The sequence below is a fragment of the Salipiger abyssi genome (genome assembly GCF_017311415.1).
Lineage (GTDB): Bacteria > Pseudomonadota > Alphaproteobacteria > Rhodobacterales > Rhodobacteraceae > Salipiger > Salipiger abyssi_A.
The window spans coordinates 1-54,313 of the sequence record NZ_JAEKIS010000024.1; the positions used below are offsets into that span (position 1 = coordinate 1).

Below are 54,313 nucleotides of genomic sequence, written 5' to 3' on the forward strand. Positions count from 1 at the left end.
AGCGTGGCTTGCTGATGTCCTCGACCGTATCCACGATCACAAGATCAACCGCCTCGACGAACTGCTCCCGTGGAACTGGAAGTCGTAGGATCAGGCGACGGTATCAACCGGTCGGTTACGGGTTAACCCAGATGTTGTTCGATCTTTGACCTTTCCGGCAATGACGCCACGAGAAGCCTCACTGACGGCTCAGATGCCATTCCAGCATTGCCTGCGATGCTCCAGAGAGGGTCTTTTGCTCAGGCATTGGAGGCGGGCCTGGGCATTTGACTGCCAAGTTTGCGGGACGAGACTTGTGCAGACCCTTGGCAAACTCCGTGAGGAACAAATATCTGGAAAACTGATATACCGAGCGCGCCGCGGGGCAGAGATGCTTGAGTGCGCCGCGCGCTCGCGCGGCCCCAAGCAACTTCGGCGCGCAATGCGCGCAGTCACCTTTGCCATGTCACTCAAAACCTTCCGCGGGGATCCGTCGTTCGCTGTCCAGAACCCCAGATCGGAAGTTAGGCTGTTCTGCCTCGCCGCAATCGCCGCCGCTCGATCTCATCCCTTGGCTAAGGCAGCCATCGTCAGCAAAAGCATCGACGACTATGCAAGGGTTGCTCTCTTGCGCGCCTTCGAGAAGGAGCCTCGATTGCTTGCCGCGGTTGATCACATCGCGCAAAGGTGCGCGAGAAACAGGGGCCCCATGACAGCCGTATCTCACAATTAAGGGCAAAAATTGTCGCCAAACGCGTCGCGTCTCAGATTAAAGGGCAACGCGACAGCAGCCTTTGCAGCCGCTATCTGGACTATATCAAGATCCCGCGCGTGGCGCTCGTCGAGACACTCTGTTTCGAGCTGCAGCGTGACCATGTGAAACCCATGCTGTTCCGTCAGCCGCCGATAGGCCCGGTTCAGCAGGTCCGCGGCCTCTGCGGGCTCACCATGGCGGATATGGGCAGAAAATGCGTGTTTGCCGCTGGTCAGCGTCCAGGCATGCACATGGTGAACGTCCAGAACCCCGTCCTGGCCGCGCAGGTCCGTCGTCACAGCCTCGAGATCCGTTCCCTCTGGCGTGCCTTCCATGAGGATGTGGACCGCTTCCTTGATGACGCCGACGGAGGCCCAGAGGAGAACCACCCCGAACGCCATGCCGAGGATCGGGTCAATCGCCAGAAAGCCGGTGAACTCGATCACTAGAGCGGTGACGATGATCAGGAGGCTGCCGACAAAGGTCTGGATGATGTGCCAGAGCGCACCACGGGCATTCAGATCGTCCTTGCTCGATTGCCACATCAGCCCCAGCGAGATCACTTCGGTGACCAGGCCTCCGAAGGCGACCCAGAGCATGGGACCCGTGGCCAGGTGAATCGGATTCCCGAGCCGCATCGCGCCCATCCAGATCACCAGAAGCGCCATACCGAGAAGAAAGCCGCCATTCACCAGTGCCCCGATGATCTCGGCGCGGTACCAGCCGAAACTCCGCGCCGAATCCGCCGGGCGGCGCGCAATGCGCTGCGCGATGATGGCCACCAGAACGCCGCCAACCGCCGACAGGGTGTGAAACGCATCCGACAGGACGGCAATCGAGCCAGTCCAGAGCCCGACGGCCAGTTCAATCACGAAGTAGACGCCGGTGAGCCAGGCCGAAATCACAAGGGCCTTGCCGGAACTCGGCATATGCCCGGCGTGGGAATGACTGGCCATATCAGCTCTCCTTCCGTTTCGTACCGGTCTTTCGCGTCGCGGCGAAGAGAACCGACAGGCCGGTAAAGCCACCCAGCGCAAGTGCGGTCCATGTGGCAGTGCGGGCATCGCCGTTCATCGCCTGGCTGCCCATGTGAGCGAGCAAGAAACTCGCTGGAATAATCCCGGCCATCGTGGCCAGCGCGAACCTCCAAAGATGCAGCTTGCTCAGACCTGCGGCGTAACTGATCATATCGAAGGACAGAAACGGCATCAGGCGACTGCCGAAGACCAGGAAGGTCAGAGTGTTCTGGGACCCGAACAGGCCTGCGTTAATCTTCTGACCGAGATGACGCTCAACGAAGGGACGACCCAAGCCGCGGGCCAGACCAAAGGCGGCAAGCGCACCGAGTTCCGCACCTAGAACGACGAAGAGCGTCCCGTACGTGTGTCCATAAGCCGCTCCGGCGGCGAGTGCGATTGGCGCCGAGGGCAGGGGGCTTGCGACAATAGCGATTGTCATGAGCGCCACGATGACAATTGGTCCGGCAAGACCTGCCGCCTCGATCCAGCGGTCAATTTCCGCGCGATCCGGCAGGCGAATGTCAACGCCAAGGACGTCCGGGAAGGCCAATGCGACGACTCCCATCAGGAACACCGCCATAAGAAGGATGCGCATCATCATGGATCAAAACACGGCATAGAGCAGAACGAAGAACGTCGCTGCAAAAAAAGGTCAAAGGCCACGCAGAATGGAATATACCAGTTCGGAATCCGGGCGAGACGATAAGAATTGTGGTGTGACATGTCCCAAAGGGCGTGAAGGGCCAAGCCCAAGGGGAGGAAGGCCCACTGCCATATCAGCCCCAGGAACGCTGCTAAGCCGAACAAAAGGGCGACCGCGAGCTCTGCCCAGAACACGCGCGCTCTGCCGTCCGCAGCGCCAAAGCCGATATAGGCACCGCCAATCAAAGCAAGCGTGATCGAAGCAAGAGCTATCGAGCTTTGCTCATCCAAAAAAAGGTGAGCCGGCAATGTGAGAACGACAAGCAACACGCCAACCCATACGGGAGATTTCAAGATATCCCCGTGTCGATGGTGCGATACGTGATCGCCTGTCTTTTCGAAAATCTGTGCCATGGCTTTGTACCTAGGGATTCCAGCAACTGGAAGGTCAAGGGCTATTCATCCACGCGCGCAACGCAGCGCTCACTCAACCGTTCCACGGTGAGGTCAAAGGACCGATATCAGGACGTATTTGACGCTGACGCCAAGCTCATGTCCGACGCGCGTGGCGATTTTCAGTCATCTTTCGCCTTCTGCCAGACTTGCTGGCAGGCTGAGTAAAGAAACGTCGCTGACCAGGTCAGCAACATGAAGCCCAAAAGCGATTGCAGCATCAGCAATAGTCGAAAGGGCCCGACCACCTCTATGGACGAATAGCCAAGGGTCGAGAACGAGATGCCCGTAACATAGAGAACATCCTGAAACATCGGAGGGCTGTTGCTGAACGATTGCGGCAGAACGCTTGCCACCACCATCGTGTTGAACACGGCGAGCGTCACAAGTTCCAAGACATGCAGCAACAGCAACGTGGAAAACGTCAGGATGATCCGAAAGCCGGAGCCATCCGACCGCTGCGGGGAAAACTTCAGAATGCCCGACAACGCATAATGATGGACAATTCCCATCACGATCGCCGCGCATATTCCGACAAACATAGCCATCAACTCGGTCATACACCCAAACCCGTCTTCCTGTTCAAACAGGTCAATTTGACCATACATCAGGCTTTTAGCACAACGGGACCAATTGATTCTTCACTGGTCAGGCCAACGCGGGGGGCAACCCGTTCAGGGCGACATCCACCGGAACGGTCGGCAAGTTCGATGCGATCCAGCCAGGCCCTTCGCCTGATCCCAACATCCCTTCCGAGATATCGGCGTAGCCCGAATAACCAGCTTGTCTCAACGCTCGAAGCAGCGATGCGGAGCGTCCGCCAGTGGCGCAGATCAGTCCAACAGTGCGATCACCGCTCAGTTCCTTGGCCCTGAACAATCGGTCCGGAAAACCGGACGCGTGCATGCTTATCGGCCATACACCAGCACCTACGCCGGTTTCTTGCCACTCTTTGTGCGTTCTGACATCGATGATCCGCGCCGTATCCGATAGAAGCGCGTCAAAGGCATTCTCTGCCGACCAGACAGATCGGCTCTGCGCCAACAGCGGTGACGCCGCGACGGTCAGCACCGTCATATGAGCACCCAGAACGAAACGGCGCCGGTTCAAATCAAGAGCCATATTCGAAAACCTCATCCTTTGATCGGTTGCGATCCCAAAGGTCACATAACATACGCGCGACGCTACCCGGGAGCACGACACGGTGCAGGCACAGATTTGTATCCATCTGTAGCAAGGGACTGACCTGATACAAACGGCTACAATTCTGCCCATGAAACAGAATGCAACGATGATCTAGGAAGGACGCCATGGGACCGCCACCTCATATCCTTATCGTGGACGACCACGCTCAGATACGCGAAAGCGTCGCGCGCTTCCTGGAGAAGAACGGAATGCGCACGACCGTCGCCAGGGATGCCGTGGAGATGGATGCCAAGCTGGCCACTGGTCACTTCGACCTCCTCGTGCTCGATGTCATGATGCCGGGCGAGGACGGTTTGTCGGTTTGCCGCAGACTTGCGCCAGAGGGTGATCTTCCGATCATCATGCTGACGGCGCTTGGTGAGGAAACGGATCGGATCGTGGGTCTGGAAATCGGTGCGGACGATTATCTCGCCAAGCCGTTCAATCCACGAGAACTGCTCGCCCGCATCAAGTCGGTTCTTCGGAGAAGCAACCGCGACGAACCTGTGGCCGGAAGCCTCGCTGGGAGGAAAGTCTCTTTTGCGCACTGGATACTGGATACCGACCGGCAGGTGCTGATTGACGAGTCCACCACCGAGACCCCATTGACGACCTCCGAGTTCAAATTGCTGGCGGTCCTGCTGGAACGCGCGAGGATGGTGCTCAGCCGTGACCAGTTGCTTGACCTGACCGCTGGTCGGACGGCAGGCCCGATGGATCGCACCATCGACAATCAGATCAGCCGTCTCCGCCGCAAAATCGAGCCGGATGTACTTAGGCCCAGTGTCATCAAAACGGTGCGGAACGGCGGATACTGTCTGGCTGCCGATGTCGAGGATGCGCCGTGATGCGCCGTGCGATGAGATCTCTGAGCGGCCAATTGATCCTGCTTGTGGTCGCGGCACTTGTCGTGGCCCAGGTGATCAGCCTGTTCCTGTTCGCCGACGAGCGCAGCCTTGCGATCCGTGCAGCTTTAGGATTCGAGGCCGCGGGTCGCGCAGCGAATGTCGCGCGGTTGATCGAAGAGGCCCCGCTGGATCTGCAGGACTCGATCCTTCGCGCGGCAAATTCGCCTCTGATCCGGTTCGATCTGTCGGACGCTCCGATCGTGGATCACACCGGTCATTCGGACGGCGGCATCGTGGAAGCGCGCATACGCGCCCTGATGGATGACAGCTACAGCCGGGATATTCGCGTTGAATTGCACGAGGTCGAGGGCGAGTTGCGGCCTCTTCCCAATCTCTCGGACGAGATGACAGAAATGCATCTCGCGATGATGCGCGGAGAGTTGACAGCGGTTGAAATGAACCTGTCCATCGCCATCAAGGGAGCGCGTTGGCTGAATGTCGGAACGCGGTTCGAGCGACCGCCGATCCAATGGCCTTTCTATTCGATGCTGACCTTCGGGATTTCCGCCGGACTGCTTCTGGTGGCGATCTTCTGGTTTGTAATGACGCGCCTGACGCGTCCTTTGCGGCACCTGTCGAAGGCCGCGGACCATCTTGGCCGGGGCGAAGATGTGGGCGAATTGGCGGTCACAGGGCCGACCGAGGTCAGAGATCTGACCGTCGCATTCAACCGCATGCAACGACGGCTGACCCGGTTTGTCAGTGATCGTACACGTATGCTCGCAGCCCTTGGCCACGATTTACGCTCGCCGTTGACTGCCATGCGTGTCCGCGCGGAGCTGGTTGACGAAGAAGAGACGCGGGACAGCCTCATCGCATCGGTCGAAGAGATGCAGAGTATGGTCGAAGCGACGCTCACCTTTGCACGCGGCCTTACCGGATCCGAAGGTGCCGAAGTGGTCGATCTGCGCAATTTTCTGGACAGCTTGTGCAGCGATATGGCGGCACACTGCACCTTTGCCCCGAGTGATGATGTTGCCGTGCGGCTTCGACCCAACGCGTTCCGAAGGGCACTGAGGAACTTGCTTGAGAACGCCGTTCGCTACGGTGGTGCCGCAAAAGTCAGCTGGGCGACCCACGGTTCGAACCTCGTACTCAACATCGATGACAATGGGCCCGGCATTCCCGTCGACCAGTTGGAAAAGGTCTTCGATCCGTTCTATCGCCTCGAGCAATCGAGGTCTCTGGAAACGGGCGGTTATGGGCTTGGGCTCTCAATCGCGAGGACAATCGTCCAATCCCATGGCGGCGATATCCAGCTGGTCAATCAGAACAGCGCGGGTTTGCGCGCTGTTGTCACCATCCCGTTGGATGAAACCGAACTGATCGAAGGAGAAACAGATGAAACTGAACGCGTTGATCCTGCCGTTGCTGGCCAGCTTGCCCGCCAGCATGGCGCAGGCTGATGGACCAGGCTCCTGGACGGGGCACATGTGGGGCAGTGGCTATGGCTTTATGGGCGGCTTCATGATGCTCGCCTTCTGGGGTGCGCTGATCGCATTGGTGGTGTTTCTGGTGTTCAGGCTGCGGGACAATGGCACCCGTCCCCCGGACTCGGACGCGCAGGAAGCGCTCAGGCGCCGCTTTGCAAATGGGGAAATCGACGAAGAAGAGTTCCGTCGCCGCAAAGCAACGCTCGACGAATAGACCCCGCCGCGGACGCCAAAGCCGTCCGACGCGACGCCCACCGACGCTGAATAGGAAAGAACGCCATGGTCCCGGAAATTGGTCACTTCGCACTGGCCCTCGCACTGGCGCTTGCGCTTGTTCAGAGTGTTCTACCGATTGCAGGTGCGTCGCGTAGAAATGCCGTCTGGATGAAATCCGCCCAGGCGACGGCAATAGGACAAGTGCTGTTTGTGGCCATCGCCTTCGCAGCGCTGATGCAGGCTTTCATCGTCAGCGATTTTACCGTCAGGAACGTCGTCGAGAACTCCCATTCGCTCAAGCCAATGCTCTACAAGGTGGCCGGGACCTGGGGCAGCCATGAGGGTTCGCTGCTGCTCTGGATCCTGATACTCGCGGTGTTCGGCGCGGGCGTCGCCTGGTTCGGATCGAACATCCCCGCCGAGACCAAGGCGCGCACCTTGTCGGTGCAGGCGTGGATCAGCGTCGGCTTCCTGTCCTTCCTGCTGCTGACGTCGAACCCCTTCGAGCGGGTGTTTCCGCCGCCGCTCGACGGCAATGACCTCAACCCGTTGCTTCAGGACATGGGTCTCGCCATGCACCCGCCGCTCTTGTATTTCGGGTATGTCGGCTTCTCCATCGTGTTTTCCTTTGCCGTTGCGGCTCTTCTGGAAGGGCGCGTCGATCCGGCCTGGGCCAGATGGGTCCGCCCGTGGACATTGGCCGCGTGGGTCAGCCTTACGGCAGGTATCGCTCTTGGATCGTGGTGGGCCTATTATGAACTGGGCTGGGGCGGCTGGTGGTTCTGGGACCCGGTCGAGAACGTGAGCTTCATGCCCTGGCTTCTGGGCACGGCGCTGCTGCATTCCGCCATCGTCACCGAAAAGCGCGACGCGTTCAAAAGCTGGACCATCCTACTTGCCATCCTGACTTTCTCGCTTTCACTTCTCGGGACGTTCATCGTCCGGTCAGGCCTGCTTACATCCGTGCATGCCTTCGCCGTCGATCCAGAGCGCGGGCTTTACATTCTGGGTCTGCTGGCCGTGTCCATCGGTGGGTCGCTGGCGCTCTACGCCTGGCGGGCGCCCGAAATGGAGCCGGGTGGTCTGTTTCGCCCGATCAGCCGCGAGGCCGGGCTGCTCGTGAACAACCTCATTCTGGCCGCCGCTACGGGAACGGTCCTGTTCGGGACGCTTTATCCACTGATCCTGGAGGCTGTCACCGGGGACAAGATCTCGGTCGGTCCACCTTTCTTCAACGCGGCCTTCATTCCGATGATGCTGGCACTGGTCGTGTTCATGGGTCTTGGTCCATTCCTGTCGTGGAAGCGGGCTGATATCGCCGGTTTGCTCGATCGCATCCAATTCGTGGCCGTGCTGGCGGTCATTGCAGCCTTGGCCGCATGGTATCTTCTGAACGGTGGGCCGATCATGGCCTATCTTGCCATCCTCGGCGCAGCGTGGCTGCTTTTTGCGACCCTGCGGGAATGGGCGCTACGCATCCGTCTGTTCGAGGTTTCCCTTGCAGAGAGCGCGAGACGCGTGCGCAACCTGCCACGCGCCTCTCACGGTATGACGCTTGCCCATGCCGGCGTCGCTGTGTTGATGATGGGGATGATCGGCTCGACCGGATGGAAGAGTGAGGAGATCGTCTTTGCCGCCCCCGGGACCGAAGTCACGATCGCCGGGTTCGACATCACCTTCGAAGGGGCCGCAAAGGTTCAAGGGCCGAACTACATCGCGGATCGCGGCACCCTTGTGGTGCGTCGGGATGGCGAATTGGTCACGACACTTTTCCCGGAACGGCGGTATTACCCGGTCGCGGAAAGCCAGACGACGGAGTCGGCCATCCGCTCCACATTGGCGGGTGATCTCTATACGTCGATTGCAACGCCAGCCTCCGATCAAGTGAACAACGCCGGAGCATGGACCCTTCGGATCCTCTATGAACCGCTCGTCAACCTGATCTGGATCGGCTCGATCCTGCTGGTGATCGGTGGCTGTTTGTCCTTGTCGGATCGCCGTTTGAGGGTCGGGGCGCCGCGCCGTGCCAAACAGCCAGCCACCGATGCCGTTCCTGCCGAGTAGGAGAGAAGATGAAACGTCTCATTGCCGGGCTGCCGTTTATTGCGGCGGTCATATTCGGTGGGTTTTTTCTCTGGGGGCTCAATCCCGACCGGGATCCCAACGAGATCCCTTCCGTCCTGATCTCGCAACCGGCCCCGGCGTTCGACCTCGATCCCGTGCCGGGGTTGGAGACACCCGGCCTGGCCCGAAGCGATCTTGTCGGCAACGAACGACCGGTCGTGGTCAATGTCTTTGCGTCCTGGTGCGTGCCCTGCCGCGCGGAACATGCCGTGTTGACAAGATTTGTCGAACGAGACGGCATGCGGTTGTTCGGAATAAACTACAAAGACAAACCTGAGGATGCCGTGAAGTGGCTCAATGACCTCGGCAATCCCTACGAGCGGATCGGGTCCGACCTGTCGGGCCGGACCGGGATCGAATGGGGCCTGTCGGGCGTGCCGGAAACCTTCATCGTCGATAGCGATGGCACCGTTTTGTTTCGCTATGTCGGGCCGGTCGTGGGTCCGGACGCCGTCGAACGGTTCACGCAAGCCCTGAAGCAGGCAGGCGCACTGCCAAATGGAGCAGGTTCATGAGACAGTTGATTTTCGCGTTTTGCATCGGGCTCCTTCCCTTTGCCGCCAATGCGGTGGAACCGGACGAAATGCTGACCGACCCGGTATTGGAACAGCGTGCGCGGGAGATTTCCAAGGATCTACGATGCGTCGTCTGTCAGAACCAGGACATCGACAGTTCGAACGCGGGTGTGGCGCGGGACTTGCGTCTGCTCGTACGCGAGCGCCTGGTCGTTGGAGACAGCGACGCGGAGGTGATCGAATACATACGGGCGCGGTACGGGGATTACGTGCTGCTGAAACCGCCTCTGGAGCCTGCGACCTACGCGCTTTGGTTCGCTCCGATCGCTTTCGTTCTGATCGGGGTTTTCGTTGGTGGCGGGCTACTGATGAGTCGGCGAAAGCAAGAGGCATTTGAAGACTTGGGCTCGGAGGATGAGAACACCGTGTCCGAAATTCTCAGGCAAAACGAAGCGGGGGATGCGTCATGATCTGGGGTATTTTCGTTCTTTTGACGCTGGTCGCAATCGGAATTGTCCTCTACCCGCTGCTGCTGTCCAAATCGAACACTCTCACCAGAGGGGATGCGGTACCGGCGATCCTCGCCGATCAGATGCGGGAAATCCAACGAGACATGGACCGCGGTTTGATTTCTGAACAGGAAGCTCAAGCGGCCAGACTCGAGATCAAGAAACGGATCCTCGCGACGACCCGCAATTCGGAAGAAAAAGCCGGATCATCCCGTAATGGTGGCAGAGTCACTCTCGTTGTCGCGGCGGTCCTCGCGCCGGTTATTGCCGCGGGCTACTATCTGACGATGGGATCGCCGGAGGTTCCTTCAATGGCCTTCGCTGCCCGTGCAGAGGAGCGGGCACAGACTGATGAAGTGACGGCGCTGGCAATACAACTTCGCGAAAGGCTTGTATCCGATCCGACCGGCGGCCCTAGCGAAGGGTGGATGCTGTTGGGCCAGACCTATCAGCGCATGGGCAGAGCAGCCGATGCCGTCGAAGCCTTCGAAGTCGTTGCCGAACGGGAGGATGCCACCTCCGCGACATTCTCCATGCTGGCAGAGGCTGTCGCGGTTGCCAATGACGGCGTTGTTATTCCACGGGCGAAATTGGCCATTGATCGCGCTTTGGACCTTGACCCATCCAATCCTGCGGCAACCTACTTCGAGTCTCTGTATTACTTTCAGCAAGAAGAGACGCGTAAGGCCTACGATCTGCTTGTTTCACGACTGAATCAGGAAGAGGCTTACGTTCCCTGGATGGAGACCTATGCAGCGCAGATCAACCGGATTGCAGCGGCAGCTGACCTTCCGGTCGTCAATCTACCCAGCGGGCCGACGTCGCAACCAGGCCCGAGTGCCGCAGATGTCGCGGCGGCGTCGGAGATGAATGACGCGGATCGCGCGGAGTTCATCCGATCGATGGTCTCGCGGCTGGCCGAGCGTCTTGAGGATGAACCGGACGATCTGGATGGTTGGATGCGGCTGGCAAATGCCTATACCGTCCTTCAGGAGCCCGATCGCGCCGTTGAGGCCTACCGCAAGGCTGAAGCGCTGTTGGAGCAGCAGCCCGCCAGTGATCCTCGGCGTGCGGCGGTCCGTGCCGCGCTTGAGCGGCTCGGCGGCTGACTACTGCTCGGTGTCCCGGTCGAGCAGGTCACTCCTGTCCGGCAACCTTTGCGGAAACATCCCGACCACTGGCTTGCGCCAAGGCGTTCATCACGTCCTCGGTTTTTAGCAATTCGGACAGCACAATGCCGTTCGGTGCCGATGGTCCGTAGACGGCATTGAAGGGGATGCCGTATCTGCCGAAACTCTCAAGGTAGCGGGAAATGCGCGTGTCCGGGCGTGTCCAATCTGCCTGCATCGCCGTGACTCCAGGCGCTTCAAGCGCGCTCCGGACTGGCTCCCGATCGATGATAAGTGTCTTGTTCGCTTTGCAAGTCAGACACCAGTCAGCGGTCACATCGACAAAAACGACCTCTCCTGCGGACACGCGTTTCGCTATTTCCGAACGATCAAATGCGATCCAAGCCATTGCCAACTGCGGCGTCGAACGCGCAGGTGCTGATTGCTGCAAGAGAGGACCTGCGGCAATGGCCAGGACAAGGCTGGCTATGGCAATAGACCACCTGAATTGGGACTGCACATTCGGGAGAGATAGTATCAGAACGGCGAGACCGGACAACGCCGCGACCGCGATGACAGACGCAAGCCCGGCGACACCGTCGAGCACCCAGAACAGCCACACGGCGGTTGCAAGCAACAAAACCCCCATGACGCTTTTGATGATCAGCATCCATCGACCAGGCTTGGGCATGAATGCGACCAGACGCGGGAACGCGGCGATGACGAGATAGGGCAGGGCGAGGCCGAGCCCGAGGCTCGTAAAGACGATGAGGATGTCCACGCCACGCCCGGCCAAAGCAAAGGCCACCGCGGTGCCGAGGAACGGTGCCGAACAAGGCGTCGCCATGACGGCACCGAACATGCCAGTGAAAAAGTCGGCGGAATACCCGTTGCGTCCTCCGGCCCCTGCAAGCCGCGTCTGCATGCCGTGTGGAAGGGCGAACTCGAACGCTCCGAACAGATTTGCCGAAAAGACGAGCAGGACAGCGATCATCGCCGCAAGAAACAGCGGGCTTTGAAACTGCAAACCCCACCCGACGCTGAGGCCTGCCGTCTGGAGCGCCCAGAGGACGAGCGCCAGACCCCACATGAACGTCATGATGCCGGCGCTGGCAGCGACGAAACCGAACCGGACACGGGTTGTGTCGTGATCGGTGTGTTTGAGCACAGACGACACCTTGATGGACAGCACCGGCAGCACGCAGGGCATCACATTCAGGATCAATCCGCCCAGCAGCGCGATCGCGGCAATCCAGATCAGTTCCATCATGTCCGGTGTCGTGGCGGCCAGTTCAAAGGGTGGTGCTATTCCTTGCGCCACGCGATCCGCGATGATCGTGAAGGCCCGGTTCTCGCCGTCGGTGACGGTAATCGACGGAGCCACTGTCACATCCGTATTCGACGAGAGGATCGGCAAGCGCGCCCAAAGCAAACGATCCTCTTCTCCCAAACGGATATCGGGTTTGCCAAGCGCAACACCCATACCCAGTTCGGGAAACACATCCGGCGACTGGAGTGGTTCATCGACGCGAAGGCTGACGATCAACTCCGTGAGGTCTTCGTCGATGAAGGCATTTGCCTCGCTGACGCCGCTCGTCTTGGCCCCTTCGGGGACGCGCTCGGAAAACGTACCGATCAGCCCAGCCGAAGTGCTGTCGATGACGTTGCCCCGTCCGAGGCGAAGTGACAGGTCAAACTCTTCCGGGACACAGACATTGGAGCACACCAGCAGTTTGACCTGCGCGGAAAGAGTCACAGGTGCGCCGGGATCTTTGAGCGTTATGCGCAGCGGAAAGACGACTTCACCCGCATAACCAAAATTTTCGATGCCGAAGGCGGTGAAGCGCGTCGGGGCGGGCCACATGAATTCGACATCTGCGACGTTTTCGGAACCGCTCCATTCGACCGAAGGCGGTATTCCCACCTCGCCCGCCGACCGCCAATAGGTCTTCCAGTTTTCGTTCAGTTGAAGGTGAAGCCCGGCTGACAGAGTCTGTGTGTTCTCGGGAACGCCGTCCTGTACACTAATGAGATGCGCGGTGAGTGGCGCGCTCTGGTATTCAGCAGAGGTTGCTGCCGCGACACTTCCAGAGACAACGGCCAGGAGCACGAAGGGAATAAGCAAAACCCGTCGCAGGATCAAAAGGCAATCGATCAAGATACCTGCTTCCTTCCCATATTTTCCGCAGATTTCGCCAGGACGGCGGAAATTGCGTCAAAGTCCACCTGTGGCAAAACCCTGACGACCGTCCGCACAGACAATTCGCGCAACGCCAGTCGCAGAAGATGAAAGGGTTCGACACCCATCCGGCAGAAGGTCTGACGCTTGCTTCGTGGACACGATAGCCTTCAGATCTAGGCAGTCTGCAAGGCTTCCCGCGCAACCTCCAAGTAATGTAACCATCAACAGCAATACGAATACCTTTGCTTTCCCTCGCACATCACTGCCTGTTGCGGGCGACGCTAGGAATCACGGAACTTATGGGCTCGGGCGCTTCCTCGATAGTATCGTTTGCCTTGTCGGAATGGCACGATTTCCCCATGAATCTATGCATCACAAGATGCGCTCCAACGCACAACAGGAGCGGGGCGAAAGCCGATGCATTGCCCCACATACCCGCAAGCGTTCCGCCAGCGAGAAAAAAACCGATCACGGGCAACAGCATCACAATGCAACACGCCATCATTCCGTAATGCATGAGCTTGTCTGTAATCGGCTTATTCTTGGGATTTTCGTCGTCCATGACACCCTCTTTGTCTCGTTCCTGGCGTCATTTGCGACCCTCCAGCAGGGTAAGGTCAAGGATACAAATGGATACACTTCTCGCGGCCTTGTCAGGTTGCCTGATGCCGGGTCTCCCGTAAAAGACATGTACAAACCGTAGGCTAGGAGTGTGTCATGACGACATCGCGAAACAACAAGATCAATCGATGAAGCCTGTTGGGGTATGCGGCTGTCGCTTTGGTTGCACCAAGCGTGGTTCGAGCCGAAACCATTCGCCGCAACATTTCTTCTTTCCGAGTTCATGACTGGCAAGACCATTTCGACACGCTCGGCAAAGGGATCATCATCTCAGACACCGTGACGATGGCGCTACAGCACTGGACAGCGGACGGCGAGATGCGGATTTACCCGACATCCGTTCCGCTGACCGACGAACTCACCAAACGCGGTTACACTGAAGTGGTGGAAAAACGCAAAAACCCCAGTTGGGCGCCGACGCCCTCCATGCGGGAACGCAATCCGGAATGGCCGGCACGTATCGAGGGGGGTGATCCGGACAACCCCTTGGGTACTCGCGCACTGTACCTGTCGTGGCAGTACTACCGTATTCACGGGACACAGGACACGCGCAAGATCGGCCGCCGGTCGTCAAACGGCTGCATCGGTTTGTTCAACGAACAGATCGAGGAAGTCTACGAGCGAGCGCCTGTCGGCACTCAAGTCAAACTCATCTGACCCAACGGGCAAGGCGGAAGATACAGGCATGGACAAATTAACTGCGCTGATTGGTGCCGTTTTTGTTATCGGCGGGGGTTTTGCCGTTTGGCAGTTCGTTGGAGCCGAAGATTTAGCGGTTGGCCACTCCATGACGCCACCTGACACAAGCGAGATTGCCGAAGGCGATCCGATCGTCCAGGTCCAGCTGCCTGACGCACTCTCGCAGCAGGCGGCGCTTGGGAAGAACATATTCGAGGCAAAATGTTCCGAGTGTCACGGCGAAAATGCCGCCGGTCGCAACGGTGTTGCGCCGCCTCTCGTGCACAAGATCTACGAACCGAGCCACCATTCGGACATGGCTTTTGTTCTGGCAGCTCAAAACGGCGTCCGTGCACATCACTGGAATTTCGGTAATATGCCTAAGATCGAGGGATTGACCCAAGGAGACGTCAAGATGGTGGCCGCCTATGTCCGCGAATTGCAGCGGGCCAACGGGATCAACTGATGCGTTGGTCGAAGACGAACCGATGGATTCTGTCGGCCGTTTTCGGCCTTTTCCTTGTAGTACTCGGGGTGCCAGAGGCGCCGGTATATCATGGTGAAACGTCGTTGGGGCAGGAATACCATGGTCACGAAGACGCAGGGCCATCGACCGAGGCCTCTGGCCACTGCCATCCAGGCCTCGATTGTTCTGTCCCGGCAGCGTTATTGCTTCAGCCGAACATGGCGTACGAGCCTTCTTTTCTGAAAGCCGTCATGCAAGACGGCGCGATCCAACGAACCGAATTGCGCCCGATCAGCGATCCTCCACCGCCCCGACGGTGGGTCTGATTTCACATCGCTCGAAAAGCAGACCCAAAGAAGGATCGAAGACATGAAAAAGACGACTATCGTAGCGGCAGTGTTGATTGCAGGTACTGCGGTCACGGCATTCGCGCATAGCGGTGCCACCGGCATCGTGAAAGAGCGCATGGATGCCATGCTTGCAATGGGGAAGGCGGTCAAGACCGTGGCCCCGATGATGCGGGGCGAAACGGCCTATGACGCAGAAACAGTGCGCGATGCCGCGCGCCTGTTCCAGCAGCACGCCGGTGAGAGCATGACAAAGCTGTTCCCAGAGGGCACAGGGGGCATGCCCTCGGAAGCCAAGGACGAGGTGTGGACCGACTGGGAGCGCTTCGCGGCATTGGCAAGTCAGCTGGAAGAATACTCTGAGGGCCTGGAACGCGCAGCCGACAATGGATTGGGCGGCATGAGCGGCAATACCTCCATGGATGGCGCCTCGATGATGGGCGGCGGGTCAATGATGGGAGGCGATACAACCATGATGGGCGGGAGCACGATGATGGGCCGAGGCGACATGATGGATGCGGCCGCCATTGCCGAAATGCCCGCCGACGCAGCATTCGCGATGACTACCCAGGTCTGTTCCGCATGCCATGAACGCTTCCGGGCGGAAGAAGACTGACCATGCGCCGGTTCTTGACACTCGTCAGCGGGGCCGCCGTGCTCGGCGCGGCCAGCCTCGGCGTCGTGATTGCATGGCCTGTCGGCAGTGCAGTGACTCCGATTGCAATAGAGGGCAATGTCGACCGGGGCGCATATCTGGCGCGCGCCAGTGGGTGCATTGCCTGTCATACCAATTTTGAAGCGGGCGGCGCACCACTTGCCGGAGGGGCGCCGCTCGAAACCCCGTTCGGAACGTTCTACCCGCCCAACCTGACGACAGACCCGGAACATGGCATGGGCGAATGGACGGCAGAACAGTTCGCAAAAGCCGTGCGGCAAGGCATCGGCCCCGATGGAACGCCGTACTATCCGTCTTTCCCGTACACCTTCTATGCGGATTTTTCTGATCAGGATATCGCTGACCTCTGGGCGGCGTTTCAAACCGTGCCGCCCGTGGACGAGCCTGCACCAGAAAATGATGTCAGCTTCCCATTCGACCAACGATGGGGGCTGAAGCTCTGGCGAGCGGCGTTCTTCTACGATCCGGATACCGAACCGATTGAAGGGCGAAGCGACGCATGGAATCGAGGACGGGAATTGGTGCGCGGTGCGGCACATTGCGGAGCCTGCCATACGCCGCGCAATCTTGCGGGAGGCCGCGATATCGGTGCTTCCTTTGCAGGCAACGCCCAGCTTCCCGGTGGCAGCAAGGCCCCCGCGATACGGCCAAAAGACCTGGTCAAAAATGACTGGACGGTTTCAAACCTCGCTTATGCGCTCCAGACCGGCATCACCCCTTCGGGCGATGCTTTCGGCGGCAGCATGGCGGAAGTGGTTCGCGAGGGAACTCGGTTTCTGACACCTGCCGATCGCGAAGCGATGGCGCTTTTCCTGCTGAACAAGGACACGGTCGAGGCGGAGAACCCCGCGTCGAACTAACACCACGCGGGGGCAACACGCCCCCGCTTTCTCGAGGATCGAAATGAGACAAACACGTCGGGATTTCTTGCGCCATGCAACACTGGCGGCCTGCGCGGCGGCCATCCCGCAGTCGGCTTTTGCCGCGACCCCGTTCGAGGACCTGATTGCCAAGGTTGCACGTCGACAGCTTCTTCCGGACACCTACCCGGAAACAGAGATCTGGGGCTATGACGGCCTCGTTCCGGCCCCGGAAATCAGGGTCACACAAGGCGATCGGGTGCGTCGCAGGTTTCGCAACGAGGTACCCGATCCCAGTTCGGTTCACTGGCACGGAATCCGGATCGACAACGCGATGGATGGCGTTTCAGGGCTGACCCAAGAGGCCGTAGCGCCGGGTGGAACCTTTGACTACGACTTCGTCGTACCGGACGCGGGCACCTATTGGTATCACGCGCATAATCGCTCATACGAGCAAGTCGCGCGTGGTCTGCGCGGTGCCTTGATCGTCGAAGAGGTCGATGGACCGGACATCGACCGCGAGGAAGTCATCGTTCTGGAGGACTGGTTGCTCGACCCTGAGAGCGGGCAGCTGTTCGACAATTTCGAACAGCCCATGATGATGAGCCACGGTGGACGTACCGGCAACTTTATCACGACCAACGGGCGCTATGACCTGACCTTGCCCGCGCAGCGCAACGAGCGCATTCGCTTGCGGATCATCAACGCAGCAAGCGCTCGAATTTTCCCGCTGAGGCTCTCTGGATTCAGTGGCTGGACGGTGGCCGTGGATGGAATGCCAACCGGCCAACCCCAGTCGGTTGACGGCGAGTTGATCCTCGGCCCGGCACAGCGCGTCGACTTAATTGTGGATGTGACCGAAGACGAAGGCGGCACCGCCCAATTGCTTCGCATCGGCGATGATGATCAACTGACCCCGTTGGTGAGTTTTCTGGTCAACGGCACAGCCAGTTCAGTACCAAGAGGCAAGCCACTGCCGTTGCCGCCGAACCCCGCGGCACACGCCCCGGACCTTGCCGATGCGCGTGATTTGCGACTGGTCATGTCCGGCGGGGCAATGGGGCGAATGCAGTCCGCATTGCTTGGCGGGGAACGTCTTGGATTCCGTCAGCTTGCCCAAGCGGGCAAATTCTGGGCCCTGAATGATGTCGCCGAAATGACCTACACGCCACTGGCCGATCTATCCCTGAACGAGCCGGTGCGCCTGAAGATCGAGAACCAGACCGTTTTCCCACATGCGATGCACCTGCACGGGATGCATTTCCGCGAGCTGCGCCCCGACGGCGCGTTCGGGCCGATGCGGGACACGATCCTGTTGGCCGGCAACGAGTCCCGGGAGATCGCCTTTACGGCAGACAATCCCGGCAAGTGGCTGTTCCATTGCCACATGCTCAGCCACGCCGCATCTGGCATGACAACCTGGATACGGGTCACATGAGATATCTCGTTTGGTCCCTTCCGATCACTGTCGCAGCAGCCGCCTTCACGTATTGGCTCTCGACCAGTGCATCCTCGGATGTCGGCAGCGCGTCCAGGGCGGAGAGCTACGACATCGAAGAAGGCGCGTTGCTCTACGCAGAAAACTGTGCGTCTTGTCATGGCGCGGGTCTGGAAGGCCAGCCGGAATGGCGAACGCCCGGCGCGGATGGGCGCCTGCCAGCACCACCACATGATGAGACGGGTCACACCTGGCATCATCCTGACAGCCTGCTCTTCGATTACACAAAACTGGGGGGTGCGGCGCTTCTGGCGCGTCAGGGCGTCGAATTCGACAGTGGCATGCCCGGTTTCGCAGACGTGCTGACCGACCAGCAAATTCACAACATCCTGGCCTTCATCCGGTCCACCTGGCCAGACCGCATCCGCGAAGTCCAGGCCGCGCGGACAGAAGCCGACGAACAACGGGGAGAGAACTAAAATGCGTTTCAGACAAGCCTTCACGACGGTCGCGATAGCTGCCTTGCTTCCGATACCGGCACTCGCGGACGAACTGTCAGAGTCCCGGGTCAAGGAACTTGTGCTCGAGGCAATCCGCGAGAACCCGGAGATTGTCATGGAGGCCGTGGCGATCCTCGAACAAAGGCAGGCGCAAGCGCAGGAGCTCAGTCAGGCCCAAGTTCTGAATGACCAGCGCGATCTGATCGAGAACGATCCGAATGCGCCGGTTCTCGGCAACCTGGAAGGGGACGTCACTGTTGTGGAATTTTTCGACTACAACTGTCCCTATTGTCGGCGGGTCAAACCCGAGGTGCGGGCTTTGATCGAAGACGATCCCAACATTCGCCTCGTCTATCGTGAATGGCCCATTCTCGGAGACGGATCGGTGTTTGCCGCGAAAGCGGCCTTGGCAGCGCGCAAGCAGGACAAATACGAAGAGTTTCACTGGGCAATGATGGGGCTGGAAGGCCGCGCGGAAGAGGCCTCCGTGCTGCGCGTGGCCGAGGAGATCGGCCTGGATATCGCGCAGTTGCGCAAGGACATGGAGGCCCCCGAGGTCGAAGAGCACATTGCGACCTCCATGCAACTGACCCAAGCTCTGGGCTTTAACGGCACGCCGTCTTTCGTGATCGGGGATGCGCTGGTCCCGGGCTTCGTCGAAAAGGCGCAGCTTGCCGACTTGGTCGAGGAAGCCCGCAAAGTCGAAGACTGAAATTCTGTGCCCGGACCACCCTTGGGTGGTCCAGGCACTGCATCAAGCGGCCGCAGGTTCCACGTTGTAGCCCGCATCCCGAATGATCGCTTGGACCTGATCGGCTGGTAACACGCTGTCGACATGCACCTGTCGGGCAGAAAGGTCACATTCTACGCCTGCATTCGGATCTGCGCTCTTCACCGCGCTTTCGATTGCTGCGGTGCAATGCCCACAGCTCATGTCCGGAACGCTGAACTTCATCGGAACCACTCCTTGATCTGATTTCTATCGGTGACATGGGGCTTCCCCCCGCTGGAAGGTCAAGTGAAGAAATTTATTTGGCGCCCTCCCATTGACCCTCCAGTAACTGGAAGCCTCATATTCCACTTCGAATGGAAAAACAGGTGACACATATGCCCGAACCCAAACAGATCAGCCTGCCGATCGAAGGCATGTCATGCGCGTCCTGCGTTGGCAGGGTCGATCGCGCATTGAATGCAATCGACGGCGTAGAGGATGTGTCGGTGAACCTTGCCTCGGAAACTGCTCGCATGAGCGTGGACGCGCTCAAGCGCATTCCCGACATCATCGAATCCCTTCGCGAGCTGGGCTACCCCGCGCGGAAGGCCAGGGCCGAACTCACGATTGCAGCGATGTCCTGTGCCTCTTGCGTCGGGCGGGTCGATAAGGCGCTTGCCGCGGTGCCCGGGGTGGTCGAGGTGAACGTCAACCTCGCCTCAGAGACGGCGACGGTCATTTACGTCGAAGGTCTTGTCACGACATCCGATCTGATCGAATCAAGCGGCGCGGCAGGGTATCCAGCAACCGTGGCAACGGCCCAGGCCGGTGACGACAGAGTTGCGCGCAAGGAGGAAGAGGCTCAGGCGCTTGCCAAACGGGTCACCTTTGCGGCCATCCTCGCCTTGCCGGTCTTCCTGATCGAAATGGGTGGCCACGTCATTCCGGCCGTTCATATGCTGATCGAGACCACGATTGGCCAGCAGACGAGTTGGCTTCTTCAGTTCGTGCTGACGACAATCGTTCTCTTCGGCCCGGGCCGGACGTTTTACACCAAGGGTTTCCCGGCCTTGTTCCGGGGTGCCCCCGACATGAACAGCCTCGTCGCGGTCGGCACCGGGGCGGCTTACCTTTATTCCGTGGTTGCGACATTCGTACCGTCGGTCCTGCCTGACACGCTGCGCACCGTCTATTTCGAGGCGGCAGCGGTCATCGTCGTTCTGATCCTTCTGGGGCGGTTTCTTGAAGCGCGCGCCAAGGGGAGAACGGGCGCGGCCATCCAGAAGCTATTAGGGCTTCAGGCGCGGACTGCACGCGTGATGCGGGACGGAGAAAGCGTCGAGATCGAGATCGATGCGCTGGTTCAGGGTGACATCGTCATCGTGCGCCCTGGTGAACGCATCGCGGTCGATGGCGAGGTCATCGAGGGGACCAGCCGCGTCGACGAAAGCATGCTGACAGGCGAGCCGATCCCCGCTGAAAAAGGTGCCGGAGATACGGTGACCGGCGGGACGGTCAACGGCGCCGGAAGCCTACAGTTCCTCGCCACGCGGGTCGGCGCCGACACGACCCTGGCGCAGATTATTCGCATGGTCGAAGAGGCCCAGGGCGCCAAACTGCCGATCCAGGGATTGGTCGACCGGATCACCTTGTGGTTCGTGCCTGCCGTGATGGCGATCGCGGCGGCGACCGTGCTGGTCTGGCTGTTTTTCGGGCCTGATCCGGCCCTGACGATGGCGCTGGTCGCCGGTGTGTCGGTGCTCATCATCGCGTGCCCCTGCGCGATGGGGCTTGCGACGCCGACCTCGATCATGGTCGGGACGGGACGTGCTGCGGAAATGGGTGTCCTGTTCCGTAAAGGTGACGCCTTGCAGCAACTTGATTCCGTTGATGTGGTCGCCCTCGACAAAACAGGCACGGTGACCGAGGGGCGACCCGCACTGACTGACCTTGTGCTGGCGGAAGGGTTCGATCGCCCAACAACGCTCTCGAAGATCGCTGCCGTGGAGTCGCTCTCCGAGCATCCTGTCGCGGACGCCATCGTGCGGGCCGCGCGGGCCGAGGGCGCACCTCTTGTGGCGGCCGAAGGCTTTCAATCGGTCACAGGTTACGGCGTGCGCGCCGTGGTCGAAGACGTGGAGGTGTTGGTTGGGGCCGACCGCTACATGGCGCGCGAAGGCATTGACGTCTCGGCATTGGCTCCAGAGGAAACGAAGATCGCAAGCAAGGGTCGCACGGCGCTTTACGCTGCCATAGATGGGCGTGTCGCCGCCGTGATCGGCGTGGCCGATCCGGTCAAACCGGCAAGCCGCGCAGCCATCGCAGCGCTGCACGAAAAGGGTCTTGCGGTTGCGATGATCACCGGCGACAAACGCGAAACCGCCGAAGCCATCGCCCGCGAAACCGGTATCGACCACGTCATCGCCGGCGTCCTGCCGGACGGCAAGGTTGCGGCGCTCGACAGTTTGCGCCAAGGGAACAAGCGCATCGCCTTTGTCGGCGACGGGATCAACGACGCCCCGGCGCTGGCGCATGCCGATGTGGGCATCGCCATTGGAACCGGCACCGATGTGGCCATCGAATCTGCGGATGTCGTCCTGATGTCGGGCGATTTGCGCGGCGTGGTGAACGCCTTCGAAGTATCGCGGCGGACCATGCGCAACATCCGGCAGAACCTGTTCTGGGCCTTTGCCTACAACGTGGCACTTATTCCGGTCGCTGCCGGGGTGCTTTATCCCGCCTTTGGGTTGCTCCTGTCACCAATCCTTGCGGCGGGTGCGATGGCGTTGTCCTCGGTGTTTGTCCTGACCAATGCCCTGCGGCTGCGGCGCATCGCGCCTGCGATGGACGAGCAGCGCGCAATCCCGGCAGAGCTGGCAGCCGCCACTCCTGCTCCAGCAGAATAACGGAGGTTCGACATGAACATCGGAGACGTTGCCCGACAATCGGGTGTGCCCCCAAAAACAATCCGCTACTACGAGGACATCGGGCTGATCCGCCCGAACCGTAGCGAGAACGGCTACCGCGCGTTCACCGAGAGCCACATTCACAAGCTGGCGTTTCTGGGTCGCGCACGGGCCTTGGGGTTCACCATCGAAGATTGCAGGACGCTCCTGTCGCTCTACGAGGATGAAAACCGCGAAAGCATGCAAGTGAAGGCGGTTGCGGAAGACCATCTGCGCCAGATCGAGGAAAAGATCGCGAAACTGCAATCCATGCGCGCGACGCTCGCCGAACTGGTGGAAAAATGTGCCGGGGATCACCGGCCCGACTGCCCCATCATCGAGGATCTGTCGCCGGAGCGGTTGGCCAAGTGACAGGCAAGAAGGGGCTGTACCTCAGAACCAGATCGCGCGGACCGGCATCCAGATACCCATGAAGATCATCATCAGGTTTTCCGTCAGCGAAATGAACCCCAGCGGGACGGAACTGTCACCGCCGACGCAGGCGCATTTCAGCTCTCTCTTGTCGATATAAACAGCCTTGAACACGCTGACAGCGCCGACCGTGCCGATAAACAGGGCGACAGGCGCCGAGAGCCACAGCAGCGCGCCGGCAGTCATCAGGACACCTGCCAACGCTTCGCCGAACGGGTAGACCTTGCCGTATCGCACCCATTTGCGCGCCAGCAGATCGTAGTTGAGGAACATCGTCGAAAACCCTTCGACATCCTGCAATTTCTGGATCGCGAGAATGGTCATGGACAGCGAAATGAACCATTCGAACCCCCGCAAGGTAAGGACCGACCCGTACTGGTGCCAAGACAGGCCCAATGCCAACAGCGCGGCAACGGAAAAGATCGCGATGACCGGCTGGTAGGTCGTGTCGCTTTGCTCTTCCTCGGGTGGGTCAATGTCGAAAAACACCCTGAGATCGTCGTAACCGCCGATCCGTTCGTCCCCGATGAAAGTCTGCGGCGTCGTCTCGACCCCGTGCTTCTCCATGAAAGCATCGGTGTCTTCACGGGTGTCAAGCGGATGGTCTTCCACCTCGAAGCCTTGCCGCTCCAGCAGGTCTTTCGATTTCAGACCGTAGGGGCAGACATGGCCCGGCATGACCATGCGATAAAGCTGCGCGGATTTACTGTCTGTGTCGCGGGGCATGTCCTTTCCTCCTTATCCGCTGCACGTAAGTTGACCACGGAACCCGGCTTCGTAGTCGGTTCCCGCGCTGACGATCAGATCGGTCAGGTCACCGTTCGTCTCTGCGATCTCGGCCGACAGCGGGCCTTCAGAAAATGCATTTTCGCCCTGCGCATTCAGGCGCACCAGATCACCGCTGATCTTCATTGCGGCGGCAGACCCTTCGCCGGTTTCACCAGTCACCAGTACAGCCGGACTGTCCGAGGTGTAAGCAAAGCGGCAATTTCCGCCATTCGGGAACACCGCAGCGATTTCGTCTTCCGTCAGAAACTCAGGATCGACCTTCGACACGACCTCCGTTTGAAGCGCCTGTTGCGCATCCACAACCTGCGCCGGCGTTTCGCTTCGCGTGGCCGATGCTTCGCCGTTTGCTCCAATGTCAGCAATAAGGTAGCGCATTTCGGCGATTTCCTTGTCCTGCGCATAGATAATGTCGTCTGCGAGCCCCCGGACGCGCGGGTCGGTGATCTCGGCACGAGTCGACGTCATGATGGCGATCGAGTGGTGCGGGATCATGGCGCGCATGTAGGACCTGTCCTGCACCGTGAATTGCCCGCGAACCAGCCAGAGGCTCGCCGCGAAAAGGACTATTGCGCCAACGAAAATCGCGATGTTGGCTTTGGTGTTCTGATACATGGACAACATGTACGCCAACATGATCACGGCCATGGTCGCCCCCATCAGGATGGCCATGTAAAGGCGTGTCTCCGAAAAGAAGATATGGCCCCAAAGATAGGTGTTCAGGTACATCAGAACGAACATGACCACGGTCGATGTTCCGATCATCATAAAGAATCGTGAGTAGTGCATTTCCAGTCACCTCCTTGCAGTTCTCTGTAAAACAACAACATTCCAGCGCTGGAGAGTTCCAAAAGCACGAATTTTCGTAGTTTCAAGGCAACAAAGGCGCGTCGTTTGCCCCGGTTCACGGCTTCTTTTCTTTGCCCCTGACGCGCACTGAATTTTCATGGGTCCGAGGAGATCGCGCCATGCAGAATTTCACGAGACGAGAATTGATTTGTGCCGGAGCGATGGGTTGCTTTCTGCCCACAACTGCCTGGGCCCACAAAGTCAAATTGCCCGAACGGTTCGAACCACAATTGGTAAACACCCGTCGTGGTGACTGGGTTAAAGGCGATGTCCACGTCGTTCCCGACGATTTTTTCCTTTATTTCATGCTCGAGGACGGGATGGCGATCCGCTACGGGGTCGGGGTAGGGCGCAAAGGTTTGTACGAACCCGGAGAGTTCACGGTAGCGCGCAAGGCCAAATGGCCATGGTGGCGGCCAACGAACGCCATGATCCGGCGCGAGCCACGCAAATACGCAAAGTACAAGGATGGACTGAAAGGCGGGCCAAACAACCCGCTCGGGGCCCGCGCGCTCTATCTCTACGATGCCGAGGGACGCGATACCTATCTTCGCATTCATGGAACGAACGCCCCGGAGACAATTGGGTCTGCCGTGTCGAATGGATGCGCGCGGTTGACGAATGAACATGTGAAGGATCTGTACGAACGCGTTGAAATCGGCGCCCGCGTCTTCCTGTATCCCAAAGTGACAACGGCGTGAGGAGTGTTCTGTCGCCTTGAAGTTCCTCTTCCGGAAATGGCACAAGTGCGGCAGTTGGCGAAAGCCAGTCTATCATTCATGAGGTGACGGAATTGTCTTTGAGCCGGAGGTCTTTCCTTGGCGGGATGACCGTTGCGCTGGCTGGTACCCGCTTGCCAGCAGCGACACACGAGTTGATCCTCGCGCCCCAATCGATCAAGGCGCACCTTGCTGGGTACGACGTGTCGATGTTGGGCTTCAACGGTGGTCTGCCGGGCCCAGAAGTCAGAATGCGACAAGGACAAACCGCCCGCATTACCCTCGATAACCGATTGGAGGAGGGCGCTCTCGTTCACTGGCATGGGTTGCGGGTTCCAAATCGGATGGATGGTGTCAACGTCCTCACTCAGGATGTGGTCATTCCGGGCGACTCGTATCGTTATCAATTCGGCGTCCCGGATGCCGGCACGTATTGGTATCACTCGCATTACCTGTCTTACGATCAGGTCAGCCGCGGTCTTTTCGGCGCCTTCATCGTCGAGGAGCAAAATGCGCCGGCTGTCGACCATGACATCGTTGTTCAGTTCTTCGATGTCTTGCTGGATCAGTCCGGGCAGTACGACGAAGCGTTCAACCCGGCCCACTTCGCAACCGAGGGCCGTATCGGCAATACGGTCACGGCACTTGTTTTCAATGGAACCGGCAAGACTGTGAAACGAGGCGACCGTCTGCGACTGCGTCTCATAAATCCCTCTATCGACAGGGTGTACCGTGTCGGCCTGGATGGTTTGATAGGCAAGATCGTTGCACTGGATGGCATGCCTCTGGCGCATCCTCGGACGCTCGAACCGATCCTTCTCGCTCCGGGGCAAAGATGCGATGTGATTGGTGATGCGACCGGGCCTATTAGATTCGACGACAGCTTTGGAGAACAGACGTTGAGCCTTGGCGAAATCGCTGTTTCCGGTTCCCGTGAGCCCGCGAAAGCGCCCATCACCGCATTGCCCGCCAACCGAATGCCCGCCCCGAAAGACCCCGGCCAAACCGCGGAGCTGGTGCTCCAGGGAGGTGCGGGAAGCGCGTCCCACAACGGCACAGGGACATGGGCGCTCAATGACGTATCCGGCCTGCCTCGAAGGCCTTTCCTATCCGCCGCGCAGGGGACGACCGCGCGCATTTCGATCCGCAACGAAACCGGGTTCCCACACGTCATGCATCTGCATGGCCACCATTTCTGGGAACTCGATGCGGCGGGTGAAGCCGGTCCATACCGGGACTCGACCTATCTGGATACCGGCGAGACGCGGGATATTCTCGTCGTCCTGGACAATCCGGGATCGTGGATGCTGCATTGCCACATGTTGAGCCACCAAGCCGACGGTATGGCAACGTGGATCAGAGTCGGCTGAGGGTCGAGACGGATACATACCGTTACAAATCTCTGAATGATAACAGGCCTTTCGCCGTCTACGTAACCTGACAAGCGAGAAACAGGTCCATCGACTGCCAATGGGAGCGTTCATTGACCCTGACACCAAAATCTCTCGGCATGACTGCGGCGGCAGGATCAGCCGCCTTGCTGTTGGGGGCCTTCGTTTTCCAGGCTCTTGGGTACGCGCCGTGCGCAATGTGCATCTGGCAACGCTACCCACACGCAATCGCCATTGGAATGGGCGCTCTGTTGCTCTTTGCTCTGCCGATTTTGCCAATCCTGATAATCGGTGCCCTGTCGGTACTCAGCACATCCGCGTTGGGAGTGTTTCATACCGGTGTCGAGCGCGGCTGGTGGGAGGGACCGACTTCTTGCACGGGATCCGGCCTCGATGTTTCCCAAATGTCGGTATCGGAATTGCTGCCCTCTGCCAGTTCAAATACGTCCAATCTTGTTCTGTGCAGTGAGGTTGTCTGGGAATTTCTGACGTTGTCCATGGCCAGTTGGAACGCGATCCTAAGCGGTGTCCTTGCTTGCCTCTGGTTGGTCGCGATCGCAAGACATCAAAAGGTTCGGTGGCATGGGGTCGCGGACGTTTCTTGAATCGTCCCGCATTCATCGAAAACAAACAAAGGGCTTCGCTTCATGGTTACAAGACGACACTTCCTTGCACTTTCCGGCTCGCTGTTTTCAGCGTCTCTGAGTTCGCCAGCATTCGCTAAGACCTGGCCGTCAACAGCCGAAAAAGCAGCTTGGGATGCGCAGATCACGCCCGCCAACTATGACCCGGCAACAACCAACCCATGGGGGCTGCATCCCAGGCTGCTGCCGCAACGCGTTTTGGCGAATGACGGTTTGCGCCCGGGTGACATTCACGTCGATGCGATCGCGCGCTATCTGTACCATATCGAGGAAGGTGGCACCGCGATGCGATACGGGGTGGCGATTGCCAAGGGCGATCTCTATGAACCCGGCACCTATACGATCCGCCGAAAGGTCGAATGGCCGCACTGGACGCCAACGCAGTCAATGATCGAACGCGATCCGGAGGCTTACGAGCGGTTTGCCGACGGTATGGAGCCCGGCCCCAACAATGCCTTGGGCAGCAGGGCTTTGTATCTATTCGTCGGAGATCGGGATACGTACCTTCGAATTCACGGAACGCCGAGCCCTCGCAGCATTGGCGGCCGGGCCAGTTCGGGATGCGTGCGCATGGTGATGGCCCACATCAATGATCTCTATCCGAATGTCGCTGTCGGATCGACGGCGTTCCTTTACTCGGCCGAAGACAGCGTTACCGCTCGAAGCTAACCTATTGCATCTTTGGCTCACACGCCGAGGACTGCGTCGTGCAGGGACATCTTCCAATGAATTGTTGGACGAACACTCACGGCTGTGTCGCAAGTGAACTTTCGAACTGTGCGATCGCTACGGATTTGTCGTCCTCATCGTTCTCGAACAGCTTTGTGGTTCGCACGCCCGGCAACTTGCCAAAATCCGCCATCAGGCGCTTTGGAAAAAATGTGCGTCCGATGGATTCAAATCCTGGTAATTGTCTGAGTACCGCGGAGGTACTGGCACTACAAAAACCGGAAGCGGCTGGGCCGCTGGCAATTGCAAGGCGCAAAGCCTGCTCCGCGACTTCGGGAGACACATCGATCTCTTGTATGACGACATGGTAGGTCTCGCGAGCATGAGCCCGCGCATAAAAATCGGCCACTTGTGGAGTAATGCCATAAAGCACATCTCCCCGTTCCGGTACAGCGCTCAGCCGGACCGTTCCTGCCGGATCGAAGATAACACGCTGCGACCCATTAATCATGACGCTGCTATGCGCACCCGCCCCGGACCTGTTGTTGATCATGGTGTACAACGTCAGCGCGGCCGGTCCATCGTGACGGTAGGATGCGCTACTGATGACTTCGGCTGAAGCATCCGGGCGCATGTCGTTTCCTGCACCGCACCCCGCCAAAATTACCAAGGTTAGAACTGAGAAAATGCGGTTCAAAAAGAGCACCCTGCAGCCTCCTGCCATGGGTTGAATGATTGAATTTTCGGGATATTCAGGGCCTCTAGCAATCTCGACATCAACTCTTCCGGATTTCACCTCTACCGAAACATGGGTTCGGTTTCGGTTGGTATACGGATCCTCGACACCTTTTTTTCTGGATATCGCATGTTTCAGATGAAGAGGAGCGTTCGCCCCGAATTGATTTGTCGCAATTTGTAACAGACCCCGCCTTTGTGACCTCGCGATACAAAACACCGGCTCGCGTGGCATTCCGCATCTGCAGGTGCCCCCCATATGCTGGGTATCGCAACACTGACACGAGGTGATCGAAATGAAACGCAACACTTTACTCGCTGCAATGACCCTGGCTGCAACCGCCCTTGGCGGTGCCGCATTCGCGGACGCCAACCACGGGCGTGGGGGACAATTTGGCGCCCAGAGCGGACCAGGCATGATGCAGAACGGTGGTCCCGGTATGATGGGGAACATGGGCGGAATGATGGACATGATGAAGCGCATGCACGGAAACATGATGGGCGCAGGCATGATGGGCGCAGGCATGGGCAGTGGTATGATGAGCCCAGGCATGGCTGGCGGCATGATGCAAATGTTCGACACTGATGGAGACGGCACAACGACGCCGGAAGAAATGCGCACGCAGCTGCAGGCCAAGCTTTCCGAGTTTGACAGCGACGGGGATGGAAGCCTCTCGATTACCGAGTTTGAAGCTCTCCACAGCGCGATGATCCGCGAAATGATGGTGGATCGCTTCCAACACCTCGATGCCGATGGCGACGGCGCGGTGACGCCGGAAGAGATGGCCGCTCCTGCCGATAGGATGGAGCGGATGCAGATGATGCGGTCGAATATGGCAGATGCGCCTGCGCGGCCTGGCAACGGTCAGGGCATGGGCAACGGCTCCATGATGCAGGACAACTGAGCCAATGGGTGCCGGTTTTTTTCCGGCACCCGTCCTCACAACCCCAAAACCATTCGCGGTCGGGACATTGAACCGAACCGCGACCTGAACCGTTTAGCCTCGGTATGCCAACAAATAGAGACACGGAAAGGAAAATTCCCATGGCCTATACCTATGATCGCGTCCTGAAAGACACCAAAATCGATGACGCAGAGATGCGTGTTCGGGATGCTTTGGCAGACAAGGGCTTCGGCGTTCTGACTGAGATTGACGTCAAAGCGACGATGAAAAAGAAACTTGATGCGGACATGCCGCCTTACCGCATCTTGGGGGCCTGTAATCCGGGCATGGCGCACAAAGCCATCGAGATCGAGCCTCGCATCGGTGCGATGCTTCCCTGCAATGTTATCCTGCGGCAACTGGACGGCGACACCGAGGTCAGCGCGGTCGATCCTGTCGCTTCGATGCAGGCGGTGCAGAACCAAGACCTGGACGCGGTCGCCGGCGAAGTCCGCGATCTCCTTCGGGACGCCCTCGACACCGCGTGATGGCGGGATGGGCGTTGGATGCCCTGTCGCAGATCGAGCGCCTTTAGCGGTGCTCGATCAATGCCATCTAATCCCCACGTAAATTCCTGATGAGGAACTCACCCAGTGCTGCCAGCGGGATTGCCATTTCCGGATATTGGAACCGACCTCTTCTCCTTCGACATCGGGGGGGTCACATTCGCACTCCGCTGGTACGCGCTAGCCTATATCTTCGGTATCCTGATTGGCTGGCGCATTTGTTCGAGTGCCATAAGCCGTCCCGCGCTCTGGACGTCAGCTGGACCGCCGCTTGACCGAACGCAGATCGAAGATCTTCTGACGTGGATCATCATCGGCGTGATTGCTGGTGGTCGCCTGGGCTTTGTACTGTTCTACCAGCCCGCATATTATCTCGCCAATCCCTTGGAAATTCTGATGGTCTGGCAAGGCGGCATGTCTTTCCACGGGGGGTTCGCGGGAGTTGTCATCGCGGCCTTGCTGTTCTGCCTTAGACAGAACGCGTCATTGCTCAGCACTGGCGACTTGCTGGCTTTGGCAACACCACCAGGCTTGTTTCTTGGAAGGCTGGCGAACTTCACCAACAATGAGTTGTGGGGGCGTCCAACGGACGTTCCCTGGGCGGTGATCTTTCCCGGCGAAGTCGCGCAGGCCTGCCCAGGGGTTAGCGGCCTCTGCGCCCGACACCCGTCCCAGCTGTACGAGGCGGTATTGGAGGGGCTCATTCTTGGAATACTGCTCATTTATCTCGCTTGGGGCCGGGGCTGGCTGAAAATGCCCGGTGCCTTGGCTGGCGTGTTTCTGACCGGCTATGGTCTTGCCCGAAGTTTCGTCGAGATGTTCCGGCAACCGGACCAACAATTTGTGACGGCGGACAACCCGATCGGCCATGCGCTTCATTTTGGTGAGTGGGGTTTGACCATGGGCCAGTTGCTCTCCATGCCAATGGCGCTGGTCGGGCTGGCGTTGATCGTGTTCGCCCGGCGGGAACGGGGCCGGACAGCGCCACCCCGCAGAGCCGCAATGTAATCGCCGTACTGATCTCTCTTGACCCTCCCGCGGATGGAAGCCCTAGGCAAGAGAAGCATTCTCGGAAAGGACCGCAAAATGAGCACTCCCGACAGTTCTGAAACCACAGCAGCTTCTTCGGTATTCGTTTGCCCCATGCACCCTGAGGTGCGGCAGGACGAGCCCGGCAATTGTCCGAAATGCGGGATGCACCTCGTGCCGGAATCGGAGCTCGAGGTCCATTCAGCACATGATCATCACGAACACCACGCGGGTGCCACGCCGGCCGATGGCCGATATGATCTGGTTCCTACAGGACATGATGGTCCCATTTTCACCTGCCCGATGCACCCTCAGGTGCGGCAGCCTGATCCGGGCGCGTGTCCGATCTGTGGTATGGGATTGGAACTGGAATCCGGTGTGCCGGGCGATGAAGGTCCAAACCCCGAACTGGTGGATTTCACACGGCGGTTCTGGGTCGGCACAGTCCTGACGATCCCGCTCCTTGTCCTCACGATGGGGCCATTCGTCGGTTTCCCCGCAGTCCGGACTTTTTTTGGCGAAAGCACCACACAATGGATCGAATTGATCCTGGCAACGCCAGTGGTCTTGTGGTGCGGCTGGCCGTTTCTGGAACGCGGATGGATTTCGTTCCGCACATTGAACCTCAACATGTTCTCCCTGATCGGCATGGGCGTTCTTGCCGCCTGGCTCTTCAGCGTCGTTGCCGTTCTCGCACCGGACATATTCCCTGATGGGTTCCGAGACTCCGAAGGCCATGTCGGCGTCTATTTCGAGGCGGCGGCGGTGATCGTGACGCTGGTGCTGCTCGGCCAGGTGATGGAACTACGCGCCCGCGAGGGGACCGGCAAGGCGATCCGCGCGCTTCTCGACATGGCGGCAAAGACCGCGCGGGTCATCCGGGACGACGGATCCGAGGAGGAAATCCCGCTGGAGGACGTGCAAGTCGGGGACCGGCTGCGCGTGCGGCCCGGTGACAAGGTGCCGGTCGATGGCGTGGTTCTGGACGGCCGGTCCTCGGTCGACGAAAGCATGATCTCCGGTGAACCCGTGCCGGTCGAGAAGACCGAGGGCGACCCGCTGACCGGCGCGACGATCAATGGCACCGGCAGTCTGGTGATGGAGGCGACGCGTGTCGGGTCCGACACGATGCTGGCTCAAATTGTCGAGATGGTGTCGAACGCGCAGCGCTCGCGCGCCCCGATCCAGAAATACGCCGACAAGGTGGCGGGATATTTCGTTCCGGCCGTCATCGGTATCGCGGTCCTGTCCTTCATCGCCTGGGCGATCTGGGGGCCCGCGCCTGCGCTTTCCTACGCATTGATTTCGGCGGTGGCGGTTCTGATCATCGCCTGTCCTTGTGCGCTTGGCCTGGCGACACCGATGTCGATCATGACAGCGACAGGACGGGGCGCTCAGGCAGGGGTGCTGATCAAGAACGCCGAGGCGCTGGAGCGGTTCGAGAAAGTCGATACCCTGATCGTCGACAAGACCGGCACGTTGACCGAAGGCAAGCCGCGGCTTGTCGACGTACTCCCGCAACCCGGCCACGACGAAGCCGAGGTCTTGCGTCTCGCCGCATCGCTTGAGCGCGGATCGGAGCACCCCTTGGCCGAAGCGATCGTCAGGGGTGCGGAGGAGCGAGATGTCAAAATGGACGAGGCACGGGACTTCGAGGCGGTCACTGGCAAGGGCGTCAAGGGGGTCGTTGACGGCAAAGCGGTCGCGCTCGGCAATTTGGCGATGATCCGCGAATTGGGGCTCGAGGCGGGCGCGTTGACCGCCAAGGCCAATGCCCGCCGCGACGAAGGCGAGACGGTCATGTTCGTTGTGCTGGATGGCGAGATCGCCGGTCTAGTTGCTGTCGCCGACCCAGTGAAGGAGACCACGCCAGAAGCCATCGAGGATCTGCATGAACTGGGGTTCCGCGTCATCATGGCGACCGGCGACAACGAACGCACGGCCAAGGCCATCGGCACGCGGCTCGGAATCGATGAGATCCGGGCCGACGTGCTGCCGGAGGACAAGGCGCGGATCATCCTTGAGTTGCAAGAGGCGGGCCACAAGGTCGCCATGGCCGGGGATGGCGTCAACGACGCCCCCGCGCTCGCGCAGGCCGATGTCGGCATCGCCATGGGCACCGGCGCCGATGTGGCCATCGAAAGCGCGGGCGTCACGCTGGTCAAGGGCAACCTTGATGGTATCGTGCGTGCGCGGCGGCTCGCCCGGGCCACGATGCGCAACATCCGCCAGAACCTGTTCTTCGCGCTGATCTACAACGCCTCCGGCGTGCCGGTCGCGGCGGGAGTTCTGTTTCCCTTCTTTGGCATCCTCATCAGTCCGATGTTTGCTGCCTTCGCCATGAGCGCGTCGTCAATCTCGGTGGTGCTCAATTCGCTGCGCCTTCGCGGCGTTCGTATCTAGAAGCGCGCAACAGCGTTCGGATGAACCAAAATTAAAAGGGGGCCATTTATGCAGAGCGAAAAAGAAACGTACCGCGAAAATTCCATCAGTCTGGGCGGAGCCGTTGCGATGGGGACAGGCGTGATGATCGGCGCTGGAATCTTTGCGTTGACGGGGCAAATCGCGCAGCTCGCCGGCCCGCTTTTCCCGCTTGCATTCATCGCCGGCGCGGTCGTCACAAGCTTCAGCGCCTACAGCTACATCAGGATGTCGAACAAATGGCCGTCCTCGGGTGGCATCGCCATGATCCTGCAGAAATGCTATGGCCCCGGAGCCATCGCGGGCGGGGCCGCACTGCTGATGGCGCTCAGCATGGTGATCGCGGAAAGCCTCGTCGCGCGAACCTTCGCCACCTATGTCCTGCGCCCTTTCGATATCGAAGGTGGCCCATTGGTCCCCGCTCTGGCTGTGGCCGTGATCGTTTTCGCCTTTTTGGTGAACATGGCCGGAAACCGCTCGGTCGGGCTGTTCTCGTTGATCATGGCCGCGATCAAGATCGGAGGCATAGCTCTGTTTGGCATCGCGGCCCTGTGGTCCAGTGGTTTTGCGTTCGCCGCGGCGTCCGAGACCTCACAATCCTACGGGCTCACGGGGTTCATCGCCTCTACGGCGCTGGCCATCCTTGCGTTCAAGGGATTCACCACGATCACCAACAGCGGAGCCGAGATCACTGAACCAAATCGCAATGTTGGCCGAGCGATCATGTTCTCTATCGGAATCTGCGTCGTCGTCTACCTGTTGGTCGCCTACGGGGTCGGTTCGAGTCTCACGATCGAGGAGATCATCTCAGCGCGTGACTATTCGCTGGCACAAGCGGCGCAGCCCGCCCTTGGACAAACCGGCTTCATACTCACGGTGATCCTGGCCGCTGTCGCAACGGCGTCCGGCGTTCTGGCCAGCGTCTTCGCGGTGTCGCGTATGCTGGCGATGCTGACCGACATGGAAATGATCCCGCACAGCCACTTCGGTATGCCAGGTCCCATCCAACGCCACACCCTGGTCTATACTGTCGTCATCGCCGCGACGTTGGCCGTGCTCTTTGATTTAGGCCGGATCGCATCCCTCGGTGCTTTCTTTTACCTCGTCATGGACATGATCATACATTGGGGCGTGTTCCGCTATCGTCGAGCAGACGTCGGCGCCTTCGGTATCGTGCTTTTGACTGCCCTGGCGCTCGATGCGATAGTACTGGCAGCTTTCACCGTGATGAAGCTTCAAAGCGACCCGATGATCGTTCTCTACGCCGCTGTCGGGATGATCGCTGTGTTCGCCTTCGAGCGCGTTTACTTGTCGCAATGGGTGGCACCGCAAGTCGCCCCCGCCCCCGCCCACGCCCACGGTGATTAGCCTGCCATCACCTGGCCTGAAGAGATGCGATGCCTTGTGCGCCGATCGTGATCAGCCCGACCGACAAGGCAAACGCAGCCAGGGCAAGCAGCATCACGCCCGTGTTCATGGGCAAGCGACGTACAACCGGTCCAAGAAATTCCGACCGCCCGAAAGCCGAGACGTAGAGCGGCAACGCGCTTATCATAGTCGCATAGAGGTAAACGCCGGAGATGTTCTCGAAAAACGCCGAACGCGCAAGAGTCGGGGATACAACCGCCAAAGCGGTTGAACGATTGCCGCCGAATGACCCGAACCAGTCGGCAGATAGAACGTATATCAGCACGTGGAGACCTGGAAAGAGAAGGGCTCTGAGCAAGACATCGACCAGCACGAAAAACGCCGTGTCTCTTGAGCCCGCCTTTGGTTGCTTTGTCATAGCGAAAAGGAAAAAACTGACATAGTTGACGGCAAAAACCACGGGCAAACCGTTGGTCGCAACCTGCCTTAGTAAGCGCATGAGTGCCGGTCCGCCGGCAGCAAGAGCCGGAGCAAAGCCCGGAGCCAGTAAGACGTAGAACAACAGGACCGGCAGTAATGCAGCGAAGCTGAACAGCAGGACATTTCTAACAAACTGAGCCGCGGGCATACTGATAGAGAAAAATCTATCCATTGAAATAGCCTGCCATGTGGGCACCACTAGGTCGATGATACGGGGCGTTGTTGTACAAGTCTGACGCCTCAGGATTCCCTTCGCGAACCCATGCTGTTAGCCGCATTCCATGAGCAACCCATCTCCCGCCCGCTATCGTACGACCAACTGGTCCAGCTACAACGCATCGCTGCGCAAGCGGGGGTCCCTGCTGATCTGGGTCGACGAAGACATCACTTGGCGCGCGCCCTCACCGCCGCCCTCCTAGCCGGCACGATATCATTTCTGTCCCCCTGCGTGCTACCTCTTGTGCCAGGTTATGTCTCCTACGTAACCGGGCGCACAGCCGCTGAGGGCGGGGTGGTCGGCGCTTCGCCGTCGCGCGCGGTCTGGCTGAGCCTGTGTTTTGTCCTCGGCTTCTCCACCATCTTCATGGGACTTGGCGCATCCGCGACTGCAATGGGTCAGGCCCTGCTTCGGTGGCGGTATGAACTCAACCTCGTTGGGGGCGGCATCATCATTTTCTTCGGGCTCTTCATGATAGGAGCCGCGCGTGTTTCGGTCATGGAACGCGACTTCCGATTCAATCTCAACATCCCCGGGGGCCAACCCGCTGCGTCCTATGTCCTCGGTCTTGCCTTCGGTTTCGGCTGGACTCCGTGCATCGGCCCGATCCTCGGCGCGATCCTGACAGCCAGTGCGGCGAGTGCCACGATGGGCGAAGGTATCATGCTGCTTGCCGTCTATTCCGCCGGCCTTGGAATACCGTTTCTGATCGTGGCCGGATTCACCGACCAGATCGCGGGACGGTTGCGGGCCATCGGCCGGGTTGGCCGCCGCCTCCACCAGCTTGCGGGCATAGTGATGATCTTGATGGGGCTGGCGATGATGACAGGGCAGTTGAGCGCGCTGTCATACTGGATGCTCGACGTATTTCCGGTTCTGGGACGGATCGGATAGCTCCATTAGTAGCAGCGTCTATTGATAACAGAAAATTTTCTTGAACCTCTAGTAGCTTTAGGAGTTAAGCCACCGACAAAGAACGGCACCATGGAGCAAGTTGCCAATAACGCCTCACTCCTTCCCGGGCGAACAACACTGCGTTCGGGGTAAGGTTCGGTTTGCCGTCCAATGCGTGAACGGAGCAATCTATATGCTGACAAGACGACATTTCATCCAGACGACCACCGCGCTGTTTTCGGCATCGATATCCAGCCCGCTCCTTGCAGACACGTGGCCTACCGATGCGCAGAAGGCAGCTTGGGACGCACAGGTTACACCTCCCGGCTACGACCCGGCCACGTCCAACCCTTGGGGCCTTCACCCTCGCTTCCTGCCACAGCGGGTCCTCGCGAAGGACGGACTTGTACCCGGTGATATCCATGTCGATGCTGTTGCGCGCTATCTCTACCACATCGAAGAAGGCGGCACGGCGATGCGCTATGGCGTGGCGATCGCGCGCGGTAAACTTTACGAACCGGGCACCTATACGATCAAGCGCAAGGTCAGGTGGCCGCATTGGCAGCCGACACAAAACATGATCGACCGCGACCCAGAGCTTTACGCCGATATCGCTGACGGTATGGAACCCGGACCTGAAAACGCGCTCGGATCGCGAGCCCTCTATCTCTTCGTCGGCGACCGAGACACCTATCTAAGGATTCACGGGACACCGTATCCAAGAAGCATTGGCGGCCGTGCGAGTTCCGGCTGCGTCCGAATGGTCATGGCACACATCAATGATCTCTATCCCAACGTCGAGATTGGCTCGACGGCATTCCTGTACTCGGCGGAAGACAGCGTCACCCCGAGAAGTTGACTGGCGCATCATGTGTTACGCGTGGGCTTGACGCATCTATGGGCTGATCAGGACTGGCGCGAAGTGCAGATGGGGTTGCCACCTGCCGAGCGTAGCGGAACCAAGGTGTTTTCCACCGGACCGCTGTGTTCATACCAATAACAGCCATCCTCGGGACGAAGCCGCGCCGTGGTGAGATCCTGACCAGGCGCAGCAAGGGCAATGACGGCCTCGGGAACACTTCCCACTTCGTTGCGAGCGCCGCCGTCGTCCAGCGTTGGCACCGCGCAGCCAGCAAGCACCAATGTCGCTGCGATAATCGGCGCGTTTCGTTTCTGCATGTCTACCTCACTCATTCTGATCGCTTCGTACCGGCAAGCGTTGCTCCAACCGCGTCGTTTCAAGGGGGCGGCTAGCTTCAAGCCTCCGCAGGGCGCCTTTCTTGCTGGACGAATATCCACTTGTTGCCCTTGAAGCTCTAGTTACTGTAGGGGCTATGTCAATGTGGAATCAATGAATCCTGAGGTCAATCCATGTCTTCCGACGGCAACCGCAACGATCACGGCCATCCGGGTGATCAAGAGCATTCTGACCCAAGAGGCAACTCCTGTTGCGACGCCAGCAAGGACGTCGCGTCCACGGCGCCAGCGCCGTCTGGCGGAAGGAGCTTTCAGGTCTCCGGGCTCGATTGCGCCGAAGAGGTGGCGATCCTGAACCGGGTTGTCGGGCCGAAAGTGGGCGGAACCGAACACCTGGCATTCGACGTGATCAACGGGCGAATGACCATCCTCGATAGCGCCGAGAGGATACCAGACGACGAAGTCACGCAGTTGGTCGCAACGACCGGCATGAGCGCCAAGCCATGGGATGCCGACAACGCAGCAGAGGACCAGGCGGCGCATCTGGCACGTCAGAAGCGCTTTACCTCGTTGAGCGGCGGCTTCTGGGCGGCGGGATTCCTTTTTCACATTGTCGAGACCGGCATGGGCGGCGCGCTCGGGCTCTTTGCGGGCCATGGCGAGGTGCCTATGCCTATGGTGGAAGCAGGGATCTTCGCCGTCGCGATTCTTTTTGGCGTCTGGCTTGTCGCGCCCAAGGCCTGGTCTTCGGCGCGGAGGCTTAGCCCCGACATGAACCTGCTCATGGTGGTGGCCGTCGCGGGCGCCATCGGCCTCGGCGAGTTTTTTGAGGCCGCGACGGTCGCCTTCTTCTTCTCGCTTTCGCTTTATCTTGAGAGCTGGAGCGTGGGGCGGGCGCGTAATGCGGTTTCCGCGCTCCTCGATCTGGCGCCGCCAACGGCGCGGGTTCTTTACGACGACGGATCTGAATCCGACGTTCCGGCCGCGGCCGTGGCAGTCAATGCAAGGTTTATCGTGCGCGGCGGCGACCGGATCCCCCTCGACGGTGAGGTCGTGGACGGGGCAGGGGCCGTCGATCAGGCCCCAATTACTGGGGAAAGCGCGCTAGTGCCCAAGGAACCAGGCGACGAGGTCTATGCCGGCACGATCAACGGCGAGGGCACACTGACGGTGCGGGCGACGAAGGCCGCCTCGGACACGGTGCTCGCGAAAATCATTCGCATGGTGGGCGATGCCCATGCCCGCCGCGCGCCGGTCGAACAGTGGGTGGCCAAGTTCGCGCGCATCTACACACCCATCGTGATGGCTTTGGCGATCGCCATCGCGCTGGTGCCGCCACTGCTGCTCGGCGGCGCCTGGGACTACTGGTTCTACAATGCTCTGGTCCTTCTGGTCATCGCATGTCCTTGCGCGCTGGTCATTTCTACGCCGGTCTCCATCGTGGCAGCGCTGACCGCGTCGGCACGGGCGGGGGTGCTCATCAAGGGCGGCGCCTATGTCGAGGCGCCGGGGCGGACCACGGCACTGGCGATGGACAAGACCGGGACGATCACCATGGGCGAGCCTGAGGTGGCGGCGGTTCACCCACTGGTCGGCGTTTCCGCACGCGATCTCATGGCGCTGGCAGCAAGCCTGGAGGCGCGGTCTTCACACCCGCTGGCACGCGCCATCCTCTCGCGCGCCGAAGCCGATGGTGTTTCCGTGTCTGCCGCAGAGGACACCCGTACCGTGCCCGGGCGCGGTCTGGAAGGACGCGCCGACGGGCGCGCTATCTGGCTCGGCTCGGATCGCTTCGCCGAAGAGAAGGGGTTCGGCAATGCCATTCCGGCGGATCTGCGGGATCGGATCGAAGGGGCAGGGAGCACCCTCGTTGCCGTGGGTGACGAGACCGGCGTGACCGGCGTACTGGAGCTTCGCGACCGCATCCGCCCAGATGCAAAGGGGATCGTTGCGCGTCTGCATGCGCAGGGTGTGAAGACCATTGTGATGTTGACGGGCGACAACGAACGCACCGCGCGCGCGGTGGCAGCCGAAGTCGGCATCGACGAGGTGCGCGCCGAACTTTTGCCAGAAGACAAGGTGACGGCCATTGAGGAACTCGTCGAAAGCCACGACATGGTGGCGATGATCGGCGACGGTGTGAATGACGCACCGGCCATGGCGCGGGCGCATTATGCCATCGCCATGGGCGCTGTCGGATCGGATGCCGCGATCGAGACGGCCGACATCGCGCTGATGACCGACGACATCGGCAAGGTACCCTGGCTTATCGGCCATTCGCGCCGTGCCATGACGATCATCCACCAGAATATCGGCATATCGCTGGCGACCAAGGCGCTGTTCGTCGGGCTGACCGCGTTCGGTATGGCCTCAATGTGGGGCGCCATTGCTGCGGATGTAGGCGTGTCTCTGCTGGTGGTCGCCAACGCACTTCGGCTCCTGAACGGCCATCAGGTTGAGGCCGGGCCTTCAGGCGGAGAACCGGTGGGCGAGCAGATGGCGAAAGGAGCACTGGCGCACGGTCATTGATCCGGCGGTTTCGGTAGCTCGATATCGCTTTTGCGGTCCAGCCACGCCAGCGCCCCGACAGAGAATTCCGAACCCCGGTAGGGTTCCGTCCAGGCGGTCTCGATGTCGTCCCAGGGCAGAGGCTCGAGATTTCCAAGAAAGAGCGTCAGACGGTAGGCCGCTGCCTCGGGAAGCCAAGGCGCCTCCTTGGCCGGCGTCGCGGCGACAGGTCCGGACAGGAGGAGCGCACTTGCGAGTGTGGCGAGCAGCACTCTCATAATATTTCGCATCACCACGGCCTCCAAAGTAAAAAGTTAGACATGGCTAACTTATCTACCCGAAGCAAACAAGTTGTCAATCCCGCTGTTTCGCTGCAAAGTCCCGAGTATGACAAAGCTACAATCACAAGGGCGTGAGCCATTCGAAGCGGTCGACCGGGCTCCCGAGGCGCAGGCCGATGGCTTTGCGACCGTGCGTCAGGCACATGAAAGCGAGATGGCGGAGGATTACGTCGAACTGATCGCGGAACTGATCGAGACGCGCGGGGAGGCCAGACCGGTCGAGATCGCCGAGCGGCTTGGCGTGAAGCCGCCGACCGTGACCAAGAACATCTCGCGGCTCAAGGCTGCTGGTCTGGTCCGGCGGGAGCCATACCGCGCGATATTCCTCACCGATGCCGGGCAGGACCTCGCGGAGATCTGTCGACGCCGCCACAGGGTCGTCGTCGCCTTTCTTCTGAGCCTGGGAATCGACGAAGAGACCGCGGAACGCGATGCGGAAGGGATCGAGCATCACGTCAGCGGGACGACATTGGAGGCGTTCGAGCGACGGCTCAATCAGAAATGAGCTCGCCTAGATGCACATTCGCGCGATTCTCTATCGGGACCTCGAGCTATCAGGTCTTCAAGCCGCTGACACGTTTGCGCAATTTCGAAGCTCGCTAGCCGAGAACCCGCGACAGCACGATGGTTGCAAACAGGGCGACAAGTCCGAAGGCGATCGCAGACGCTACCGCATATTGGAGGATATCCAGGTGATTCCCCCTCCTCCGTCGTGCCAGATAGCCACCCCAGATCGCGCCTCCGATAGCGCTCACGATCACAAGCATCAGGATACCTCCGTTCCAAAATGCCGCGCATCGGGATCTCGTCCGAGCAAACTGGCCAGCCAGCCGAAGACCCAGCACCCAAAAACAAGAACCAACAAGGTCCAGTCGCCGAACCGCGCATAGGGCGTTGGAGTACGCGCGCCCGGCAGGCCGGCATCAATGGTGCCTGTTTCCCCGGTATCAAGACGCGCGACGACATTTCCATTGGCGTCGATGATCGCGGATATCCCAGTGTTGGCCGCCCGGACCACGGGAAGTCCCTCCTCGACCGCGCGCATCCGCGCGGAGGCGAGGTGCTGCTCGGGTCCGATGCTGGTTCCGAACCAGGCATCATTTGTGGCGTTGAATATCCAGTCGGGGCGGAAAAGGTCATCGACCACGTGGCCCGGAAAGATGATCTCGTAACAGATCGCCACCGCGACCAGAGGCGCGCCAGGGATCGCCAGCGTGCGCGGCCCTGGTCCCGGCGTGAAATCGCCCAACCCTTCGGTCAGCCGCTCGATGGGCAGCCAGCCTTTCAGGGGCACATATTCCCCGAACGGAACAAGATGATGTTTTGCATACCCCGTCAGAACCTCGCCGCTGCCGTCATAGGCCTGAACCGTGTTGAAATATCTGGTTCCCCCATCGCCCTCCACTCGGTCAGGCGCACCTGTCAGTAGGATCCTGCCGTCTGGCAAAGCTGCAGATATCCGCGCGCGTGCCGCAGCATCTTCGTCCAGAAAGCCGGGGAAGGCCGTTTCCGGCCAAAGCAGCAAATCGAAACGTCCGGGTTGCGCGGACAAGCCCAGGTATTTTTCCAAGGTTCGCTGGCGGCTGCCCGGTACCCACTTCTCGACTTGTGGCACATTGCCTTGGACGATGCGCAAAGCAACGTCTGTCGGCGGCATGTCCTGCCCTGACCGAAGCGCACCGCCAACCCAGAAACCCGCCACAGCAACGGCGAAGAGCACGAGAACAGGCGCGCGTCTCTTTGGCGCCGCCACAGTCAACACACCTGGCAATATGCCGATGAAGACCGTGAGAAAGCCCAAACCGTAGCTTCCGACCCAGGCGGCGGGTTGGCGCAGGGCGGCATAGTCGACAAGGGCATAAGCGGCAAGGTTCCAGGGAAACCCTGTCAGGACATGACCCCGCAGCCATTCCGTGGCCACCCAGCAGGTTGCAAACAGCAGGCCCGCCGCAATGCCGCCGACAGCTCGGCGCTGCATGATGGCGGCAAAAAGCATCGCCGCCATGCCCGGGAAGATGGCAAGTCCGGCGGACAGACCCGCGACCGCCGGAATCGCCAGTGCGCCGAAACGTTCGGCATCGACGTAAAAGCTCTCGGCGATCCAGGAAATTCCAATCCCGAATTGGCCCAGTCCGAAAGCCCAACCGACAAGGAAAGCGCGCGAGGTTGAGATGTTCCGGAGAACGATAAAGAGCACGGAGAAGGCGACAGGGACCGCGATGAGCCAAGAAAACGGCGGAAGAGTCAAAACCGTCAATCCGCCGGCAGCAAGGGCAAGACCCATGCGCTGGAACAGGTTCAGGTCCTCACTAACGAACTGCGGCAATCCCGGCTTCATGAATCGGTCTGAAGTCGAGCGCCAACCCACGGCGCAATGAGCAGCAGCATCACGCCGCCAACCACAAAAACATCGGCCATGTTGAAGGCAGGCCAGTGCGCCGTCCCGATGTAGAAATCGAGGAAATCCGTCACCGCACGATAGCGCAGGCGGTCCAGAATATTGCCGAGTGCACCGCCGATGATCGCACCATAGGCAATGGCCTCGACCCGGCTGCTGGTACGGACCAGCATGAACGCCAGCCAGACGCAGATGCCAAGCGCCAGTAAGACAAGGCTCCACCACGGCGCGCCGCCGAGAAGCCCGAAGGTCACTCCGTCATTGCGCAGGTAGATGAGATTGAAGCCGGGAAAGACCGATACGCCGGAACTAAGAACAGTCGCATTGGACACAACGATTGCCTTCGTTGCCTGATCGACAAGAAAGGCGATCAGCGCAGCAAGCAGACCGACGAAGAGGCAAGTTCTCATCAGCTTATCCCAGCCAGACGTCGAGGAACAACATGATCACAAGACCAACGGCGAGGCCGAGCGTCGCCCTGTTCTGATGGCCGGATCGGTGGGTTTCCGGAATGATCTCGTGGCTGATGACGTAGAGCATCGCACCTGCTGCGAAGGCGAGACCCCAGGGCAGCAGCGGTTGCGAAAGACTGATAATCCCTGCGCCGAGAAGTCCACCGACGGGCTCGACGAGACCGGTCAGAGCGGCGATGCCCCAGGCGCGAAGCCTGGAATAGCCCTCGCCGAGCAACGAAACCGCCACCGCCAGACCTTCGGGGGCATTCTGTAATCCAATACCGATCGCAAGTGGCAACCCGCCCGACAAACCGTCAGCCCCGAACCCGACGCCGACGGCAAGCCCTTCGGGAAAATTGTGGATAGTGATCGCGATGATGAAAAGCCAGACGCGCCGCAGCGATGCGGCGTCGGGACCTTCCCGCCCCGTCTTGAAATGTTCATGCGGTAGCCGTTCGTTCATCAGAGCGATCGCGCCCATGCCAAGCAGGATCGCAACACATACGATGGCCGCCGGGAGAGCACCGTTGTCGAACTGTCCTTCAGCTGCGTCGAGAGCCGGGATGATCAGCGAGAAGAACGAAGCCGCGAGCATGACACCCGCCGCGAAGCCAAGCAGCAGATCGCGCGTGGCCCGGGACGGGATGCGCCCAAAAAGAACGGGGACCGCCCCGACCGCGGTCAGCGATCCGGCGGCCAGGCTTCCAAGAAAGCCAAGCGCTATGGGGGAGAGGGGTTCCAATTGTTAAGGTTCTGCCGCGAGTTCAGTCAGGAGCCGAGTAGCTGGTGTAGACCTCGGTCGATCCGTCTTCGTGGATCAGGAAGACATCGTAAGCCTCCCGGTCGTCCTCCGGTCCCATGCCGGGCGACCCGTAGGGCATTCCCGGCACCGCCAGGCCTACCGCGTCTGGCCGGTCCTCCAGCAGGCGTTGGATGTCAGCCGCCGGCACGTGGCCCTCGATCACATAGCCGTCGACCAAAGCCGTATGGCAGGAGACCATGCGCTGCGGCACGCCATTGTCGAGTTTGAAGCGCACAAGAGATCCTCCGAACATGTCCTCGCCCATCGGCGCGAAGCCATTCTCCTCGAGGTGCTTCATCCAGGACAGGCAACAGCCGCAGCCGTTTGTCTTCCGGACGTCGATCTGAATCGCCTCTGCGACGGCCTGCGCCGCAGGAAGCAAGGCAAATGCGATGGCAAGGGCGGGAGTAAATCGTTTCATGGATCAAAGCCTTTCGGTTGTCGTCTGTGCAAATTCGCTGGCGAGCCTCTCAGCAAGAAGTGAACGCGCCTCACGCAGTCGCTCAAGCGCGGCCGTGTCGTCCGCTTCACGCTCGGCCGCCTCTGCCAATCGGTCGTCAGAGAGAGGGTCGGTTGGGCGACCGTCCACCAGCACTTCGTAATGTAGGTTGGGGCCTGTCGCGGTACCCGTCGCACCGACCCGCCCGATCATATCTCCGGCCATCACGCGTTGCCCTTGTGTGAGCCCGTCCGGTACGGCGCTCAGATGCGCATAGCGCGTCAGGGTGTCGGAGCCATGAGCGATCTCGACGACCCGGCCATACCCACCGCGTCGGCCGATGAAGCTAACGCGGCCCGGCGCCGTCGCCTGTACCGGCGTGCCGCGCGCCGCCGCGAAGTCGACTCCTGTGTGCATCCGTACATTGCCGTAGACCGGATGGGTGCGGCGCCCGAACACAGAACTCAGCCGTGCACCTTCGACCGGTTGCGCAAACACGCGCAGGACTTCTCCGTCGACATAGATCGTCGCTTGGCCGCTGCCGTCGTTCGGCCAGACGATTTCATAGACCGAGCCATCGATATCCAGTGCGGCAAAGGCAAGCTCGGGCTGACCAATCCTCTTGTTCCCGTCTCGGGCCTCGCGCCAAAGGAGGCGCATCGTCTCGCCACCCGCAAGATCACGACGGAAATCCACGGTGCCGCCCAGCATCTGCGCCAGGTCCACCGCAAAACGGGCGGGGATGTCTGCCGTGTTCAGGGCGGCGAAAATCGAGCTCTCGATCACCGCCTCGCCGGCGAAAGTCACCAATTCGGGATCCGGGTCCAACACGCGGGCGGCAAGCTGTTCGCCGAAGACCGCCTCTATCCGGACACCGTCTTCGACGGCGAGCTCTACACGACGCGGGTTGTCGTCCGTTGTGGAAACCACCGTAATGATGTGACCCGGACGCAGACGGCGCAGATCGTATTCCGTGCCAATCGCCAAGGCGATTTCGGCGCGATCCGAAGCATCCAGCCCCGCATCGGAAAGGACCGCATCAAGCGTCTCGCCGGACGCAATCTCCCGCGACCAGGTGACCAGCGGGGGCTCGATAGATGGCAAGGAGGTATCAGCGGGGGAAACGGTCAGGAGCGGCCGGGGTCTGAACTCGAATGCGATATCCGCCTGGGAGAGTGTAGGGCGGACCGAATTGGTTTCGGTAATCCGAGGCGGCGCAAGCGGATTGGGAGTCCAGAGGGTCGCTTCAGCAATCGCAGGGGGCACCGGTTCTTTGGACAGAACGCCAGAGATGGCGATGGCGGTCACCGAAAATGCGCCTGCGACCGCAACGGCCGCCAAGACAGTTCTTATCTTCATGTTGCCCCCTCTACGTCTTCTGTCAGTGCGCGCTGGATCTTCGGCACCGCGAATTCTCTTTGCTCGTGATAGTCGATCATGGTGACGAGCTCACCCTCGGCATCGAACAGGAATACGCTTGCCGTATGGTTCATCGTATAGCCGCCGCCCTCAGTCGGGACGCGCTCAAATGAGGCACGAAACCCTTCTGCAGCGCGGGCAATTTGGTCTTCCGGCCCCGTCCAGCCACGAATGACCGGATGAAAATAGCCGACATATTCGGCCATGGCCTCGACCGTGTCCCGCTCCGGGTCGACCGTGATGAAGACCACGTTCATCTCTGATGCTTCGTCGCCCAGTTCCTCAAGCCAGCCGGAAATATCCGATAGGGTCGTCGGGCAGACGTCCGGGCAGTAGGTGAACCCGAAAAACACCATTGTGGGACGACCGATCAGGTTGCCAGGCCCTACCTCATTTTCCTCGTGGTCGGTCAGCCGGAACTCCATCGCCGATAGGGGCAGGGGCCGCTGCCCTTTTGGTTCAGGCGCACCGGGCCCGTCCACCCGCCACCAGCCCACGAAGAGCGTCAGGCCAAGAACGCCGGCACCGGCTGCGCCGTATAGAAGGAGCTGCCGACGTTGCATCAGCCCTCCGGTCCACGCGCGGCGATTCCGAGGATTGGGACCTCGACCGTCACCTTGCCGCCATCCGAGAAGGTCAGTGTCAGCGGGAAATTCTCGCCTTCGGTCATCGGCTCTTGCAGCTTCATGAGCATGGCGTGCAACCCGCCCGGCTCCAATGCCACGCTTTGGCCGGGCTCAATCGTGATCTCGCCTGCAGGCGCCATGGAACTGACGCCATCGGAGTTGGTTTTCGACTCATGGATCTCGGGCATCATTGCCAGCGGTGTCGCAAGTCCGGTCAGCGTAACGGCGTCTTCACCCGTGTTGCGCACGGTCATATAGGCGGCACCTGGCCTGTTGACGCCGATCGAGGCGCGGGACCACGCATTCTCGACCACGACATCCTCCGAACCGGCCAGTGCGGGGGCCGACAGCCCTGCAACCGTCAAAAGCACGGCCAATGCATTGGTATATCTCAACTTCTTCACCACTCGTTTCTCCTGCCTCCGCAAATCAGCTTTGGCTTGCCGCAACTTCCACTGCCACCAGCCTCTGCAATTCGGCCTCACCGAACGGATCGAGAGGCTTGCCGTTCACGAAGAACGTGGGCGTTTGGCGGACCCCGACTGTCTCGACATCGGCGCGGTCCTGGTTGAGCACCGCCACAACACCGGGGGCCAGCATCTGTGTCCGGGCAGCTTCGACATCCAGACCTCCGCTTGCTGCAATCTCAAGGATCAATCCGGGTGCCGGGGTCCCGTGAGACGCCCATCTGGGCTGCTCTCGCAAGACTGCCTCGAGCACAGGTTCAAACACGTCCTGCATGCGCGCCGCCTCGAGCACACGGATCGCTTCTACCGACGCCTCGCCGTGAAAAGGCGTATAGCGGATTACAACGCGCACCGCGTCTCCGTGCTCCGCCATGATATCCTCGACGACCGGATAGAAAGCGCGGCATGCCTCGCAGGCCGGGTCGAAGAATTCAACGATGGTTACGGGCGCATCCTCGGGCCCGAGGATCGGGGAATAGGGTCGGATCAGCGCGTCGGCCATTTCAGGGTCGATGGGATCGGACGCGGCAATCGGGTCGGGGCGGGTGGCATACCAGGCGGCACCGCCGAAACCGGCGACCCCGAGCGCGAGAACGGACAGGATGAGGCCGCGTCGTTTCATTTTTGTGTTTCCTTCAGTGAGAGAGCCGACAGCAGACCGATCATCGCGAAGGCGACGAGCGCCATCAAAGGAATCGGAATGCCGAAGACCAGTTGATTGTCGTCGGTACAGGATGGGCCGGTCGCCGTGCAGGGCTGGATACGCTCGGGGATAACGCCGACATAGAGGCCCAAGTGCCAAAGCGCGACGGCGGCACCGCCCAAAGCCAGCGCGATCCCGTAGCGACCCACGCGCCGATCCTGCCACCACAGCCCAAGCCCGAGGATGATGGCCAAGGGGAACATGAAGGCACGCTGGAACCAGCAGAGCACGCAAGGTGTCTGCCCCAGAACCTCGCCGATGAAGAGCACGGCAAGCGACGCGGTGAGCGCGATGATCCAGGCCAGGCCAAGGGCCGTCTCTCCGGAAAGTCGGGTCATGACGATCAGATCCTCTGTCTCAGATCGGCGAGGATCTCTTCGGCGGGCGTGCCGTAGGGCCAGGAGTCCGCGAAGCCTGCTTGCGTGTCGAAAAGGAAAAGATGCGACGTGTGACCCATCGTGTATCCGCCCGGCGCAGTCGCCTGCTCGATCCGCTCAAAGAATATCGGAAAGGTTTCGGATGTCGCGGCGATCTGCTCCGGTGTACCGGTCAGCCCGATGATCCCTGCGTCGAACAGGGGCACATACTCGGCAAGTGCAGTCGGCGTATCCCGCTCCGGATCAATCGTTATGAAAATCGGCTGAACCATTGCTGCCTCATCGCCCAGGCCCTCCATCACGGCCGCGACTTCGGACAGTGTTGTCGGACAGACGTCGGGGCAATTGGTGAAGCCAAAGAAGACCAGCATCCAGCGCCCTGCGAAATCTTCGTCCGTTTGGACCATGCCGCGATGATCGGTCAGTTCGAAATCAGCAAGAAACGGTGGTTCACTCTCGGTGCGGGCAAGATCGGCACGGTAGTCGGACCATAGCAACAGCCAGATGAAAACGAACGCCGCCGCGCCCGCCAACACCCACAATACCTTCTGAAGACCTGAAAGCCTCACGCCGCTCCGCCCGAACCTGATTCTATATTTTGTGTGCGTTTACATCCTCTAGCTACTGTAGGTTCAAGCGTGATTGTCATCGATCGGCCAACAATCACCGATCTGTGAAACTCGGGTGAAGCTTGTGATGCGCACCGCATAAAGCTACACCCACTGTAGGTAATGTGGGGAGCGGAAATGCTGACGATTGGGACGCTGGCGAAGAAGACCGGAACAAAGGTGCAGACCATCCGGTATTACGAGCAGATCGGACTTATGCCTGAGCCCGGCAGGACCGAGGGGGGCCAACGACGCTATGGCGACGCCGAACTCGACCGCTTGTCATTCGTCCGGCACGCACGGCAACTGGGGTTCTCGTTGGACGCGATCCGTGAGCTCCTCGATCTCAGCGATCATCCGGGAAAGTCCTGCGCTGAGGCGGATGCAATAGCCCGTCGGCAACTCAAACAGGTCGAGCAACGATTGGCGCGGCTCGAGGCGCTGCGGACGGAATTGAAGCGGATGGTGCATGAGTGCAGCGGCGGACAGACTTCTGATTGCCGTGTGCTCGAGGTACTGCGCGACCATTCCGAATGCCTGACCGACCATGAAGAGATCGGCGCCTGAGCAATTTCGACGACCTTTGATCGGAACGCAAAAAGCCCGGTGTTAGTTACTCATTGGCAATTCACTAATTTGGATACCCGGCATGGCGGAGCAGAGAAACGCAACGGAAAGACGCACACTCTGGATCGTGCTGGGTCTCAACATCGGGCTGGCAGTCGCTTTCTTCGCCTCGGGCGCATTCGGCGAGTCAAGCGCGCTTATCGCCAATGGCCTCGACAATCTGTCGGACAGTTTCGTCTACGCGATCAGCCTCTTCGCGCTGTCCCGCTCCGCCAAGTGGAAGCGCGGAGCGGCGAACGTTTCGGGCGGCCTGCTGATCCTCTTCGCCCTTGGAATCCTGTATGACGCGTGGCGCCGCTACGTCGGCGGATCGGATCCTCTTGGCACGATCATGATTGTCATGGCGCTGGTAGCGGCGGCCATCAACGCACTTTGCGTCTGGCTGCTGGCACGGCTTCGCGATCCAGACGTAAACATCCGAGCGGCGAATACGTTCAGCTGGAACGACTTCGCGGCCAATCTCGGAATCGTCGTCGCAGGCGGGCTCGTAGCCTGGCTCGGAACGAATTGGCCGGACCTTGTCGTGGGCGTGATTGTCGCCGGCATCGCGGCCTGGGGTGGCGTCGGAATCCTGAGAGACGCGCATGGTGAACACCACAAGGCGGTGCACAATGACGATCAGGTAACCAAGGACTCGGCCTGAAATCGGGGCTTGAAGCTACAGTGACTGTAGCAACTACATATTCTCGTGAACGATTCGAGGAGGTATCCCGTGAACCCCGCCGACCCTCATTTGGCCAAAACCCGGCTGCTGGATTTTGACGCGACCTCAATTGCAAAACTGATCGAGGAGCGCGGCTGGGCAGACCTTCCCAGCGACGACCGAATTGGGGCCATCTACGATTTCGTCAGGAACGAGATTACCTTCGGCTACAACCGCGCCGACGACATTCCGGCGTCCGAGGTCCTCGCAGATGGCCACGGGCAGTGCAACACCAAGGGCACGCTCCTCATGGCCCTGCTGCGTGGCGTGGGAGTTCGCTGCCGACTGCACGGGTTCACAATCCACAAGGCGCTTCAGAGAGGCGTCGTTCCGGAACTCGTCTATCCCCTCGCGCCGTCCGAAATCCTCCACTCCTGGGTAGAGGTGGACTTGGGCGACGGATGGGTCAATCACCGCCAGAACTTCGGATTTGTGCGCGACTTGCTCTATCGCCACGTCATCCGTCACTGGATGAATGCCAGGGTTCGCCGCATCCGCCGCGGAATCTTGCCGCCGGTCCCCGGATTCGATCGGCCGAACCACCGCCATGAGGAGACGAACCGTGCCGCATGATCACGGCCACGCCCACATCGATCCTCAATCCGGTGATCGTCGCGTCTCCATCGCCATCTGGGCCAACGGCCTCCTGACGGTCGCGCAGATCGTCGGCGGGATCCTTTCCGGCAGCCTCGCGCTGATCGCGGATGCCCTCCACAATTTCTCGGACATGGCGTCGCTGGTGATCGCCTTCTTCGCGCGTAAGATCGCTCGCCGCCCGGCGGACAAGCGCATGACCTTCGGCTATGGGCGGGTAGAAATCGTCGCAGCGCTCATCAACTACACGACACTTATCCTGATCGGCTTCTACCTGATCTACGAGGGTGGCATGCGCATGATCGACCCACCAGAGGTACAGGGCTGGACGGTGGTGATCCTGGGCGGTGTGGCACTGGTCGTCGACACGTTGACGGCGCTGCTCACCTATTCGATGCAGAAAGGCAGCGTGAACATCCGTGCGCTCTTCCTGCACAACCTATCGGACGCTTTGGCCTCCGTGGCGGTCATCATCGGCGGCTCGCTCATCCTCCTCTACAACATGCGGTGGGTCGACCCGGCGATCACCATCGGCATCGCTCTCTACATCCTCTACCTCGCATTTACCGAGATCGGCGGTCCGATTCGGACGCTGATGCTCGGCAGTCCACCGGACATCGATAATGAAACCGTCGTTCAGGCGATGCGGGGTGTGGATGGTGTCGCGGACGTTCATCACGTGCATCTGTGGCAGATGCAGGAGCACGAGGCGGCTCTGGACTGCCACGTCGTGCTGACAGCGGACGGCTGGGGTCAAATCGAAAAGATCAAGGCCGCGATCAAGGACCGGCTGAAGGACGATTTCAGCATCGGTCATTCGAGTCTGGAATTTGAGCACGAAGACCGCGCACACGAAAACGCTGACCTTTACGGTCACGGCAAACCGGAAAAAGAGGAGGAAAACCATGTTCACCGAGACACTGACAGCTCATGACGACACGATTGGCCTCGCCTGCGAGGGCAAGCTCAGCGAAAGCGACCTGAAACGGATGCACGCCCTGCTTCATGAGCGCCTGCAAGAGACAAGTAAGCCCGGCCTGGTTCTCGATCTCACGAGGTTCGAAGGCTACGATGGGCCGTCCGCTCTGCTCGAAGATCTGAAAATCGACACAGCCCATAGGAATGACTTCCGCCGCGTCGCTGTGGTGGGCGAAGGGGCTTTGTTGGAGTGGGGAACCAGGTTCGCCGACGTGCTGACCACGGCAGAACTCCGTTAGTTCGACCCGGCGGAAATGAAGGCGGCAATCGCCTGGGCAAGTGAAAGGTAGAGTAGCTTTCAATCAGATGCCTTCGCAGAAGACAGCATCTGTTCGAAACCATAAACAAAAAAACTAGGTCATGTTGACAAATGGCGGATCCAGAGACGGATCGACGTGATGTCAATGAAGCCGAGGAAGCTTTCCGCCGTCTTGTCGTAGCGGGTCGCGACACGCCTGGCGTTCTTGAGCTTGTTGAAGCAGCGTTCGACCAGATTCCGCAGGCGATACAGCGAGCGATCGACACCAATCCGCTTCTTGCGGGACTTGCGCATCGGTATCACGGGCAGGACGTTGCGCGCCTCCATGCCTCCTCTGATCTTGTCTGCATCGTAGCCGCGATCCGCGAGCAGCACGCTCGGGCGGGGCAGATTATCCGCCATCACCAGATTGAAGCCGAGATAGTCCGACGTCTGGCCTGGCGTGATCTCTGTCCTCATGGGAAGCCCGTGTGCATTGACGAGGAGGTGGATCTTGGTCGTAAAGCCACCTCGAGAACGGCCGAAACCCTGTCGTGGAGTCCCCCTTTAGCGCCCGCTGCCTGATGGTGGGCGCGGATCACGGTGCTGTCGATCATTTGCAGGGCGCTTGGCACGGCTCCGCTCTGGTTCAGAGCATCCATTATGTCCTCCCAGAGGCCCGCCAGTGTCCAGCGCCGGAACTGTCGGTAAACGCTTGACCATTTGCCGAACTCGCCAGGTAGGTCCCGCCATGGCGCCCCGGTTCGGGCAATCCAGAAAATCCCATCAAGGACGAGGCGGTGGTTGGTGGCTTTGCGTCCGTTCGGGGCGCGGGCGGCGAGGATGAAGCGCTCAAAGAACGCCCATTCCTCGTCCGATATAAGGTTTCGTGCCAAGCTGGTCTCCATCGCAGATGCCAGCTTGAATCATGCCCTACGCCCGAGGGGAATCCCTTTTGTCAACACGACCTAGGAACCATTCAAGGTTTGCACGCAGCCTGCGGCGTTCCTGATCGCTGAGGGTCGCGGCAGAAACCTGATCTTCCAACGCCCTGCGTTCAGGCTCCGCGATGCGACCATCCGCATGGACGACGAACGACCCAAGTGCCAATTCGATCAAGGCGCTTCGATAGCTGTCGGAAACTTCCTCCAGTCTTTCGATGGGTTCACCCAGACTAAAAAGCACAACGGGCTCCTCCGCCTTGGGCGACCGGAGAGCAAACCGAGGGTCGGGTGCCAGACCGAAACCGAGGCGCGCGAGCGCGTCGGCGGCTCCAGTCATTTGCCGTTTCCCGATCTTCTCGTTCGTTTCTCCCTCCAGACGCCCGATCACCTCCTCAAGCGGCACCAATCCCCCCCGATCGACAATATCGCTTGCCCAAGATTTCAAGTGGTCCATTTCCTCTGATGGGAAGGCATCCCACAGTTCAGAAGGCAGCAAGGCATGCGCTTCAACGCTTCCGCGACCATCAGGATTTCGGCCCAAGAAGCGACTGAGCTTGTCGAGATCGTTCATCACCTCGTCAGCCAACTCCTGGGCAATCTCGACCGGTTTGCGCAGGCCGGAAATATCCGGGACCGGCTTGCCATCAACGGTTGGGTTGGCAGATCCCTGAAACTCGCTGGAGGCGGCGCGATAGGATGCCGTGAGTGATTTCCGGGGTTTTGTCACTTTGAGCCCATCAGGAAAACGCCGATCAAACCGCATACGGAAAAGAGCGGCGAACTCGTCACGGCACCGCGTCGCGGGAGTTCTCAGATTTGTTTCCGGATGGCAGATGAACCAACTCAGCAACCAGTCAGCCGTCAGGTTCTCGCCTTTGTCGATCTGGGCTCCGATTGCGTATTTGAGTGAGAACGGAAGTTCCCAGCCCTGCTTCTCGAAAATCGGCTCGATAGCGTCAAGGTCGGTTTCGGCAATCATTGCGATATCGAGGAACTCGCCCAAATACCGCCTGACGGAATGGTTATCAGGGTAGAGTGACTGCAGCCGCCGAACTTCCTGGACGATCTCCTTTGCATCTTCGTTCGACTGATCGACGAAGAAGCGACGCTCCAGCCCGTAGAAGTACAGGAACATGTAGCCGGGGTTATAGGAGGCGTCGCTTCGCCCAGTTGCCAACCACTCCAAGTAGGTTGCTCGACACTGGGGTGAGATATCCGAGTATCCGGGCCAATACGGCATGCCATCGCCAGCCTTGTCCCTGCCCGAGCGCGCGACCGGCAGGGATGGATCGATATAGGCTCGGCATTTGTCGCGATACCCGTAAGAGTTCAGCAAGGGAGGCGTGCCAACATAGACCATCCCGCCGATGTTGCGACCGGCGACGCTAGCTGTTTCGCTAGAGGGGACCCACCCGTGTCAATCGGCACCGAAAAATGACCCCCTATCGGCGTCCAAAAATGACCCCCTCATGCACGACGTAAGCTGGCCCGATGCGGTGTAGCCACCACACAGCGCAGCCGCGTCGGGCCAGCG

61 protein-coding genes and 2 pseudogenes are annotated in these 54,313 nt (G+C 59.9%); 36 read left to right on the forward strand and 27 right to left on the reverse strand.

All coding sequences use genetic code 11. The annotated features are described in order from the left end of the window. Positions 1 to 88: transposase domain-containing protein (locus I6N89_RS21910; protein ID WP_207018952.1), on the forward strand; the 88-nt coding region annotated here is incomplete at its 5' end. Between the two features lie 620 nt (positions 89 to 708). On the opposite strand, the gene I6N89_RS21915 is transcribed toward I6N89_RS21910, so the two are convergent. The 5 genes from I6N89_RS21915 to I6N89_RS21935 all read right to left on the reverse strand — a co-directional run bounded on the left by I6N89_RS21915 (position 709) and on the right by I6N89_RS21935 (position 3,969). Continuing rightward, positions 709 to 1,689 (reverse strand): cation diffusion facilitator family transporter, encoded by a 981-nt coding sequence (locus I6N89_RS21915; protein ID WP_009807478.1) that lies wholly within the window; start codon positions 1,687 to 1,689, stop codon positions 709 to 711. 1 nt (position 1,690) lies between these two features. Then, entirely contained in the window at positions 1,691 to 2,353 is a 663-nt protein-coding gene (locus tag I6N89_RS21920) for a TVP38/TMEM64 family protein (RefSeq protein ID WP_207020552.1), read from the reverse strand. Then, complete coding sequence (locus I6N89_RS21925) at positions 2,350 to 2,808, reverse strand: DUF6010 family protein (protein WP_236016780.1); 459 nt, start codon at positions 2,806 to 2,808, stop codon at positions 2,350 to 2,352. The genes I6N89_RS21920 and I6N89_RS21925 overlap by 4 nt, the downstream gene beginning before the upstream one ends. Before the next feature lie 161 nt (positions 2,809 to 2,969). Beyond that, positions 2,970 to 3,407 (reverse strand): ion channel, encoded by a 438-nt coding sequence (locus tag I6N89_RS21930; RefSeq protein ID WP_222481193.1) that lies wholly within the window; start codon positions 3,405 to 3,407, stop codon positions 2,970 to 2,972. Positions 3,408 to 3,495: 88 nt separating this feature from the next. After that, positions 3,496 to 3,969 carry a rhodanese-like domain-containing protein gene (locus tag I6N89_RS21935; protein ID WP_008327269.1) on the reverse strand — a complete coding sequence of 158 codons (474 nt, stop codon included), beginning with the start codon at positions 3,967 to 3,969 and terminating at the stop codon, positions 3,496 to 3,498. A gap of 188 nt (positions 3,970 to 4,157) precedes the next feature. Here I6N89_RS21935 and I6N89_RS21940 point away from each other — a divergent pair, with 188 nt between their 5' ends. From I6N89_RS21940 to ccmI, 7 genes are all read left to right on the forward strand, one after another. Next, a complete protein-coding gene (locus I6N89_RS21940; RefSeq protein WP_007803380.1) occupies positions 4,158 to 4,880 on the forward strand; it encodes a response regulator in 723 nt (240 codons plus the stop codon). After that, positions 4,880 to 6,346: an ATP-binding protein gene (locus tag I6N89_RS21945; RefSeq protein WP_009807480.1), complete on the forward strand. Its 1,467-nt coding sequence runs from the start codon at positions 4,880 to 4,882 to the stop codon at positions 6,344 to 6,346. Before I6N89_RS21940 ends, I6N89_RS21945 begins: the two co-directional genes overlap by 1 nt. Beyond that, positions 6,282 to 6,587: an SHOCT domain-containing protein gene (locus tag I6N89_RS25570; protein ID WP_222481198.1), complete on the forward strand. Its 306-nt coding sequence runs from the start codon at positions 6,282 to 6,284 to the stop codon at positions 6,585 to 6,587. The genes I6N89_RS21945 and I6N89_RS25570 overlap by 65 nt, the downstream gene beginning before the upstream one ends. A gap of 65 nt (positions 6,588 to 6,652) precedes the next feature. After that, positions 6,653 to 8,653, forward strand: coding sequence for a heme lyase CcmF/NrfE family subunit (locus tag I6N89_RS21955; protein WP_012187039.1), 2,001 nt, complete (start codon positions 6,653 to 6,655; stop codon positions 8,651 to 8,653). An 8-nt stretch (positions 8,654 to 8,661) separates the two neighbouring features. Then, positions 8,662 to 9,228, forward strand: a complete 567-nt coding sequence (locus I6N89_RS21960) for a DsbE family thiol:disulfide interchange protein (RefSeq protein ID WP_009807483.1) — start codon at positions 8,662 to 8,664, stop codon at positions 9,226 to 9,228. After that, entirely contained in the window at positions 9,225 to 9,698 is a 474-nt protein-coding gene (locus tag I6N89_RS21965; RefSeq protein WP_009807484.1) for a cytochrome c-type biogenesis protein, read from the forward strand. Before I6N89_RS21960 ends, I6N89_RS21965 begins: the two co-directional genes overlap by 4 nt. Then, entirely contained in the window at positions 9,695 to 10,846 is a 1,152-nt protein-coding gene (gene ccmI, locus I6N89_RS21970; RefSeq protein ID WP_008327282.1) for a c-type cytochrome biogenesis protein CcmI, read from the forward strand. Before I6N89_RS21965 ends, ccmI begins: the two co-directional genes overlap by 4 nt. Before the next feature lie 28 nt (positions 10,847 to 10,874). Here the strand turns inward: ccmI and I6N89_RS21975 are convergent, their stop codons facing one another. Both I6N89_RS21975 and I6N89_RS21980 read right to left on the reverse strand, forming a co-directional pair. After that, the gene (locus tag I6N89_RS21975) at positions 10,875 to 13,004 is read right to left on the reverse strand and encodes a protein-disulfide reductase DsbD family protein (RefSeq protein WP_009807485.1); all 2,130 of its coding nucleotides are present in this window, start codon (positions 13,002 to 13,004) and stop codon (positions 10,875 to 10,877) included. A gap of 283 nt (positions 13,005 to 13,287) precedes the next feature. Beyond that, the gene (locus I6N89_RS21980) at positions 13,288 to 13,590 is read right to left on the reverse strand and encodes a DUF2933 domain-containing protein (protein ID WP_007803398.1); all 303 of its coding nucleotides are present in this window, start codon (positions 13,588 to 13,590) and stop codon (positions 13,288 to 13,290) included. A 194-nt stretch (positions 13,591 to 13,784) separates the two neighbouring features. On the opposite strand from I6N89_RS21980, the gene I6N89_RS21985 reads away from it, so the two are divergent. From I6N89_RS21985 to I6N89_RS22015, 7 genes are all read left to right on the forward strand, one after another. Further along, positions 13,785 to 14,306: a L,D-transpeptidase gene (locus I6N89_RS21985; RefSeq protein ID WP_229673415.1), complete on the forward strand. Its 522-nt coding sequence runs from the start codon at positions 13,785 to 13,787 to the stop codon at positions 14,304 to 14,306. A gap of 28 nt (positions 14,307 to 14,334) precedes the next feature. Then, positions 14,335 to 14,793: a c-type cytochrome gene (locus I6N89_RS21990; protein ID WP_007803401.1), complete on the forward strand. Its 459-nt coding sequence runs from the start codon at positions 14,335 to 14,337 to the stop codon at positions 14,791 to 14,793. A gap of 369 nt (positions 14,794 to 15,162) precedes the next feature. Continuing rightward, positions 15,163 to 15,756, forward strand: coding sequence for a c-type cytochrome (locus tag I6N89_RS21995; RefSeq protein ID WP_007803403.1), 594 nt, complete (start codon positions 15,163 to 15,165; stop codon positions 15,754 to 15,756). Positions 15,757 to 15,758: 2 nt separating this feature from the next. Beyond that, positions 15,759 to 16,676 carry a c-type cytochrome gene (locus I6N89_RS22000; protein WP_007803405.1) on the forward strand — a complete coding sequence of 306 codons (918 nt, stop codon included), beginning with the start codon at positions 15,759 to 15,761 and terminating at the stop codon, positions 16,674 to 16,676. Between the two features lie 43 nt (positions 16,677 to 16,719). Beyond that, positions 16,720 to 18,114 (forward strand): multicopper oxidase family protein, encoded by a 1,395-nt coding sequence (locus I6N89_RS22005; RefSeq protein ID WP_007803406.1) that lies wholly within the window; start codon positions 16,720 to 16,722, stop codon positions 18,112 to 18,114. Then, the gene (locus tag I6N89_RS22010) at positions 18,111 to 18,593 is read left to right on the forward strand and encodes a c-type cytochrome (protein WP_007803408.1); all 483 of its coding nucleotides are present in this window, start codon (positions 18,111 to 18,113) and stop codon (positions 18,591 to 18,593) included. Before I6N89_RS22005 ends, I6N89_RS22010 begins: the two co-directional genes overlap by 4 nt. A gap of 1 nt (position 18,594) precedes the next feature. After that, a complete protein-coding gene (locus I6N89_RS22015) occupies positions 18,595 to 19,326 on the forward strand; it encodes a DsbA family protein (protein ID WP_009807488.1) in 732 nt (243 codons plus the stop codon). Positions 19,327 to 19,368: 42 nt separating this feature from the next. Here I6N89_RS22015 and I6N89_RS22020 read toward each other — a convergent pair whose 3' ends face one another. Then, entirely contained in the window at positions 19,369 to 19,569 is a 201-nt protein-coding gene (locus I6N89_RS22020) for a heavy-metal-associated domain-containing protein (RefSeq protein WP_007803412.1), read from the reverse strand. A 152-nt stretch (positions 19,570 to 19,721) separates the two neighbouring features. Here I6N89_RS22020 and I6N89_RS22025 point away from each other — a divergent pair, with 152 nt between their 5' ends. Both I6N89_RS22025 and cueR read left to right on the forward strand, forming a co-directional pair. Next, a complete protein-coding gene (locus I6N89_RS22025; protein WP_007803414.1) occupies positions 19,722 to 22,232 on the forward strand; it encodes a heavy metal translocating P-type ATPase in 2,511 nt (836 codons plus the stop codon). Positions 22,233 to 22,244: 12 nt separating this feature from the next. Continuing rightward, positions 22,245 to 22,643, forward strand: a complete 399-nt coding sequence (gene cueR / locus I6N89_RS22030; RefSeq protein WP_007803416.1) for a Cu(I)-responsive transcriptional regulator — start codon at positions 22,245 to 22,247, stop codon at positions 22,641 to 22,643. Positions 22,644 to 22,664: 21 nt separating this feature from the next. Here the strand turns inward: cueR and I6N89_RS22035 are convergent, their stop codons facing one another. Next, positions 22,665 to 23,429, reverse strand: coding sequence for a MauE/DoxX family redox-associated membrane protein (locus I6N89_RS22035; protein WP_012187037.1), 765 nt, complete (start codon positions 23,427 to 23,429; stop codon positions 22,665 to 22,667). Between the two features lie 12 nt (positions 23,430 to 23,441). After that, positions 23,442 to 24,278 (reverse strand): DUF305 domain-containing protein, encoded by an 837-nt coding sequence (locus I6N89_RS22040; RefSeq protein WP_012187184.1) that lies wholly within the window; start codon positions 24,276 to 24,278, stop codon positions 23,442 to 23,444. A gap of 179 nt (positions 24,279 to 24,457) precedes the next feature. Between I6N89_RS22040 and I6N89_RS25720 the strand changes: the two genes are divergently transcribed. From I6N89_RS25720 to I6N89_RS22060, 4 genes are all read left to right on the forward strand, one after another. Further along, the gene (locus I6N89_RS25720; protein WP_012187183.1) at positions 24,458 to 25,039 is read left to right on the forward strand and encodes a L,D-transpeptidase; all 582 of its coding nucleotides are present in this window, start codon (positions 24,458 to 24,460) and stop codon (positions 25,037 to 25,039) included. A 125-nt stretch (positions 25,040 to 25,164) separates the two neighbouring features. Further along, positions 25,165 to 26,427, forward strand: coding sequence for a multicopper oxidase family protein (locus I6N89_RS22050; protein WP_007803424.1), 1,263 nt, complete (start codon positions 25,165 to 25,167; stop codon positions 26,425 to 26,427). Between the two features lie 140 nt (positions 26,428 to 26,567). Next, a complete protein-coding gene (locus I6N89_RS22055) occupies positions 26,568 to 27,053 on the forward strand; it encodes a disulfide bond formation protein B (protein ID WP_008327308.1) in 486 nt (161 codons plus the stop codon). Between the two features lie 42 nt (positions 27,054 to 27,095). Continuing rightward, on the forward strand, positions 27,096 to 27,761 hold the full coding sequence (locus tag I6N89_RS22060; RefSeq protein WP_012187180.1) for a L,D-transpeptidase: 666 nt from the start codon (positions 27,096 to 27,098) through the stop codon (positions 27,759 to 27,761). 76 nt (positions 27,762 to 27,837) lie between these two features. Here I6N89_RS22060 and I6N89_RS25850 read toward each other — a convergent pair whose 3' ends face one another. After that, positions 27,838 to 28,395, reverse strand: coding sequence for a hypothetical protein (locus tag I6N89_RS25850; RefSeq protein WP_012187179.1), 558 nt, complete (start codon positions 28,393 to 28,395; stop codon positions 27,838 to 27,840). A 397-nt stretch (positions 28,396 to 28,792) separates the two neighbouring features. Here I6N89_RS25850 and I6N89_RS22070 point away from each other — a divergent pair, with 397 nt between their 5' ends. The 5 genes from I6N89_RS22070 to I6N89_RS22090 all read left to right on the forward strand — a co-directional run bounded on the left by I6N89_RS22070 (position 28,793) and on the right by I6N89_RS22090 (position 34,764). Further along, entirely contained in the window at positions 28,793 to 29,401 is a 609-nt protein-coding gene (locus I6N89_RS22070; protein WP_012187178.1) for an EF-hand domain-containing protein, read from the forward strand. 140 nt (positions 29,402 to 29,541) lie between these two features. Beyond that, on the forward strand, positions 29,542 to 29,928 hold the full coding sequence (locus I6N89_RS22075) for a DUF302 domain-containing protein (RefSeq protein ID WP_007803435.1): 387 nt from the start codon (positions 29,542 to 29,544) through the stop codon (positions 29,926 to 29,928). A 105-nt stretch (positions 29,929 to 30,033) separates the two neighbouring features. Continuing rightward, positions 30,034 to 30,954 (forward strand): prolipoprotein diacylglyceryl transferase, encoded by a 921-nt coding sequence (lgt, locus tag I6N89_RS22080; RefSeq protein WP_007803438.1) that lies wholly within the window; start codon positions 30,034 to 30,036, stop codon positions 30,952 to 30,954. Between the two features lie 78 nt (positions 30,955 to 31,032). Next, the gene (locus I6N89_RS22085) at positions 31,033 to 33,378 is read left to right on the forward strand and encodes a copper-transporting P-type ATPase (protein WP_012187177.1); all 2,346 of its coding nucleotides are present in this window, start codon (positions 31,033 to 31,035) and stop codon (positions 33,376 to 33,378) included. 48 nt (positions 33,379 to 33,426) lie between these two features. Continuing rightward, positions 33,427 to 34,764 carry an APC family permease gene (locus I6N89_RS22090; RefSeq protein WP_007803442.1) on the forward strand — a complete coding sequence of 446 codons (1,338 nt, stop codon included), beginning with the start codon at positions 33,427 to 33,429 and terminating at the stop codon, positions 34,762 to 34,764. 7 nt (positions 34,765 to 34,771) lie between these two features. Here the strand turns inward: I6N89_RS22090 and I6N89_RS22095 are convergent, their stop codons facing one another. Continuing rightward, complete coding sequence (locus I6N89_RS22095) at positions 34,772 to 35,416, reverse strand: hypothetical protein (RefSeq protein ID WP_007803445.1); 645 nt, start codon at positions 35,414 to 35,416, stop codon at positions 34,772 to 34,774. 109 nt (positions 35,417 to 35,525) lie between these two features. Between I6N89_RS22095 and I6N89_RS22100 the strand changes: the two are divergent. From I6N89_RS22100 to I6N89_RS22110, 3 genes and pseudogenes are all read left to right on the forward strand, one after another. Next, a pseudogene (locus I6N89_RS22100) lies at positions 35,526 to 35,645 on the forward strand (IS5/IS1182 family transposase); the annotation flags it as partial. Continuing rightward, the gene (locus I6N89_RS22105; protein ID WP_007803446.1) at positions 35,633 to 36,355 is read left to right on the forward strand and encodes a cytochrome c biogenesis CcdA family protein; all 723 of its coding nucleotides are present in this window, start codon (positions 35,633 to 35,635) and stop codon (positions 36,353 to 36,355) included. The pseudogene I6N89_RS22100 and the gene I6N89_RS22105, both read left to right, overlap by 13 nt. Positions 36,356 to 36,548: 193 nt before the next feature. After that, positions 36,549 to 37,214, forward strand: coding sequence for a L,D-transpeptidase (locus I6N89_RS22110; RefSeq protein ID WP_007803448.1), 666 nt, complete (start codon positions 36,549 to 36,551; stop codon positions 37,212 to 37,214). A gap of 47 nt (positions 37,215 to 37,261) precedes the next feature. Here I6N89_RS22110 and I6N89_RS22115 read toward each other — a convergent pair whose 3' ends face one another. Further along, on the reverse strand, positions 37,262 to 37,549 hold the full coding sequence (locus I6N89_RS22115; RefSeq protein ID WP_369817429.1) for a hypothetical protein: 288 nt from the start codon (positions 37,547 to 37,549) through the stop codon (positions 37,262 to 37,264). A 345-nt stretch (positions 37,550 to 37,894) separates the two neighbouring features. Here I6N89_RS22115 and I6N89_RS22120 point away from each other — a divergent pair, with 345 nt between their 5' ends. Then, on the forward strand, positions 37,895 to 40,081 hold the full coding sequence (locus I6N89_RS22120; RefSeq protein ID WP_007803450.1) for a heavy metal translocating P-type ATPase: 2,187 nt from the start codon (positions 37,895 to 37,897) through the stop codon (positions 40,079 to 40,081). On the opposite strand, the gene I6N89_RS22125 is transcribed toward I6N89_RS22120, so the two are convergent. Continuing rightward, complete coding sequence (locus tag I6N89_RS22125) at positions 40,075 to 40,338, reverse strand: hypothetical protein (RefSeq protein ID WP_224888552.1); 264 nt, start codon at positions 40,336 to 40,338, stop codon at positions 40,075 to 40,077. The genes I6N89_RS22120 and I6N89_RS22125 overlap by 7 nt on opposite strands. Positions 40,339 to 40,447: 109 nt before the next feature. Between I6N89_RS22125 and mntR the strand changes: the two genes are divergently transcribed. Then, a complete protein-coding gene (gene mntR, locus I6N89_RS22130) occupies positions 40,448 to 40,906 on the forward strand; it encodes a manganese-binding transcriptional regulator MntR (RefSeq protein WP_008327326.1) in 459 nt (152 codons plus the stop codon). 94 nt (positions 40,907 to 41,000) lie between these two features. Here mntR and I6N89_RS22135 read toward each other — a convergent pair whose 3' ends face one another. Genes I6N89_RS22135 through I6N89_RS22185 form a run of 11 tightly spaced genes read right to left on the reverse strand, consistent with a single transcriptional unit; the run spans position 41,001 to position 48,620 of the window. Continuing rightward, the gene (locus I6N89_RS22135) at positions 41,001 to 41,168 is read right to left on the reverse strand and encodes a hypothetical protein (RefSeq protein ID WP_007803456.1); all 168 of its coding nucleotides are present in this window, start codon (positions 41,166 to 41,168) and stop codon (positions 41,001 to 41,003) included. Beyond that, a complete protein-coding gene (gene lnt, locus I6N89_RS22140) occupies positions 41,168 to 42,739 on the reverse strand; it encodes an apolipoprotein N-acyltransferase (protein ID WP_007803458.1) in 1,572 nt (523 codons plus the stop codon). The genes I6N89_RS22135 and lnt overlap by 1 nt, the downstream gene beginning before the upstream one ends. Next, positions 42,736 to 43,209, reverse strand: coding sequence for a signal peptidase II (gene lspA, locus I6N89_RS22145; RefSeq protein ID WP_007803461.1), 474 nt, complete (start codon positions 43,207 to 43,209; stop codon positions 42,736 to 42,738). The genes lnt and lspA overlap by 4 nt, the downstream gene beginning before the upstream one ends. Before the next feature lie 4 nt (positions 43,210 to 43,213). Beyond that, positions 43,214 to 43,996 carry a ZIP family metal transporter gene (locus tag I6N89_RS22150; RefSeq protein WP_007803463.1) on the reverse strand — a complete coding sequence of 261 codons (783 nt, stop codon included), beginning with the start codon at positions 43,994 to 43,996 and terminating at the stop codon, positions 43,214 to 43,216. A gap of 22 nt (positions 43,997 to 44,018) precedes the next feature. After that, positions 44,019 to 44,477, reverse strand: a complete 459-nt coding sequence (locus I6N89_RS22155; protein WP_007803465.1) for a DUF411 domain-containing protein — start codon at positions 44,475 to 44,477, stop codon at positions 44,019 to 44,021. Between the two features lie 3 nt (positions 44,478 to 44,480). Further along, the gene (locus tag I6N89_RS22160) at positions 44,481 to 45,854 is read right to left on the reverse strand and encodes a M23 family metallopeptidase (RefSeq protein ID WP_207020553.1); all 1,374 of its coding nucleotides are present in this window, start codon (positions 45,852 to 45,854) and stop codon (positions 44,481 to 44,483) included. After that, entirely contained in the window at positions 45,851 to 46,477 is a 627-nt protein-coding gene (locus I6N89_RS22165) for an SCO family protein (RefSeq protein WP_007803468.1), read from the reverse strand. The genes I6N89_RS22160 and I6N89_RS22165 overlap by 4 nt, the downstream gene beginning before the upstream one ends. Continuing rightward, the gene (locus tag I6N89_RS22170) at positions 46,477 to 46,947 is read right to left on the reverse strand and encodes a copper chaperone PCu(A)C (protein ID WP_008327335.1); all 471 of its coding nucleotides are present in this window, start codon (positions 46,945 to 46,947) and stop codon (positions 46,477 to 46,479) included. The genes I6N89_RS22165 and I6N89_RS22170 overlap by 1 nt, the downstream gene beginning before the upstream one ends. Before the next feature lie 22 nt (positions 46,948 to 46,969). Continuing rightward, positions 46,970 to 47,629, reverse strand: coding sequence for a DsbA family protein (locus I6N89_RS22175; protein WP_007803472.1), 660 nt, complete (start codon positions 47,627 to 47,629; stop codon positions 46,970 to 46,972). Further along, positions 47,626 to 48,048 (reverse strand): disulfide bond formation protein B, encoded by a 423-nt coding sequence (locus I6N89_RS22180; RefSeq protein ID WP_007803474.1) that lies wholly within the window; start codon positions 48,046 to 48,048, stop codon positions 47,626 to 47,628. Before I6N89_RS22180 ends, I6N89_RS22175 begins: the two co-directional genes overlap by 4 nt. A gap of 5 nt (positions 48,049 to 48,053) precedes the next feature. After that, positions 48,054 to 48,620: an SCO family protein gene (locus I6N89_RS22185; protein ID WP_007803475.1), complete on the reverse strand. Its 567-nt coding sequence runs from the start codon at positions 48,618 to 48,620 to the stop codon at positions 48,054 to 48,056. 213 nt (positions 48,621 to 48,833) lie between these two features. Between I6N89_RS22185 and I6N89_RS22190 the strand changes: the two genes are divergently transcribed. The 5 genes from I6N89_RS22190 (at position 48,834) to I6N89_RS22210 (ending at position 51,836) form a co-directional block, all read left to right on the forward strand. Next, a complete protein-coding gene (locus I6N89_RS22190) occupies positions 48,834 to 49,262 on the forward strand; it encodes a MerR family transcriptional regulator (protein ID WP_007803476.1) in 429 nt (142 codons plus the stop codon). An 82-nt stretch (positions 49,263 to 49,344) separates the two neighbouring features. Continuing rightward, the gene (locus I6N89_RS22195; RefSeq protein ID WP_008327361.1) at positions 49,345 to 49,965 is read left to right on the forward strand and encodes a cation transporter; all 621 of its coding nucleotides are present in this window, start codon (positions 49,345 to 49,347) and stop codon (positions 49,963 to 49,965) included. A gap of 69 nt (positions 49,966 to 50,034) precedes the next feature. Next, a complete protein-coding gene (locus I6N89_RS22200; RefSeq protein WP_007803479.1) occupies positions 50,035 to 50,598 on the forward strand; it encodes a transglutaminase-like domain-containing protein in 564 nt (187 codons plus the stop codon). Further along, entirely contained in the window at positions 50,588 to 51,553 is a 966-nt protein-coding gene (locus I6N89_RS22205) for a cation diffusion facilitator family transporter (protein WP_007803480.1), read from the forward strand. The genes I6N89_RS22200 and I6N89_RS22205 overlap by 11 nt, the downstream gene beginning before the upstream one ends. Beyond that, entirely contained in the window at positions 51,525 to 51,836 is a 312-nt protein-coding gene (locus I6N89_RS22210) for an STAS/SEC14 domain-containing protein (protein ID WP_007803481.1), read from the forward strand. The genes I6N89_RS22205 and I6N89_RS22210 overlap by 29 nt, the downstream gene beginning before the upstream one ends. 119 nt (positions 51,837 to 51,955) lie before the next feature. Here I6N89_RS22210 and I6N89_RS22215 read toward each other — a convergent pair. Both I6N89_RS22215 and I6N89_RS22220 read right to left on the reverse strand, forming a co-directional pair. Further along, positions 51,956 to 52,743 (reverse strand): IS5 family transposase gene (locus I6N89_RS22215; RefSeq protein WP_156114499.1). Its coding sequence is split into 2 segments (ribosomal slippage): positions 51,956 to 52,404 and positions 52,404 to 52,743, totalling 789 coding nucleotides; the frame shifts between segments, so codons are not numbered across the junction. A gap of 25 nt (positions 52,744 to 52,768) precedes the next feature. Continuing rightward, positions 52,769 to 54,169, reverse strand: a pseudogene (locus tag I6N89_RS22220) (TerB N-terminal domain-containing protein); the annotation flags it as partial. Positions 54,170 to 54,313: the final 144 nt, after the last annotated feature.

Bases quoted from the DNA above. Each gene is read 5' to 3' on its own strand.
- lspA (WP_007803461.1), bottom strand. From the start codon at position 43,209: ATGAGAACTTGCCTCTTCGTCGGTCTGCTTGCTGCGCTGATCGCCTTT.
- I6N89_RS22060 (WP_012187180.1), top strand. From the start codon at position 27,096: ATGGTTACAAGACGACACTTCCTTGCACTTTCCGGCTCGCTGTTTTCA.
- I6N89_RS22115 (WP_369817429.1), bottom strand. From the start codon at position 37,549: ATGAGTGAGGTAGACATGCAGAAACGAAACGCGCCGATTATCGCAGCG.
- I6N89_RS25720 (WP_012187183.1), top strand. From the start codon at position 24,458: ATGCAGAATTTCACGAGACGAGAATTGATTTGTGCCGGAGCGATGGGT.
- I6N89_RS22125 (WP_224888552.1), bottom strand. From the start codon at position 40,338: ATGAGAGTGCTGCTCGCCACACTCGCAAGTGCGCTCCTCCTGTCCGGA.
- I6N89_RS22015 (WP_009807488.1), top strand. From the start codon at position 18,595: ATGCGTTTCAGACAAGCCTTCACGACGGTCGCGATAGCTGCCTTGCTT.
- I6N89_RS21955 (WP_012187039.1), top strand. From the start codon at position 6,653: ATGGTCCCGGAAATTGGTCACTTCGCACTGGCCCTCGCACTGGCGCTT.
- I6N89_RS21965 (WP_009807484.1), top strand. From the start codon at position 9,225: ATGAGACAGTTGATTTTCGCGTTTTGCATCGGGCTCCTTCCCTTTGCC.
- ccmI (WP_008327282.1), top strand. From the start codon at position 9,695: ATGATCTGGGGTATTTTCGTTCTTTTGACGCTGGTCGCAATCGGAATT.
- I6N89_RS21960 (WP_009807483.1), top strand. From the start codon at position 8,662: ATGAAACGTCTCATTGCCGGGCTGCCGTTTATTGCGGCGGTCATATTC.
- I6N89_RS22005 (WP_007803406.1), top strand. From the start codon at position 16,720: ATGAGACAAACACGTCGGGATTTCTTGCGCCATGCAACACTGGCGGCC.
- I6N89_RS22110 (WP_007803448.1), top strand. From the start codon at position 36,549: ATGCTGACAAGACGACATTTCATCCAGACGACCACCGCGCTGTTTTCG.
- I6N89_RS22070 (WP_012187178.1), top strand. From the start codon at position 28,793: ATGAAACGCAACACTTTACTCGCTGCAATGACCCTGGCTGCAACCGCC.
- I6N89_RS21925 (WP_236016780.1), bottom strand. From the start codon at position 2,808: ATGGCACAGATTTTCGAAAAGACAGGCGATCACGTATCGCACCATCGA.
- I6N89_RS22050 (WP_007803424.1), top strand. From the start codon at position 25,165: ATGACCGTTGCGCTGGCTGGTACCCGCTTGCCAGCAGCGACACACGAG.
- I6N89_RS22095 (WP_007803445.1), bottom strand. From the start codon at position 35,416: ATGGATAGATTTTTCTCTATCAGTATGCCCGCGGCTCAGTTTGTTAGA.
- I6N89_RS22135 (WP_007803456.1), bottom strand. From the start codon at position 41,168: ATGCTTGTGATCGTGAGCGCTATCGGAGGCGCGATCTGGGGTGGCTAT.
- I6N89_RS22190 (WP_007803476.1), top strand. From the start codon at position 48,834: ATGCTGACGATTGGGACGCTGGCGAAGAAGACCGGAACAAAGGTGCAG.
- lnt (WP_007803458.1), bottom strand. From the start codon at position 42,739: ATGAAGCCGGGATTGCCGCAGTTCGTTAGTGAGGACCTGAACCTGTTC.
- I6N89_RS21940 (WP_007803380.1), top strand. From the start codon at position 4,158: ATGGGACCGCCACCTCATATCCTTATCGTGGACGACCACGCTCAGATA.
- I6N89_RS22010 (WP_007803408.1), top strand. From the start codon at position 18,111: ATGAGATATCTCGTTTGGTCCCTTCCGATCACTGTCGCAGCAGCCGCC.
- mntR (WP_008327326.1), top strand. From the start codon at position 40,448: ATGACAAAGCTACAATCACAAGGGCGTGAGCCATTCGAAGCGGTCGAC.
- I6N89_RS22090 (WP_007803442.1), top strand. From the start codon at position 33,427: ATGCAGAGCGAAAAAGAAACGTACCGCGAAAATTCCATCAGTCTGGGC.
- I6N89_RS22020 (WP_007803412.1), bottom strand. From the start codon at position 19,569: ATGAAGTTCAGCGTTCCGGACATGAGCTGTGGGCATTGCACCGCAGCA.
- I6N89_RS22040 (WP_012187184.1), bottom strand. From the start codon at position 24,278: ATGCACTACTCACGATTCTTTATGATGATCGGAACATCGACCGTGGTC.
- I6N89_RS25570 (WP_222481198.1), top strand. From the start codon at position 6,282: ATGAAACTGAACGCGTTGATCCTGCCGTTGCTGGCCAGCTTGCCCGCC.
- I6N89_RS25850 (WP_012187179.1), bottom strand. From the start codon at position 28,395: ATGCGCCCGGATGCTTCAGCCGAAGTCATCAGTAGCGCATCCTACCGT.
- I6N89_RS21935 (WP_008327269.1), bottom strand. From the start codon at position 3,969: ATGGCTCTTGATTTGAACCGGCGCCGTTTCGTTCTGGGTGCTCATATG.
- I6N89_RS22210 (WP_007803481.1), top strand. From the start codon at position 51,525: ATGTTCACCGAGACACTGACAGCTCATGACGACACGATTGGCCTCGCC.
- I6N89_RS22195 (WP_008327361.1), top strand. From the start codon at position 49,345: ATGGCGGAGCAGAGAAACGCAACGGAAAGACGCACACTCTGGATCGTG.
- I6N89_RS22075 (WP_007803435.1), top strand. From the start codon at position 29,542: ATGGCCTATACCTATGATCGCGTCCTGAAAGACACCAAAATCGATGAC.
- I6N89_RS21995 (WP_007803403.1), top strand. From the start codon at position 15,163: ATGAAAAAGACGACTATCGTAGCGGCAGTGTTGATTGCAGGTACTGCG.
- I6N89_RS21945 (WP_009807480.1), top strand. From the start codon at position 4,880: ATGCGCCGTGCGATGAGATCTCTGAGCGGCCAATTGATCCTGCTTGTG.
- I6N89_RS22155 (WP_007803465.1), bottom strand. From the start codon at position 44,477: ATGAAACGATTTACTCCCGCCCTTGCCATCGCATTTGCCTTGCTTCCT.
- I6N89_RS21920 (WP_207020552.1), bottom strand. From the start codon at position 2,353: ATGATGATGCGCATCCTTCTTATGGCGGTGTTCCTGATGGGAGTCGTC.
- I6N89_RS21930 (WP_222481193.1), bottom strand. From the start codon at position 3,407: ATGACCGAGTTGATGGCTATGTTTGTCGGAATATGCGCGGCGATCGTG.
- I6N89_RS21915 (WP_009807478.1), bottom strand. From the start codon at position 1,689: ATGGCCAGTCATTCCCACGCCGGGCATATGCCGAGTTCCGGCAAGGCC.
- I6N89_RS22035 (WP_012187037.1), bottom strand. From the start codon at position 23,429: ATGCCCCGCGACACAGACAGTAAATCCGCGCAGCTTTATCGCATGGTC.
- cueR (WP_007803416.1), top strand. From the start codon at position 22,245: ATGAACATCGGAGACGTTGCCCGACAATCGGGTGTGCCCCCAAAAACA.
- I6N89_RS22180 (WP_007803474.1), bottom strand. From the start codon at position 48,048: ATGACCCGACTTTCCGGAGAGACGGCCCTTGGCCTGGCCTGGATCATC.
- I6N89_RS22160 (WP_207020553.1), bottom strand. From the start codon at position 45,854: ATGAAGATAAGAACTGTCTTGGCGGCCGTTGCGGTCGCAGGCGCATTT.
- I6N89_RS22085 (WP_012187177.1), top strand. From the start codon at position 31,033: ATGAGCACTCCCGACAGTTCTGAAACCACAGCAGCTTCTTCGGTATTC.
- I6N89_RS21990 (WP_007803401.1), top strand. From the start codon at position 14,335: ATGGACAAATTAACTGCGCTGATTGGTGCCGTTTTTGTTATCGGCGGG.
- I6N89_RS22025 (WP_007803414.1), top strand. From the start codon at position 19,722: ATGCCCGAACCCAAACAGATCAGCCTGCCGATCGAAGGCATGTCATGC.
- I6N89_RS22165 (WP_007803468.1), bottom strand. From the start codon at position 46,477: ATGCAACGTCGGCAGCTCCTTCTATACGGCGCAGCCGGTGCCGGCGTT.
- I6N89_RS22175 (WP_007803472.1), bottom strand. From the start codon at position 47,629: ATGAAACGACGCGGCCTCATCCTGTCCGTTCTCGCGCTCGGGGTCGCC.
- I6N89_RS21980 (WP_007803398.1), bottom strand. From the start codon at position 13,590: ATGGACGACGAAAATCCCAAGAATAAGCCGATTACAGACAAGCTCATG.
- I6N89_RS22055 (WP_008327308.1), top strand. From the start codon at position 26,568: ATGACTGCGGCGGCAGGATCAGCCGCCTTGCTGTTGGGGGCCTTCGTT.
- I6N89_RS22000 (WP_007803405.1), top strand. From the start codon at position 15,759: ATGCGCCGGTTCTTGACACTCGTCAGCGGGGCCGCCGTGCTCGGCGCG.